This window comes from Zhengella mangrovi (genome assembly GCF_002727065.1).
Taxonomy (GTDB): Bacteria; Pseudomonadota; Alphaproteobacteria; order Rhizobiales; family Rhizobiaceae; genus Zhengella; species Zhengella mangrovi.
Genome location: NZ_PDVP01000006.1, coordinates 1 through 56,788 on the forward strand (window position 1 = coordinate 1; position 56,788 = coordinate 56,788).

The 56,788-nt window shown below is 63.0% G+C and carries 53 protein-coding genes, 3 tRNA genes, 1 pseudogene and 1 other annotated feature (1 of these 58 cut by a window edge); of the genes and pseudogenes, 36 read left to right on the top strand and 21 right to left on the bottom strand.

The window, feature by feature from the left end; translation table 11 throughout:
• A partial coding sequence (locus tag CSC94_RS24200) for an HYR domain-containing protein (protein ID WP_133122872.1) occupies positions 1-1,976 on the bottom strand: 1,976 nt, incomplete at its 3' end.
• A 348-nt stretch (positions 1,977-2,324) separates the two neighbouring features.
• Positions 2,325-3,023 (bottom strand): HNH endonuclease, encoded by a 699-nt coding sequence (locus CSC94_RS11520; RefSeq protein WP_099306500.1) that lies wholly within the window; start codon positions 3,021-3,023, stop codon positions 2,325-2,327.
• A gap of 228 nt (positions 3,024-3,251) precedes the next feature.
• Between CSC94_RS11520 and CSC94_RS24205 the strand changes: the two genes are divergently transcribed.
• The 6 genes from CSC94_RS24205 (at position 3,252) to mcrC (ending at position 9,671) form a co-directional block, all read left to right on the top strand.
• Positions 3,252-3,878: a hypothetical protein gene (locus CSC94_RS24205; protein ID WP_133122873.1), complete on the top strand. Its 627-nt coding sequence runs from the start codon at positions 3,252-3,254 to the stop codon at positions 3,876-3,878.
• Positions 3,875-4,828, top strand: a complete 954-nt coding sequence (locus CSC94_RS11530) for a tyrosine-type recombinase/integrase (RefSeq protein ID WP_099306502.1) — start codon at positions 3,875-3,877, stop codon at positions 4,826-4,828. Before CSC94_RS24205 ends, CSC94_RS11530 begins: the two co-directional genes overlap by 4 nt.
• A 23-nt stretch (positions 4,829-4,851) precedes the next feature.
• Positions 4,852-5,802 carry a hypothetical protein gene (locus CSC94_RS11535; protein ID WP_099306503.1) on the top strand — a complete coding sequence of 317 codons (951 nt, stop codon included), beginning with the start codon at positions 4,852-4,854 and terminating at the stop codon, positions 5,800-5,802.
• A gap of 100 nt (positions 5,803-5,902) precedes the next feature.
• Positions 5,903-6,190: a hypothetical protein gene (locus CSC94_RS24210; RefSeq protein WP_133122874.1), complete on the top strand. Its 288-nt coding sequence runs from the start codon at positions 5,903-5,905 to the stop codon at positions 6,188-6,190.
• Positions 6,187-8,622: an MrcB family domain-containing protein gene (locus tag CSC94_RS24875; protein ID WP_205853296.1), complete on the top strand. Its 2,436-nt coding sequence runs from the start codon at positions 6,187-6,189 to the stop codon at positions 8,620-8,622. The genes CSC94_RS24210 and CSC94_RS24875 overlap by 4 nt, the downstream gene beginning before the upstream one ends.
• Before the next feature lie 2 nt (positions 8,623-8,624).
• On the top strand, positions 8,625-9,671 hold the full coding sequence (gene mcrC / locus CSC94_RS11545) for a 5-methylcytosine-specific restriction endonuclease system specificity protein McrC (protein ID WP_099306504.1): 1,047 nt from the start codon (positions 8,625-8,627) through the stop codon (positions 9,669-9,671).
• 92 nt (positions 9,672-9,763) lie between these two features.
• On the opposite strand, the gene CSC94_RS11550 is transcribed toward mcrC, so the two are convergent.
• A protein-coding gene (locus CSC94_RS11550) for an IS3 family transposase (protein ID WP_099306505.1) occupies positions 9,764-10,992 on the bottom strand; the annotation gives its coding sequence in 2 pieces (ribosomal slippage) (positions 9,764-10,704 and positions 10,704-10,992; 1,230 coding nt in all).
• Positions 10,595-10,711 (bottom strand) — a sequence feature (AL1L pseudoknot). (Overlaps the previous gene by 117 nt.)
• Positions 10,993-11,056: 64 nt before the next feature.
• Positions 11,057-11,368: pseudogene (locus CSC94_RS25320) on the bottom strand (YobI family P-loop NTPase); the annotation flags it as partial.
• Between the two features lie 419 nt (positions 11,369-11,787).
• Here CSC94_RS25320 and CSC94_RS11560 point away from each other — a divergent pair.
• The 3 genes from CSC94_RS11560 to CSC94_RS11570 are packed head-to-tail and all read left to right on the top strand — an operon-like array spanning position 11,788 to position 14,284.
• Positions 11,788-12,168 carry a DUF3489 domain-containing protein gene (locus CSC94_RS11560; protein WP_099306506.1) on the top strand — a complete coding sequence of 127 codons (381 nt, stop codon included), beginning with the start codon at positions 11,788-11,790 and terminating at the stop codon, positions 12,166-12,168.
• Positions 12,165-12,620, top strand: coding sequence for a DUF2924 domain-containing protein (locus CSC94_RS11565; RefSeq protein WP_099306507.1), 456 nt, complete (start codon positions 12,165-12,167; stop codon positions 12,618-12,620). The genes CSC94_RS11560 and CSC94_RS11565 overlap by 4 nt, the downstream gene beginning before the upstream one ends.
• Complete coding sequence (locus CSC94_RS11570; protein WP_099306508.1) at positions 12,617-14,284, top strand: recombinase family protein; 1,668 nt, start codon at positions 12,617-12,619, stop codon at positions 14,282-14,284. The genes CSC94_RS11565 and CSC94_RS11570 overlap by 4 nt, the downstream gene beginning before the upstream one ends.
• Before the next feature lie 223 nt (positions 14,285-14,507).
• Here CSC94_RS11570 and CSC94_RS11575 read toward each other — a convergent pair.
• Positions 14,508-14,581 (bottom strand) — tRNA-Gln (locus CSC94_RS11575).
• A 253-nt stretch (positions 14,582-14,834) separates the two neighbouring features.
• Between CSC94_RS11575 and CSC94_RS11580 the strand changes: the two genes are divergently transcribed.
• Both CSC94_RS11580 and CSC94_RS11585 read left to right on the top strand, forming a co-directional pair.
• Positions 14,835-16,295, top strand: a complete 1,461-nt coding sequence (locus tag CSC94_RS11580) for a Ppx/GppA phosphatase family protein (RefSeq protein WP_099306509.1) — start codon at positions 14,835-14,837, stop codon at positions 16,293-16,295.
• A gap of 5 nt (positions 16,296-16,300) precedes the next feature.
• Positions 16,301-17,029 (top strand): RlmE family RNA methyltransferase, encoded by a 729-nt coding sequence (locus CSC94_RS11585; protein ID WP_099306510.1) that lies wholly within the window; start codon positions 16,301-16,303, stop codon positions 17,027-17,029.
• Here the strand turns inward: CSC94_RS11585 and CSC94_RS11590 are convergent.
• The 4 genes from CSC94_RS11590 to CSC94_RS11605 form a co-directional block, all read right to left on the bottom strand.
• On the bottom strand, positions 16,963-18,417 hold the full coding sequence (locus CSC94_RS11590; protein WP_099306511.1) for an MFS transporter: 1,455 nt from the start codon (positions 18,415-18,417) through the stop codon (positions 16,963-16,965). The two genes, CSC94_RS11585 and CSC94_RS11590, sit on opposite strands and share 67 nt — an antisense overlap.
• A 44-nt stretch (positions 18,418-18,461) precedes the next feature.
• Positions 18,462-19,001, bottom strand: coding sequence for a DUF2478 domain-containing protein (locus tag CSC94_RS11595; protein ID WP_099306512.1), 540 nt, complete (start codon positions 18,999-19,001; stop codon positions 18,462-18,464).
• A gap of 8 nt (positions 19,002-19,009) precedes the next feature.
• Positions 19,010-20,212 (bottom strand): acyl-CoA dehydrogenase, encoded by a 1,203-nt coding sequence (locus CSC94_RS11600; protein ID WP_205853301.1) that lies wholly within the window; start codon positions 20,210-20,212, stop codon positions 19,010-19,012.
• Positions 20,213-20,346: 134 nt separating this feature from the next.
• The gene (locus CSC94_RS11605; RefSeq protein ID WP_165784407.1) at positions 20,347-21,642 is read right to left on the bottom strand and encodes an AAA family ATPase; all 1,296 of its coding nucleotides are present in this window, start codon (positions 21,640-21,642) and stop codon (positions 20,347-20,349) included.
• A 332-nt stretch (positions 21,643-21,974) separates the two neighbouring features.
• Between CSC94_RS11605 and CSC94_RS11610 the strand changes: the two genes are divergently transcribed.
• On the top strand, positions 21,975-22,799 hold the full coding sequence (locus CSC94_RS11610; protein WP_099306514.1) for an alpha/beta fold hydrolase: 825 nt from the start codon (positions 21,975-21,977) through the stop codon (positions 22,797-22,799).
• Positions 22,800-22,979: 180 nt separating this feature from the next.
• On the opposite strand, the gene CSC94_RS11615 is transcribed toward CSC94_RS11610, so the two are convergent.
• The 5 genes from CSC94_RS11615 to pedF all read right to left on the bottom strand — a co-directional run bounded on the left by CSC94_RS11615 (position 22,980) and on the right by pedF (position 28,202).
• Positions 22,980-24,761: a PQQ-dependent methanol/ethanol family dehydrogenase gene (locus CSC94_RS11615; protein ID WP_099306515.1), complete on the bottom strand. Its 1,782-nt coding sequence runs from the start codon at positions 24,759-24,761 to the stop codon at positions 22,980-22,982.
• Positions 24,762-24,981: 220 nt separating this feature from the next.
• Positions 24,982-25,974, bottom strand: coding sequence for a quinoprotein relay system zinc metallohydrolase 1 (locus tag CSC94_RS11620; RefSeq protein WP_099306516.1), 993 nt, complete (start codon positions 25,972-25,974; stop codon positions 24,982-24,984).
• Positions 25,971-26,780: a quinoprotein dehydrogenase-associated SoxYZ-like carrier gene (locus CSC94_RS11625; protein WP_099306517.1), complete on the bottom strand. Its 810-nt coding sequence runs from the start codon at positions 26,778-26,780 to the stop codon at positions 25,971-25,973. Before CSC94_RS11625 ends, CSC94_RS11620 begins: the two co-directional genes overlap by 4 nt.
• Before the next feature lie 65 nt (positions 26,781-26,845).
• On the bottom strand, positions 26,846-27,715 hold the full coding sequence (locus CSC94_RS11630) for a substrate-binding periplasmic protein (RefSeq protein WP_099306518.1): 870 nt from the start codon (positions 27,713-27,715) through the stop codon (positions 26,846-26,848).
• A gap of 43 nt (positions 27,716-27,758) precedes the next feature.
• A complete protein-coding gene (gene pedF, locus CSC94_RS11635) occupies positions 27,759-28,202 on the bottom strand; it encodes a cytochrome c-550 PedF (protein WP_099306519.1) in 444 nt (147 codons plus the stop codon).
• A gap of 219 nt (positions 28,203-28,421) precedes the next feature.
• Here pedF and CSC94_RS11640 point away from each other — a divergent pair, with 219 nt between their 5' ends.
• Genes CSC94_RS11640 through CSC94_RS11660 form a run of 5 tightly spaced genes read left to right on the top strand, consistent with a single transcriptional unit; the run spans position 28,422 to position 32,630 of the window.
• Positions 28,422-29,609 carry an ABC transporter substrate-binding protein gene (locus CSC94_RS11640; protein WP_099306520.1) on the top strand — a complete coding sequence of 396 codons (1,188 nt, stop codon included), beginning with the start codon at positions 28,422-28,424 and terminating at the stop codon, positions 29,607-29,609.
• Positions 29,606-30,601, top strand: coding sequence for a YVTN family beta-propeller repeat protein (locus CSC94_RS11645; RefSeq protein ID WP_205853297.1), 996 nt, complete (start codon positions 29,606-29,608; stop codon positions 30,599-30,601). Before CSC94_RS11640 ends, CSC94_RS11645 begins: the two co-directional genes overlap by 4 nt.
• A gap of 28 nt (positions 30,602-30,629) precedes the next feature.
• Positions 30,630-31,034 carry a hypothetical protein gene (locus CSC94_RS11650; protein WP_099306522.1) on the top strand — a complete coding sequence of 135 codons (405 nt, stop codon included), beginning with the start codon at positions 30,630-30,632 and terminating at the stop codon, positions 31,032-31,034.
• 40 nt (positions 31,035-31,074) lie between these two features.
• Positions 31,075-31,833 (top strand): ABC transporter ATP-binding protein, encoded by a 759-nt coding sequence (locus tag CSC94_RS11655; RefSeq protein ID WP_099306523.1) that lies wholly within the window; start codon positions 31,075-31,077, stop codon positions 31,831-31,833.
• Entirely contained in the window at positions 31,830-32,630 is an 801-nt protein-coding gene (locus CSC94_RS11660; protein ID WP_099306524.1) for an ABC transporter permease, read from the top strand. The genes CSC94_RS11655 and CSC94_RS11660 overlap by 4 nt, the downstream gene beginning before the upstream one ends.
• 4 nt (positions 32,631-32,634) lie before the next feature.
• On the opposite strand, the gene CSC94_RS11665 is transcribed toward CSC94_RS11660, so the two are convergent.
• The 3 genes from CSC94_RS11665 to CSC94_RS11675 are packed head-to-tail and all read right to left on the bottom strand — an operon-like array spanning position 32,635 to position 35,115.
• A complete protein-coding gene (locus CSC94_RS11665) occupies positions 32,635-33,357 on the bottom strand; it encodes an ABC transporter ATP-binding protein (protein WP_245408330.1) in 723 nt (240 codons plus the stop codon).
• Positions 33,347-34,114: an ABC transporter permease gene (locus CSC94_RS11670; protein WP_245408331.1), complete on the bottom strand. Its 768-nt coding sequence runs from the start codon at positions 34,112-34,114 to the stop codon at positions 33,347-33,349. Before CSC94_RS11670 ends, CSC94_RS11665 begins: the two co-directional genes overlap by 11 nt.
• A gap of 14 nt (positions 34,115-34,128) precedes the next feature.
• A complete protein-coding gene (locus CSC94_RS11675) occupies positions 34,129-35,115 on the bottom strand; it encodes an ABC transporter substrate-binding protein (RefSeq protein WP_099306526.1) in 987 nt (328 codons plus the stop codon).
• 150 nt (positions 35,116-35,265) lie between these two features.
• Here CSC94_RS11675 and CSC94_RS11680 point away from each other — a divergent pair, with 150 nt between their 5' ends.
• Genes CSC94_RS11680 through CSC94_RS11710 form a run of 8 tightly spaced genes read left to right on the top strand, consistent with a single transcriptional unit; the run spans position 35,266 to position 42,650 of the window.
• Positions 35,266-35,853, top strand: coding sequence for a rhodanese-like domain-containing protein (locus CSC94_RS11680; protein ID WP_165784408.1), 588 nt, complete (start codon positions 35,266-35,268; stop codon positions 35,851-35,853).
• Positions 35,854-35,910: 57 nt separating this feature from the next.
• Positions 35,911-36,885, top strand: a complete 975-nt coding sequence (locus CSC94_RS11685) for an AAA family ATPase (protein ID WP_245408332.1) — start codon at positions 35,911-35,913, stop codon at positions 36,883-36,885.
• A gap of 1 nt (position 36,886) precedes the next feature.
• A complete protein-coding gene (locus tag CSC94_RS11690; protein ID WP_099306529.1) occupies positions 36,887-37,807 on the top strand; it encodes a DUF58 domain-containing protein in 921 nt (306 codons plus the stop codon).
• Between the two features lie 20 nt (positions 37,808-37,827).
• Positions 37,828-38,298: a DUF4381 domain-containing protein gene (locus tag CSC94_RS11695; RefSeq protein ID WP_099306530.1), complete on the top strand. Its 471-nt coding sequence runs from the start codon at positions 37,828-37,830 to the stop codon at positions 38,296-38,298.
• Entirely contained in the window at positions 38,292-39,266 is a 975-nt protein-coding gene (locus CSC94_RS11700) for a VWA domain-containing protein (RefSeq protein WP_099306531.1), read from the top strand. The genes CSC94_RS11695 and CSC94_RS11700 overlap by 7 nt, the downstream gene beginning before the upstream one ends.
• A complete protein-coding gene (locus tag CSC94_RS11705; protein ID WP_099306532.1) occupies positions 39,263-40,180 on the top strand; it encodes a VWA domain-containing protein in 918 nt (305 codons plus the stop codon). The genes CSC94_RS11700 and CSC94_RS11705 overlap by 4 nt, the downstream gene beginning before the upstream one ends.
• A complete protein-coding gene (locus CSC94_RS24215) occupies positions 40,177-41,049 on the top strand; it encodes a tetratricopeptide repeat protein (RefSeq protein ID WP_133122875.1) in 873 nt (290 codons plus the stop codon). The genes CSC94_RS11705 and CSC94_RS24215 overlap by 4 nt, the downstream gene beginning before the upstream one ends.
• Complete coding sequence (locus CSC94_RS11710; RefSeq protein ID WP_165784409.1) at positions 41,046-42,650, top strand: BatD family protein; 1,605 nt, start codon at positions 41,046-41,048, stop codon at positions 42,648-42,650. Before CSC94_RS24215 ends, CSC94_RS11710 begins: the two co-directional genes overlap by 4 nt.
• Before the next feature lie 139 nt (positions 42,651-42,789).
• Here the strand turns inward: CSC94_RS11710 and CSC94_RS11715 are convergent.
• A tRNA-Asp gene (locus CSC94_RS11715) sits at positions 42,790-42,866 on the bottom strand.
• Positions 42,867-43,085: 219 nt separating this feature from the next.
• Here CSC94_RS11715 and CSC94_RS11720 point away from each other — a divergent pair.
• The 4 genes from CSC94_RS11720 (at position 43,086) to CSC94_RS11735 (ending at position 47,080) form a co-directional block, all read left to right on the top strand.
• Positions 43,086-43,161: transfer RNA gene (locus CSC94_RS11720), tRNA-Val, on the top strand.
• Positions 43,162-44,014: 853 nt separating this feature from the next.
• Positions 44,015-44,812, top strand: a complete 798-nt coding sequence (locus CSC94_RS11725) for a hypothetical protein (protein ID WP_099306534.1) — start codon at positions 44,015-44,017, stop codon at positions 44,810-44,812.
• A gap of 129 nt (positions 44,813-44,941) precedes the next feature.
• Positions 44,942-45,478: a phage tail protein gene (locus CSC94_RS11730; RefSeq protein WP_133122876.1), complete on the top strand. Its 537-nt coding sequence runs from the start codon at positions 44,942-44,944 to the stop codon at positions 45,476-45,478.
• 549 nt (positions 45,479-46,027) lie between these two features.
• Positions 46,028-47,080, top strand: a complete 1,053-nt coding sequence (locus CSC94_RS11735; RefSeq protein WP_099306536.1) for a tyrosine-type recombinase/integrase — start codon at positions 46,028-46,030, stop codon at positions 47,078-47,080.
• Between the two features lie 73 nt (positions 47,081-47,153).
• On the opposite strand, the gene CSC94_RS11740 is transcribed toward CSC94_RS11735, so the two are convergent.
• Entirely contained in the window at positions 47,154-47,906 is a 753-nt protein-coding gene (locus CSC94_RS11740; protein ID WP_099306537.1) for an SDR family NAD(P)-dependent oxidoreductase, read from the bottom strand.
• Between the two features lie 268 nt (positions 47,907-48,174).
• Between CSC94_RS11740 and CSC94_RS11745 the strand changes: the two genes are divergently transcribed.
• The 3 genes from CSC94_RS11745 (at position 48,175) to CSC94_RS11755 (ending at position 50,202) form a co-directional block, all read left to right on the top strand.
• Complete coding sequence (locus CSC94_RS11745) at positions 48,175-48,807, top strand: flavin reductase family protein (protein WP_099306538.1); 633 nt, start codon at positions 48,175-48,177, stop codon at positions 48,805-48,807.
• Positions 48,808-48,910: 103 nt separating this feature from the next.
• Entirely contained in the window at positions 48,911-49,471 is a 561-nt protein-coding gene (locus tag CSC94_RS11750; RefSeq protein WP_099306539.1) for a VOC family protein, read from the top strand.
• A gap of 119 nt (positions 49,472-49,590) precedes the next feature.
• A complete protein-coding gene (locus CSC94_RS11755) occupies positions 49,591-50,202 on the top strand; it encodes an NAD(P)-dependent oxidoreductase (RefSeq protein ID WP_099306540.1) in 612 nt (203 codons plus the stop codon).
• A gap of 114 nt (positions 50,203-50,316) precedes the next feature.
• Here the strand turns inward: CSC94_RS11755 and CSC94_RS11760 are convergent, their stop codons facing one another.
• Positions 50,317-51,072 carry an SDR family NAD(P)-dependent oxidoreductase gene (locus CSC94_RS11760; RefSeq protein ID WP_099306541.1) on the bottom strand — a complete coding sequence of 252 codons (756 nt, stop codon included), beginning with the start codon at positions 51,070-51,072 and terminating at the stop codon, positions 50,317-50,319.
• A 213-nt stretch (positions 51,073-51,285) separates the two neighbouring features.
• Here CSC94_RS11760 and CSC94_RS11765 point away from each other — a divergent pair, with 213 nt between their 5' ends.
• Positions 51,286-52,101, top strand: a complete 816-nt coding sequence (locus CSC94_RS11765; RefSeq protein WP_099306542.1) for a helix-turn-helix transcriptional regulator — start codon at positions 51,286-51,288, stop codon at positions 52,099-52,101.
• A gap of 22 nt (positions 52,102-52,123) precedes the next feature.
• Positions 52,124-52,801: an EthD domain-containing protein gene (locus CSC94_RS11770; RefSeq protein ID WP_099306543.1), complete on the top strand. Its 678-nt coding sequence runs from the start codon at positions 52,124-52,126 to the stop codon at positions 52,799-52,801.
• 8 nt (positions 52,802-52,809) lie between these two features.
• Here the strand turns inward: CSC94_RS11770 and CSC94_RS11775 are convergent, their stop codons facing one another.
• Positions 52,810-53,745, bottom strand: coding sequence for a helix-turn-helix domain-containing protein (locus tag CSC94_RS11775; RefSeq protein WP_133122877.1), 936 nt, complete (start codon positions 53,743-53,745; stop codon positions 52,810-52,812).
• A gap of 196 nt (positions 53,746-53,941) precedes the next feature.
• On the opposite strand from CSC94_RS11775, the gene CSC94_RS11780 reads away from it, so the two are divergent.
• Positions 53,942-55,660: an FAD-dependent oxidoreductase gene (locus tag CSC94_RS11780; protein ID WP_099306694.1), complete on the top strand. Its 1,719-nt coding sequence runs from the start codon at positions 53,942-53,944 to the stop codon at positions 55,658-55,660.
• Between the two features lie 13 nt (positions 55,661-55,673).
• Positions 55,674-56,788 carry the 5' portion of an FAD-dependent oxidoreductase gene (locus CSC94_RS11785; protein WP_099306545.1) on the top strand. Its footprint extends 592 nt past the window's final position, so only the first 1,115 of its 1,707 coding nucleotides appear in the window; it begins with the start codon at positions 55,674-55,676; its stop codon lies beyond the right edge, outside the window.

Here is a 56,788-nt window from a genome sequence, read left to right on the forward strand (position 1 = left end):
CAGGTCACGACGGCTGTCGCCAGTCCGGCATCGGTCGGCTGGGTGATGTCGCTCGGCAGTCCGGACAGGACCGGGTTCTCGCCATCGGTGACGGTCACGGTGAAGCTGCCGGTGGCGGTGTTCCCGGCCGCATCGGTGGCGGTATAGGTGACCGTCGTCTCGCCAATCGGGAAGGCATCGCCGGGAGTGTGCGTCGAGGTCAGGGTGACACCGGGGGCATTGTCGCTCGCCGTCGGCTCTGTCCAGGTCACGACGGCGGTTGCCAGTCCTGCGTCGGTCGGCTGGGTGATGTCGGTGGGCAGGCCGGACAGGACCGGGTTCTCGCCATCGGTGACCGTGACCTTGAACGAGCCGGTGGCGGTGTTCCCGGCCGCATCGGTGGCGGTATAGGTGACCGTCGTCTCGCCGAGCGGGAAGGCATCACCGGGATTGTGCGTCGAGGTCAGGGTGACGCCGGGCGCATTGTCGCTCGCCGTCGGCGCCGTCCAGGTGACCACCGCGGTTGCCAGTCCGGCATCGGTCGGCTGGGTGATGTCGCTCGGCAGGCCGGACAGGACCGGGTTCTCGCCATCGGTGACCGTGACCTTGAACGAGCCGGTAGCTGTATTCCCGGCCGCGTCGGTCGCGGTATAGGTGACCGTCGTCTCGCCGAGCGGGAAGGCATCGCCGGGGTTATGCGTCGAGGTGAGCGTGACGCCCGGCGCATTGTCGCTCGCCGTCGGCGCCGTCCAGGTCACCACCGCGGTTGCCAGTCCGGCATCGGTCGGCTGGGTGATGTCGCTCGGCAGTCCGGACAGCACCGGGGGCGTTGCGTCCACAATTGGGTCCTCGGCCTCGACCCGGAGGCTAGCGACACCGTACTCATAGGCGCTGTTGAGCGCTTTGTCGTATAGCCCTACGTCAACGCTATACTCCCCGGTTTCGGAATATTGCGGGATAGTCAGCACACCTTTCCAAGTGCCGTTGTTGACCGTGCCGGATACCACCGTCCAAATGTTGGCGCCGGCCGCGTTGTTCCCGCTCGGGTTCTTAAGCCAGACCGCAATGGACGAAATCCCGCTGATGTCGTCGGTGAAGCTCACCGCAACCTCGACCTGCGCAGGCCCCGAGCTAATATTGGCAACGGTGGGTGTTACCCTGACCGCAGTCAGAACAGGGGGCGTTGTGTCCACAACTGGGTTGTCGACCTCGACCCGGAGGCTAGCGACACCGTACTCATAGGCGCTGTTGAGCGCTTTGTCGTATAGCCCTACGTCAACGCTATACTCCCCGGTTTCGGAATATTGCGGGATGGTCAGCACACCTTTCCAAGTGCCGTTGTTGACCGTGCCAGAAACCACCGTCCAGATGTTGGCGCCGGCCGCGTTGTTCCCGCTCGGGTTCTTAAGCCAGACCGCAATGGACGAAATCCCGCTGATGTCGTCGGTGAAGCTCACCGCAACCTCGACCTGCGCAGGCCCCGAGCTAATATTGGCAACGGTGGGTGTTACCCTGACCGCAGTCAGAACAGGGGGCGTTGTGTCCACAACTGGGTTGTCGGCCTCGACCCGGAGGCTAGCAACACCGTACTCATAGGCGCTGTTGAGCGCTTTGTCGTATAGCCCTACGTCAACGCTATACTCCCCGGTTTCGGAATATTGCGGGATGGTCAGCACACCTTTCCAAGTGCCGTTGTTGACCGTGCCGGATACCACCGTCCAAATGTTGGCGCCGGCCGCGTTGTTCCCGCTCGGGTTCTTAAACCAGACAGCAATGGACGAAATTCCACTGATGTCATCGGTGAAGCTCACCGCGACCTCGACCTGAGCAGGGCCCGAGCTAATATCGGCAACGGTGGGTGTTACCGTGACCCCAGTCAGAACAGGGGGCGTTAGATCGACCTGTGCTTGCGCGGGCAATAGATATGTCACCATCATGGCGCCGATTGCGAGCGCTAAGCTGTAGAGCCGGAAATCACGAAGAATACGAAAACTCACCTACAACACCCACTAGCCTTGTTGGACATCGAACGCACGAGCGATCAGAGTTTTCCGCCTCAGCCACCCGCATGGCACGCATGGATTTCTATTCTTTTGAAAAAGGACGAACCTCTACCAGTCAATTGTAGCTGATGTTAATCTTTCGGTTTGTAGTCAAAATAGCGCGGATGCCAAAAATACTGACGTAAAGCTTCATTGAACCGCTGGGGTGGGTGCCCCCTTCCGCTGACATCATACGATACTGGCGGAAGGGGCATCCACCCCATCCATTCAGGACGCATTCCGAAAGAAGCTAGCGGGATCTCGAAAAGATCCTCCTTCGCGAAAAAGTATTCAAGCACATACCTAGCCTCTGTGGCTGGACATCCGTGTCATTCCAAGGGCAGTACGCAGCTTTTTTAGGCCTACCCGGCCGGGCATCGTATCACTCATCCAAGCATGGGTGAGCCTGTGGCAATTGGCGCAAATACCAATGAGATCGTCTTTCTTTGTGCGCCTCTCGCCTTCGGATACTGGCATAAGATGATGGGCTTCGATGACGCTTTTTCCAAGAGCCCCATAGCGCTCAGAGAAATCGGTATCGCAGATCTGGCAGACCCCATTAGCCTCTTCACGGATTTCCCGTGCAAGACGGGGATCGCGTTCATATTTCTTATGCGTGGCCATAAACGCTGATCCCTCATCAGCTTCAGCAACGTCGCGCTTTATTTTCCCAAGGCTTGGCTGGCCATCGCTGAAGATGAATCGGATTTCATCTCCGACTTCACAATCTTGTAGAGCGTCAACCATATCGGGAAGGCTGTTAAAGGTAAGCTCATTGCCACTGGAAAATCGCCGAATAAAGGGAATAGGCATTTCCCGACTTGGGAACTCTGCATAGCCCTCGACTTCACGTCCATCTTTCGCCCAACCCTCAAAGTCCTCGTGTGAAAAACTAAGCCCGAAGGTCTTGCGATCGGGATTGCGGACCTCGTAGACCACAACTCCATCATCCTCTATCCAAGGCGTTCCAGCCCTTCGCCCGTTGGCATATGTATTTGCCATATTATTCTCCTCCTCGGAAATGGGGCGCCCAGCCCTGATTTACGGAAGTCATTTGGTTGACGTCATGGAGTACTAGCCGTCGCGCCGACAGGTACATCTTTTCAGATTGTACTCAGGATCGCACCATCCCGATTCCTCCCCCGTCTATATGTGATAATGTCCTTTATCGTATGTAGGCGCACTGCATCTGCGGGCGTGCGTGTGTGAATGAATGAGAGAGGGACGAGAATGAACGATAAACAGTCTGATAGCTTCGACTGGATGAAGTTTCTCAAGGCACATCCGCTCGTGGTTGCCGCAACTCTTGTTGCAAGCGGTGCGACCGGCGGCATCTCTGTCTATATAGCCTTCAGTGCCCTAATCGATAACGCAGCCGGTCTCGCCGTGAATGCCCGTATCGAAGAGCTTCGGAAAAGCCTTGGCGCGTTTCCCCCAGATGCAGTTGTAGCCTTTGATCTCAAAGGAGGCTGTCCTACGGGTTGGGATAACGTGACAGATACGGAGGAAGGAAGACAGCGCTTTGCGGGGCGCTTCATCGTTGCCGCGGGCCCAGCTCAGATGCGCTCTGAAGGAGGCTCCACAGAAGAGCGAAAATTCAGGATTGGAGGCGGCGAAGAGCGGGTTACGCTTGAGACAGATCAGATGCCCAATCATAGACACGCCATTTACCCCCATTCAGGCGTGTTAGCCTCAAACGATCCCGCTCAAAGTATACCGCGTGCGCAGGGTGCCGGCGCTACTGGTGAAATCAATCAAGTGAGAAACGGCGTGACGGGCGCTGAAGGTGGCGGACAATCACACAACAATATGCCGCCCTACATCGCCCTCCACTACTGCAAAAAGAATAAAGCGTGACCGCAATCATCCCAGCTAAAGCCTTTGTCCCCTCCCCCGTTGAACAGACGGGGGAACTGGCACAGCGGCGCTTCCTCGAATTCTTCACCGCCAACATCCGCAATGCGCATACCCGCAAGGCCTATGCGCGGGCGGCGATTGATTTCATGGACTGGTGCGCGGAGCACGGCATCACCGCCCTGCCCCAGATCCAGCCCGTGCATGTGGCGGCGTGGATCGAGGAGATTGGCCGCACCCACAGCGCCCCGACCGTCAAGCAGCGCCTTGCCGCCATTCGGCACCTGTTTGACTGGATGGTGACCGGTCAGGCCATGCCGTCCAATCCGGCGCACACGGTGCGCGGCCCGAAACATTTGGTGCGCAAGGGCAAGACGCCTGTGCTGCCCCCGGACGAAGCTCGTCGGCTGCTCGACAGCATTCCGACCGATACCATGGCCGGACTGCGTGACCGCGCCTTGATTGGGCTCATGACTTACAGTTTTGCCCGGATTGGTGCGGCGCTCGCCATGGAGGTTCGCGACGTTTACGTCCAGAGTCGGCGGCTTTGGGTGCGCCTGCATGAGAAAGGCGGCAATGTGCATGAAATGCCCTGCCACCACACGCTGGAGGACTATCTGCAAACCTATATCGACACGGCCGGGCTGAAGGACGACCCGCGCGGGCCACTCTTCCGTACCATCGGCCGGGGGACCGGTCAGCTGACCCGTACCCCCCTGCCCCAATCCAATGCCTATGCGATGATCCGCCGCCGCGCCAAGGCGGCCGGGATCGACACCGAGGTTGGCTGTCACACCTTCCGGGCCACCGGCATTACCGCCTACCTGAAGAATGGCGGAACGCTGGAACGCGCTGCTGCCATGGCCAACCATGCGTCAACGCGAACGACCCAGCTCTATGATCGGCGAAGCGATAAAGTCAGCCTTGATGAGGTCGAACGGATTTTGATCTAGGTAATTTCTAACGAAAGCGTGCGATGAACCCGATCCTGCAAAGATACGATGGTCGCTTGCCCTTTTCCGTAAACGAACGCGATATCGATCTGTTGCTCATCGAACAGCTACACGTCTCAAAGGGCTTTGCAGACCGACTGGTTTCCGTTCTCGGACTGGAAGGGGCGACCATGGAGAAAGTCGAGCATAGTGTCTACCGAGAGCACGGTGAAACAGATGTGCTGCTGACTGTTCGCCACGAAGGTCAGCGCGTTGCCGTGATGATTGAGGATAAGATTGGCGCCGTTATACAGCCGGATCAGTGCAGGCGATATCACGTGCGTGGTCAGGCGCTTTGCGACTCAGGCGATGTCGAACGATATTTTACCGTACTGTGCGCTCCGGCCAGTTACATTTCGGGTGTTCCAGTTTCCGATAAAGATGATTGGCACCGGCGCATTTCCTTTGAGGAAATCGCCCAAATAGTATCCGATGAAGCTTTTCCGGGCTGGGAGTGGCGTCATGCTTTGCTTGATGCAGCCTCATCCCGGCGAAAACGCGCCTACGCTGCGAACAACAAAACAAGCACTCAATATGACCCAATGATCGCCGAACTGAAGGTTGCATACCGGAATTTTGTTCTCGCAAACTACCCGAAGATCAAGGCATCGGAGCAGACCGGGAAGGACCGGGAATACTTTCTCGGAATCGATGGATTGCCGAGCGGAATCCGATTCAAGCATTCCTTTTTCGCAGGTGATGTCAGTCTGATTTTTGAAAAGCGATGGGTAGAAGTGGCGAACAGAATCCTTGCCAAGGAAATCCCTCCGGATGCTTGGCTAGCCCCGCATGGGAGTGAACTTCACGTCCGTATTGCAACGGAGGTAATGGATCCCGATGCCCCCTTTGACGGGCAAGAGGAAATCGTCGCCGCCGCACTGGAAAAGATTCTCCGGATGGAGGGTTTGGCAAAAAGCGTCGCCGAAGCTTCATAATAGGCGGCACGAGTCAGACAACCTGTCAATCCAAGAGGGGCGATTGATAGCTGCCCCTTCCTTTATTTCATTCAGCTGCTCACAAAGCAGCATGATACCGATGCCGATCATGATCAATCCGATGGCCAACGAAGAGGTTTTGATCGGCGCCCGTTCAAGCTCCCAGATGATCGGCGGGAACGGCAGGATCGGGTATACGATAAATACGGCGGTAGTATTTGTTGCTGCGAGCGTGCTGAGTTGCGAAATTGGGACGGTTCTACCCTTTCGGAAGCATTATGAAAGGCATCCAGCTTTTTTCACCTTTCGTTTTGGTTCCAATAAGATGCAAGCTATCCGAAAGCTGAGCAGGTCAACGATTCCAGCCAAAGGGAGGAGTGATCTTTGAGTCGATTTTGTGGAACGTGCGATTCCGAACCCATCCTTGAAGCTTCGGCATTCTGGCGGCAGCAGGCACTTGAGTCGGACGGATCGGTCTTCTCCAACGCCTCTCTTTGGACTCAAGAGAACATCGAGTTGCTGGTCACCCACTTTGTTGAGAACCCTCATGCAGGCGATGGTAGCTTTTCGGAAAAATTAGGGCAGCAGTTGGAGAAAGCTGAGCCTAAGGCTAAGCAATTGGCTGCTGAAATGATGTGGGTAATGTTGCTCTGCCCCAGCAATACTGGCCCTTCAAAAAAGCGGGAACTGGTCGAGGAAATTTGGCATTGGTCCGGCATGCGCTTGTCACCGGACACGAGGTGGCTCTCCGACGCAATTCTCGGAGGTATTGGTAGCGCTGGCACGGCCTACAATACCAACCGTTGGCGTGAGCTTGTGTTCATGATCCGCTTTGGGCGGTCTTGGAAGATACTACCAGCTGATAAACGCCAGCGGCTGCTGAATGACGGTTGGGCATTTGCTGAATGGCTTGCTGAAATTCCTGAAGCCGACGCCCGTCAGCTCCGGCATATGCTTCTATTCCTCCTCTTTCCTGACGACTTCGAGCGGATCTTCGGTGGCACTGACCGTCGGTCCGTCGTCGCAGCATTCACACAGAGGTCGAAATCTGAAGTCAAGCAATTGGATGCGGTTAGAATTGATCGAGAACTGCAGCGCATTCGCCATGAGGCCGAACAGAAACATCCGGACCAACAACTGGATTTCTACATAGAGCCATTGGCGGGGAAGTGGATGGAAGCGGGACCATCCACGATGGATCAAATCACCGAGGTGCATGTCTTAGCTGCGATCGCAGAGATCGATGCCGACGGCATTCCAGCCGGCGCCCAGTCAACCTTTTATGACCTAATTCACGGGGGTCGGCGATATCCACCAAAATATGTTTTATCGCTCGCTGCAAAATACGCTCGCGGCGAGATCTTGGACCGCCAGGATTTCAGTGGTGGAGAAAAATCCAAGGCATTCAAACATCTTAGAAAGATCGGATTCCATATCGAACCAAAAGACATGATAGCCGACACGCTATCACGTTTCGTGGCTCAAGCCGACGAAGGTACAGATCTCCGAACGAGTGATTATCCAAACACCTTCCAAGAGCTGAAGATGAAAGTGAGCTTTGGCCAGGGAAACTATGCCAAAGTCCCTTGGATCGCGATTGTAAGCTATGGGCAAGAAGTCCAGAAGGGCATTTATCCGGTCCTTCTCTACTTCAAATCGTCTGGCATCCTAATCCTCGCATATGGGATCAGCGAGACCAATGTGCCCGAAGTTGATTGGCAAGCCGGGCAATCTGAACCAACTATTGCGCAGTATTTCCGGGACGAATTTCAATCGGTTCCTGAGCGCTATGGCCAGTCGAGGATTCGCAATATTTACCGCGTGGCCGACGGCCTGGATTTCAAGGCTATGGCCAACGACGTCGAGGGTATCGTTGCAGCCTACAGGGACGAGATGAAAGGACGCGCGCAAGGCGAGTTCGAGGAATCCACTGAACTTGAATCTTACACGCCCGAAGACGCCATCGAGGATCTGTTTGTCGATCGTCAGAAGTTCGACCTAATGCTTTACCTCCTTCGCGAGAAGAAGAACATCATCCTGCAAGGTCCGCCCGGGGTCGGCAAAACTTATTTCAGCAAGCAGCTGGCCTATGCGCTCCTCGGACAAAAGGATCCCGATCGGGTCGGCATGGTCCAGTTTCACCAATCATATGCATACGAGGATTTTGTTCAGGGCTACCGCCCCTCGGGCGATGGTTTTCAGCTGCGTGATGGGATCTTTTTTCAATACTGCACCAAAGCCCGGCAAGACTTTTCTCGCGACTACGTCTTCATTATTGATGAGATAAACCGTGGCAATCTGAGTAAGATTTTTGGTGAACTCATGTTGCTCATCGAAGCTGACAAGCGTGGCACCGATTGGGAGATTCCCCTAGCCTATAGCAGCGGACCCGATGAGCGGTTCTCAATCCCGGAGAACCTCTATCTGATCGGGCTCATGAACACAGCAGACCGTTCGTTGGCGATGGTCGATTACGCCCTGCGACGACGGTTTGGATTTGTCGACCTCGAGCCAGGTTTTGAAACCGACCAATTCAAAGAGTTCTTGGTCCGTCGCGGTACTGACGAGCATTTCCTCGACCGAGTCATTAACCGGCTCATGATCGTAAACCAGCGCATAGCGGAGGATCAGGCCAATCTTGGAAAAGGGTACCGCATTGGACACAGCTTCTTCTGCTCTTTGCCAAAGGGTCATTCCCTCGATCTGGCGCACTACCGTCGGATTGTTCAGTGGGAAATCGAACCGCTTTTGCGTGAATATTGGTTTGACAATCCGGACAAAGCCGAGAGTCTAATCAAAGAGCTCATGCTGGTTGATTAGCTATGGGCGGGCCGATACCGATCCGAAACATCTACTATCTTCTCTGCTACTCCTGGAACCGACTGGAGGAAGGAGAGATTGCCGACGTCTCGGGTGTGGATTCCTCTGAGCTCGCGGATTTGTTCGCGAGCGTGCTGATTTCAGGGGTCCGGCACCTCATGCGTCGGGGATTGGGCCGAGACTACGAGCGTTTCGAAGAAGACCTGGCTTCACTACGCGGTCGGGTCTTGGTGGCTGAATCCAGCCGCCGCATGCTGATGGTCCATGGAAAGGCCCGATGTGAGTACGACGAGCTCACTGCGAATACTATACCAAATCGGGTGATCAAAGCAACATTACGGCATTTGGCGGCAGTCCCTAGTCTCGACAAACACCTGAAGACACAGCTTTTGGGCCTCTGTCGCGATCTAAGAGATGTCGAGCCCATTCCGCTGACTCGCTTAGCCTTCCGTTCAATTCAGTTGCACAGCAATGCGCGCTTCTATCGTTTCTTAATCAATATCTGTGAGCTGGTGGTTTCGTCCTGGCTGGTGGACGAAGCTACGGGCGAATATCGTTTTCGGGACTTCCTCAGAGACGAAAAGCATATGGCGCGGCTTTTCGAGAGCTTCGTACAAAACTTTCTGCGCCATGAGCGACCCGAACTGGACGTACGCAAGGAGAACATTCAGTGGACCCTGGAATGGGCTGCGGACGACAGTTTGGACTACCTCCCTCAGATGGAGACCGACATCTCAGTGCGCAGCACCAATTCGACCCTCGTGATCGATACCAAGTACTACGGCGAAGCGTTCACGACGTTCTTTGGCAAGGAGCGAGTCCGGTCTGGGCACCTGTACCAGGTGTTCACCTACCTAAAGAATCTAGAAGCGCGAGATGGGCCAGATTCTGAGGCTTCTGCTTTGTTGCTCTATCCGGCCACAAGCAATGAACTTCGGCTCGACTACAAACTTGGGGGGCACAGGATCAGCGTATGTACTCTTGATCTTGCCCAAGACTGGAAGACAATTCGAGCCGAATTGCTGAATCTAGTGGATGCTAGGCTTTGACCACGCTTCGGGCTTGTCGGAAAAATTTACTGACCTGATGCTGTGGACGGCCCTGAACCGCCCCGGGATTGCCGGAGGCCATTTGGTTTGAGTTATGCGGCCATGGGGCTTTCGTCCAGCATGGCGTAGTAGCGTAGCTCGGCTTCGGCGGGCGGGATATTGCCGATCGGCTCCAGCAACCGCCTGTTGTTGAACCAGTCCACCCATTCAAGCGTCGCGTATTCGACGGACTCAAACGATCGCCACGGTCCGCGCCGGTGGATCACCTCGGCCTTGTAGAGTCCGTTGATCGTCTCGGCCAGGGCATTGTCATAGCTGTCGCCAACACTGCCAACCGATGGCTCGATGCCGGCCTCGGCTAGTCGCTCAGTATAGCGGATCGAGACGTATTGGCTGCCGCGGTCGCTGTGATGGATGAGACCACCGCGATAGCTGGGCCTGCGTTCGTGGATGGCTTGCTCCAGCGCGTCGAGAACGAAGCTGGCATGGGCAGTCCGGCTCACGCGCCAGCCCACGATGAAACGGGCATAGACATCGATCACGAAGGCCACGTAGACGAACCCCGCCCAGGTCGCCACGTAGGTGAAGTCCGAAACCCACAGCATGTTCGGCGCTGGAGCATGGAACTGGCGGTTGACCTGATCGAGCGGGCAAGGCGCGGCCTTGTCGCTGATCGTGGTCTTAACCGGCTTGCCCCGGATCACGCCCTGCAGGCCAAGATCAGTCATCAGCCGCTCGACCGTGCATCGCGCAATGTTGAAGCCTTCACGCTTCATCTGCCGCCACACCTTCCTCGCGCCGTAGACGGCGAAGTTCTCGGAGAACACGCGTAAGACCTCGGGCTTCAATGCCTGATCACGTTGTGCGCGAGCCGACATCCGCGAAGGATCGCGCCGTTTGGCAACATGCTCGTGATAGGTGGATGGGGCGATCGGCAGAACCCGGCAGATCGGCTCGACCCCATACGCCTCGCGATGTTCATCAATGAAGGCGGTCATCGCTTCAGTGGGCGGTCGAGCTCCGCCTGGGCAAAATACGCTGAAGCCTTGCGCAGGATCTCGTTTGCCTGCCGCAGTTCACGGTTCTCGCGCTCCAGAGCCTTCAACCTGTCAGCCATCTCGGTCGACACGCCGGCACGCATGCCGTTCTCAACTTCTGCCTTCTTGACCCACTCATGCAGCGTGCAGGCCGAACAGCCGACCTTGCCGGCGATGGAAGTGACTGCCGCCCAGCGCGATGGATGATCTTTCTCGTTGTCGAGAACCATCCGAACCGCCCGTTCGCGAACCTCGGGGGAAAACTTGTTCGTTGTCTTGCTCATAGACCCTTCCTCTCAGGAGTTGGGGCCTCCGGCAATCCCGGGGCGGTTCACCATTAACTGGGGCCGCTTCGTGTGCGAACGCCGCGAGTGATATGTGAAGCTTCGACCTAGGATGTTTTTTAAGGAAGGATTGGATAATGCTGCTTTTTCCCGACCCATAGGGCCCTGTTAGCGCAATATTGTATACCTTCGGGTCGGCCGTGGCGAAGTCTAGAGCTTCGGAATATACACCATCTTTGTCGGCTTGATCGGTTGGCGCGAGATTTACGAACTTGGACGGCGTGGCCGCCGAGCTACCCATACTTTCCAAAAAGTCCGCCAAACCAATGAGCCGTGCTGCCAACCAGTTTGTTAGTGCTGCAATGCGTTCGCTCATAAGTACCTAACAATCAAAGTTCCAAGCGTTAAAATTTTTAAGGCTTGGAAATCGCCTAATTTTAGCCGTCAAGAGCTCCACATTCGGGAATCAATTATAAGAACTCCAGTGCTCGCAATCATAACGCGAAGTGGCCAACGGCAATAGTTTTGATGAACGGCAGCTATCGAGCGATTACGATATCAGCCGGAACGACGGGAATGGCGGCGCAATACTGCCGTTGACTGCCGGTTCAAATCCGGTTGCCGTTTGCCTGTTTTCATCAACTGATTGTCGATTCTTCGACTGGACTTCTCGTGCAAAGGAAGCGGTAGTGCTGGCACGTTAAGTCACACATGGCGGCTGACCATGCCCGCACTGCGGGCTTCGCTCAGTGCAACGCCGGATATTCCGGCTTCTTAAACTGAGTGGAGAACAGAATGAACACCCATATCACAGAGAGTAATACCGAGGGCGGCGCATCTGCCGCAGTTCCTTCTCATGCGGCCGGGAATGGCGGGGAACGAAAGTCACATAGAGCAACCGAGTCGACCTCAATTGTTCCCCGCAAGCGGGCTGCGAAGAGCAAGAGGGACCAACTCGTCGCTCTGCTGTCGAAACCGAACGGCGCGCGCATCTCGGTGATTGTGGAGCGCCTGGGCTGGCAGGCGCATACGGTACGGGCCGCACTGTCGGGCCTGCGCAAGCAGGGCATTGAAGTGGCGGCATCAAAGTCGCCGAAGACCGGCGAAACTGTCTACGCGATCGTTGCATCTCCGAAGGTAGATGATGCAGACGGCGGCGACAGGGCCGCGTCATGAGGACAGTCCTGTCATCCGGGGTCGAAGGCGACTTTGCCGCCTTCGATACCATGGATCGCGACGAATGCATCGAACGCTGGCGAAAGCAGTTCGGCCGGGAACCTCCAAAATATGTCTCGGTACAGTTCATGCGCCGGGCACTGGTCTATGAGGCTCAGGTGAAGGCCGAGGGCGGGCTTTCGCCCGCGGTTCGAACAGCGCTCGAGCGGTCCTTGAACGATGTTCGAAAATCGAATGGAAAAGCGGGTTCGGCACTGCCCGTCCCGTCCCAATTGCTGCGACCAGGCACTCATCTCGTCCGCGAATGGAACGGCAGGTCCTATCAGGTGGAAGTGCTTGACGATGGCTTCCGGATGGACGGCCGGCAGTACCGATCACTGACAGAGATCGCCCGCAAGATCACCGGCGCCCACTGGTCGGGACCGCGTTTCTTCGGATTGAAAACGTCATGAAGAAGATCCGCTGCGCGATCTACACCCGGAAGTCGTCCGAAGAGGGTCTTGAGCAGGAGTTCAACTCGCTCCATGCCCAGCGCGAAGCCTGTGTGTCCTACATCGCCAGCCAGAAACATGAAGGCTGGGTGCTGCTGCCGGATCACTATGACGATGGCGGCATATCCGGCGGCACACTCGAACGGGCCGGACTGCAGCGACTGTTGTGCGATGTCGATGAAGGACTCGTCGACCAGATCGTCGTCTACAAGATTGACCGGTTGACGCGATCGCTGGCCGACTTCGCCAAGCTGGTCGAGCGGCTGGATGCAGCAGACGCATCCTTCGTCTCGGTGACACAGTCGTTCAACACCGCAACCAGCATGGGCCGGCTGACACTGAATGTCCTTCTGTCCTTCGCCCAGTTCGAGCGTGAGGTCACGGCCGAGCGCATCCGCGACAAGATTGCCGCCTCGAAGAAGAAAGGGCTCTGGATGGGTGGCAATGTTCCGCTTGGCTATGAGCCGGATGGTCGGACGCTGAAGATGGTCGATGAGGAAGCCAGGACGGTTCGAACCCTGTTCGAACTCTATCTCGAAAAGGGTTCGATCAAGGCGGTCAAACAGCAGGCCGACCGAATGGGGCTGCGAACAAAGGCAAGGACCGGAGTTGGATCGGGAGGCCAGGCCGCCGGCGAGGCGCCCTTCGGGCGGGGCCATATCTATTACATCCTGGCCAATCCGATCTATGCCGGACGCATCCGCCATCGCGATCAGGTCCACGATGGCCAGCATCCCGCGATCATCGACCCCGCCGTCTTCGACGATGTGCAGCAGCGCCTGAAGGAAACTGCGGGGCGGGAGAGAGGACGATCAGGATCGGGATCGATACCATCGCCGCTTGCCGGCAAGCTGTTCGATGAGACCGGAGATCGTCTGACACCGACCCACGCCAACAAGAAAGGCAGGCGGTATCGCTACTATGTCTCGAACCGCATGGTTGTCGGCCATGGCAACACCGACAGATCGACAGCGGCAAGCGGATGGCGACTGCCGGCAAAACAGCTGGAAGAGCATCTGGCTTCCACAATCCAGACCCATCTGCGCAATCGCTTGCCGGTCGATCTCCTGAGTGACCCCTCCGCTGATGACATCGGGCGCATCCGCGATCTGCTCGATGATGCCACGCCAGGTAAATCGAGCCGAACCCCGGAAGCTGCCCTGCCCTGCGTCCATCGAGCAACGATCGCTCCGGGAAGCATCGAACTCGTCCTCGACCGCGAAGCTGTCGCAGACTGTCTCACCATCGGACCCGCATCGATCAATTCCAATGCACTGTCCTTGTCGATCCCGTTCCAGTTTCGCAAGCGCGGTGTCGAAACCAAACTGATCATCGGAAGCGGCCAGAATCGAGCCGTCGACAGCACGCTGATCCGCAGCATCGCCAAGGCGCATCAATACTACGATGCCATCAAGCAGGGTCAGTCCTTCGAGGAAATCGCTGCAACGGAGAACCTCTCGAAGCGCCGCATCCTTCAGGTGATCGACCTCGCCTTCCTTGCGCCCGACATCGTCAGGTCAATCATGCATGGTGATCAGCCGATCGGCCTGACCGCCAAGTGGCTCGGCCAGAATCCGCTGCCGTCGGATTGGCAGGCGCAGCGCCGCATCGTCGCCACGCTCTGAATTCTCAGACAATCCTATTTGAAGAACGCATCGGCACTCGATGGTTCGCCGATGCAGGTTTGGCAAACTGTCAGTCCCGAAATCGCCGACAGAGACTTCTGGCGATTCAGCGGCGATTTCCGGATCGAAATGCAGTCTCTGTTTCCAGACGCAAGGACTAACCCGCTGAAACAACGCAGCTATCTTGCATAAAAACCGGAAACGCCATTTTGCAGAGGGTGGTTGGCTGGGGAACCTGGATTCGAACCAGGACTAACGGAGTCAGAGTCCGTGGGTCTACCGTTAACCTATTCCCCAAAGCCGGGCCGGATGTCGCGGTGGCTTGCCAACCGCTCCGGATGGGCGCCGTTTTACCCATGCTTGGAAAATAGTCAACCCTTCGCCGCATTCAAGAGCGGGAAATATCGCCCGTGGCCCGGTTGCCGTTCAAAACGGTTTTTTCTTTGTGAACCGGCGAAGGGCTGATATCCTGCCTGCAACATGAAACCAATGCGCCTGCAGCAGCGCCCTCGAAAGGGAACGATTGCGCGGTGCAACGAGGAACAGACCCGTGAAAGACCCCGAGGACGGCCGCCCCGCGGCCGACAATGGGGCGTCCGGGGACAACGGCGGCACAACAGACCGCCCGCAATCCCCGCGCGACGGCAAGAAGCGCCGCCGCCGGCCGCGAAGGCGGAATGCCGCCGCGCAGCAAACGGACGCCCGGACTCCCGATGCCGCTCCTGACGGCGCGGATTCACCCAAACGCAAGCGCAAGCGGCGGCGTGGCCGGCGCAAGCCCTTCGTCCGCGACGGCGAAGCGCGGGCGCAGGCCGGAGCCCCCGCCGAACCCGCCGACAGCGGCGCCGGGGCCGCCACGGAACAGGACCGCCCGAGGGTCGAGGCCGCACCGCGGCCGCGCGGACCGGCCAGCCACCATCACGCCAACACGGCCGCGCGCTCGGCCAGCGGCCTGCGCCATGCCCATGGCCTGCCGGCGGCGCATCGCGTCAAGCCGGTGGAAGGCCCGGTCTACGCGGCGCTCGATCTCGGCACCAACAATTGCCGCCTGCTGATGGCCACGCCAACGCGGCCGGGGCAATTCCGCGTGGTCGACGCGTTCTCGCGGATCGTGCGTCTCGGCGAAGGGCTGTCGGCTTCCGGGCGCCTGTCGGACGCGGCCATGGACCGCGCCATCGAGGCGCTGCAGGTGTGCGCCGCCAAGCTGAAGGCCCGGCGGGTGCGCCGCGCGCGCCTGATCGCCACCGAGGCCTGCCGCTCGGCCACCAATGGCGCGGCCTTCATCGAGCGGGTCCGCTGCGAGACGGGGCTCAAGCTCGAAGTGGTCAACCGCGAGACGGAAGCCCGCCTGGCGGTGTCCGGCTGCGGCACGCTGGTGGAGCGCGACACGCCCGGCGCCGTGCTGTTCGACATCGGCGGCGGCTCTTCGGAAATCGCGCTGATCGACATTCCAGGCCGGCGCTCGCCGCACCTGGCGCATCACATCGTGTCCTGGACCTCGCTGCCGGTCGGCGTCGTCTCGCTGGCCGAGCGCTTCGGCGGCCGCGAGGTGACGCGCGACATCTTCGAGGCCATGGTCCAGGACGTGTCGGTGATGATCGCCGGTTTCGACGGCCGCGACCGTCTCTCCCACCTCGCCGGCGACACGCGCTTCCACCTGCTCGGCACCTCCGGCACGGTGACGACGCTCGCCGGCATCTTCCTCGAACTGGAACGCTACGACCGGCGCCGCATCGATGGCATCTGGCTCGATTCCGGCGACGTTTCGGCCATGACCGAGCGCCTGCTCGGCTGGGATTTCGCCACGCGCATGGCCAATCCGTGCATCGGCGCCGACCGGGCCGACCTCGTCCTGGCGGGCTGCGCCATCCTGGAGGCCATCCGCCGCGCCTGGCCTTCGGACCGGCTGCGGGTTGCGGACCGGGGCCTGCGCGAAGGCATCCTGACTGAACTGATGGCGCGCGACGGGGTCTGGCGCCGTCGCGGCCGGCCACGCCAGGGAGGCAATTGAACGTCATGGCCAAACCGACCAAGGGCACCGGCGGCCAGCCGCGCATGCTGAAGACGCGGGTGAAGAAAAAGCGCGGGCTGAAGAACTCCTCGCGGCGCTGGATCGAGCGCCAGTTGAACGATCCCTACGTGCATCGCGCCAAGCAGGACGGGTACCGCTCGCGCGCGGCCTACAAGCTGCTGGAGATCGACGAACGCTATCACCTGCTCAAGCCCGGGCAGAAGGTGATCGACCTCGGCGCTGCACCCGGCGGCTGGTGCCAGGTGGCAGGCGCGATCATCGGGTCGGACGAGGCGCAGCCCAGCGTCGTCGGCATCGACTACCTCGAAATGGACCCGGTGCCCGGCGCGACGATCTTGCAGAAGGATTTCCTCGATGACGACGCCCCTGCCCTGCTGATGGAAACGCTGGGCGGCGCGCCGGACCTCGTCATTTCCGACATGGCGGCGCCGACCACCGGCCATCGCAAGACCGATCACATCCGCACGCAGCACCTGTGCGAAGTGGCGGCCGATTTCGCCATCCGCGTGCTCAGGCCCGGCGGGCACTTCCTGGCCAAGACCTTCCAGGGCGGCACCGAGAACGACCTGCTCGACCTGCTGAAAAAGAACTTCCGCTCGGTGCACCACGTCAAGCCGGCCGCAAGCCGCGCGGAAAGCGTGGAACTCTACCTGCTGGCGCGCGACTTCAAGGGCCGGGCCGAGGACGCGGACGGCGACAGCGCCGCGGCCTGAAGCGCCGCCTGCCCTTTCCGGTGACCGCTCATCTCGGCCCCGGCCTCGCCCGGCAGGGCAAGGAAGGGGATGACGGCGCTCGCCGACACCAGGCCCACCAGGACGAAAGCGGTCGAAAAGGCGGTGGCGTCGAAGCCGTTGCCCGTGAACGTTCCCGTCGCTTCCAGGATGAGGCCCGCGAGCGCGACGCCGAGCGCGACGGCAACCTGCTGGTTGACCGAGGAAATGGCCGTGGCCTGGGCGGCCTGTTCCGGCCTGAGGCCGGAGAAGGTCAGTGCCGAGGCGGAGGTGAAGAATAGCGAGCGGGCCAGTCCACCCGACAGCAGCACGCCGACGAGGACCAGCCACGGCGTGGTGCCGGTGAAGAGCGCGCTGGCGGCGATGATCCCGGCAGCCGACAGGATGGCGAGCAGGATGGTGGTGCGGAAGCCGAGCGCGCGCAGGATGGGTGCGGCGACGAACTTCATGACCAGCGCGCCGCCGGCGCCGGCGAAGGTGACCATGCCCGACTGGAAGGCGGACATGCCGAATGAGAGCTGGAACAGCAGCGGCAGCAGGAAGGGCGTGGCGCCGGACCCGATGCGGAACAGGAGCAGGCCGGTGATCGTGGCGCGGAAGGCCGGTTCGCGAAACAGCTTCAGGTCGAGCAAAGGCGCCGTGGCGCGGCGGGCATGGCGGACATAGAGCACGCCGGACACGATGCCGGTGACCAGTGCGGCCACCCCGACCACCGGCGGCAGGGCGGGCAGCGAGATCACGGAAAGACCGAAGACCACGCCCGACGCGGCAAGGCCGGCCAGGATGAAGCCCTTCCAGTCGATCGTGCCGGCGTCCTTCGTTTCCGTGTCCGGCAGGAAGCGCGTGGCGAGCAGGATGCCGGCCAGGCCGATCGGCAGGTTGATGAGAAAGATCCAGTGCCAGGAAAACCAGGTGGTGATGAAGCCGCCCAGCGGCGGGCCGGCGAAGGGACCGAACAGGGCCGGGATGGTCAGCCACGCCATGGCGTTGACGAGATCGTTCTTCGGTGTCGCGCGCACCAGGATCAGGCGCGCCAGCGGCGTCATCATGGCGCCGCCCATGCCCTGCAGGAAGCGCGAGCCGACGAAGGCGCCGAGCGAACCGGCCACGGCACAGGCCAGCGACCCGGCCATGAAGACGGCGATGGCGACGCGAAAGACCCGCTTGGCACCGAACCGGTCGGCCATGAAGGCGCTGACCGGAATGAAGATGGCCAGGGACACCAGGTAGGCCGTCAGCGCCAGTTTCAGCGCGACGGGACTGGTGCCGAGATCGGCGGCGATCACCGGCAGGGCGGTGGCGATCACCGTCGAATCCATGTTCTCCATGAACAGCGCAACCGCCAGGATCATGGGCAGGATCCGGTTCAAGGGTGGCATTCCTTTCCGAAGGGGCCGAGGCGTGGAAGCGAAGGTCAGGCAGCCGACGATGGCACGCGTCCGACGATCCAGTGGTCCAGGCTCGCCGGGTCGGCCGGCAGTTCGTGGGCAGCGGACCCGGTCATGGCCCGCCAATCCTCAAGATAGGCCTCGCGCACCACGGTCAAGACCGGGACGTCGAGTTCGCAGGCTTTTTCGAAGACGGTCCGGAAGCCGCGGCCCTCAGCCTCGTCCTTGCCGAAGCGATTGACGATGACGAGATCGGGCCGCCGTTCGAGCGCCGCGAGCAGCGGGCCGACGACGCCGGCAAGGGCGCCGGAATCGAGCCGGCATCCCTGCGACGCACCGCCAAGGTCCTGCGAAATGCCGGTCGCCGCGCCGGAAGCGACGTTGACCAGGACCATGGCGTCGTTTTCGCCGCTGGCCTGGACATGGCCCACGACCGACAGGCCGCGGGCCGACAGCCGGCCGGCAAGGCCCGTCAGCAGGGCATCGGGATCGACGCCCTTCGGCGCCACAATGGCGGCAACGGGAAAGGCGGTCTCGTCGTCCGTCGCGGCCGGCGCCCGTGTCATGGCCGGCCTCAGAAGAAGGCCTGGATGCCGGTCTGGGCGCGGCCCAGGATCAGCGCGTGGACGTCGTGGGTGCCCTCGTAGGTGTTCACGGTTTCCAGGTTGGCGGCATGGCGCATCACCTTGTAGCCGACCTGGATGCCATTGCCGCCGTGCATGTCGCGGGCCTGGCGGGCGATATCGAGCGCCTTGCCGCAATTGTTCCGCTTGATGATTGAAATCATTTCCGGCGCGGCATTGGCCTCGTCCATGAGGCGCCCGACGCGCAGCGCCGCCTGCAGGCCAAGCGCGATCTCGGTCTGCATGTCGGCGAGCTTCTTCTGGAACAACTGCGTGCCGGCCAGCGGCTTGTTGAACTGCTTGCGGTCGAGGCCATACTGGCGGGCCTGCAGCCAGCAGTCCTCGGCGGCGCCCATCACGCCCCAGGCGATGCCGTAGCGGGCGCGATTGAGGCAGCCGAAGGGACCTTTCAGACCCTCGACGTGCGGCAGGAGCGCATCCTCGCCGACCTCGACGTTGTCGAGCACGATCTCGCCGGTGACCGAGGCGCGCAACGACAGCTTGCCCTCGATCTTGGGCGCGGACAGGCCCTTCATGCCCTTTTCCAGCACGAAGCCGCGGATCTTGTTGCCATGGGCTTCGGACTTGGCCCAGACGACGAAGACGTCGGCGATCGGGCTGTTGGAGATCCACATCTTGGAGCCGTTGAGAACGTAGCCGCCTTCGGTCTTGCGGGCGCGGGTCTTCATGCCGGCGGGATCGGACCCGGCATCCGGCTCGGTGAGGCCGAAACAGCCGACCCATTCGCCGCTGGCGAGTTTCGGCAGGTATTTCTTGCGCTGCTCTTCCGAGCCATAGGCATAGATCGGGTACATGACGAGCGAGGACTGCACGCTCATCATCGAGCGGAAACCGCTGTCGACGCGTTCGACCTCGCGGGCGACGAGGCCATAGGCGACATAGCCGGCACCGAGGCCGCCATAGGCCTCCGGCACGGTGACGCCCAGCAGGCCGGCTGCGCCCATCTCGGCGAAGATGGCCGGATCAGCCTTTTCATGCAGGTAGAAATCCTCGACGCGGCTGGCAAGACGGTCCTGGGCGAAGTCGAAGGCCGACTGACGGATCATCCGCTCGTCCTCTTCCAGCTGGCCATCCAGCAGCAGAGGATCCTCCCAGGAGAAGGCGCCCAGGTCCGGGCGGTCCTTGGGCTTCATCGCAGGGCGGTCGGTGGCGGTCTTCATCACGGCGTCAGTCATGGCGCTTCCACTGTTGTTGCTTTTTTCGAAGGGCAGAAAGGATCATGGCGGGCTTCAAAGCGCAAGTCCCCGGTTCATTCCGGCAGGCGGCATCACCCCTGCAGGCATACCAGCAATGTATCCTTCGTGCGGGTGCAGGCAAGGTGGGCCATCCGGCGCTGCAGCGCAGCGCGGGCGTCGCGCTTCCCGCCCTCGCCCGGCTCCAGCATCCGGCGGGCGAAACCGGTGACCGCGACCGCATCGAATTCCAGGCCCTTGACCTCGTTGGCGTGCATGATCGCGACGCGTCCCTCTTCAGGTTCGCCGAGCGCCTCGATGCCGGCCAGCGTCATGGCTTCGCGGGCGCAGTTGCGTCCCTCGGGCGTGAGCCAGATGATGGCGGCGGTGCGTCCGGCCAGCCCGTCGCGGGCGGCGGCGAAGGAGACCAGGCTGCCGGGGATGGCCTCTCCCGCGGCAAAGGACAGCGGGCCATCGCGGCCCGGAAGGCTGCCGCCATCGCGCCCGACCACGAGGGTATCGCAGAAGGCCTGGATGGTCGCGGGAAGCCTCAACGGGTCCGGCAGCCGCTCCAGCCGGCCGGCCAGGTCGATGCCGGCTTCCTCCGTGGCGATCCATGGGCGCATGGTGCGCATGCTTTCCTCGCCGGCCAGCATGAGGCCGTCGGTGCCGTCCGGGGATATGGCGGCGGCAAACCGGGCCTCGATGAAGGACAGGTCCTGCGATTCGTCGATCAGGACGTGATCGAAGGGCTTGTCGGCCTTGTCGGCGTAGTAGTCGGCCATGCGGGCAAAGAGGTCGCCCGGCGACATCTGCATGCGGCCGTCGAGAACGGAGCGTATGCGCTCGATGAAGGGCCAGAGCGCGGCGCGGTCGGAAATGTCGAGCGGCGCCACGCCATCGGGATGCGGCGCGCAGAGGTAGTCCGCCTCGCCGCGCACGCGCCAGGCCTCGATGACCTGGTCCCACTCGGCCATCATGCGATCGAGATCGAAGACGTGGCCGCCATCGAAGAGGGCCGACGCGGCGGTATCGCGCACAAGATCGGGCGGTGCCATGACCGGCACACGCCCGCCGACATAGCCGTGCAGTTCCTCCGCCAGTTCCTGCCAGGAGCCGATCGTCATGCGCGAGGCGAACCCGGGGCGGCCGCCGGCCAGGGCGGCGAAGGCGGTTTCCAGCCTGCGCGCGTGGACCGCCGACACGGTTGCCAGGGCCACGCGGGCCCGTGGATCGTTTTCCAGGAAATGCAGGGCCCGGTGCAACAGGACAAGGGACTTGCCGGACCCGGCCGGTCCGGTCAGCAGTGCCGCCCCGTCGAAGCGGGCAGCAACCATCGCCGCTTGCGCCGGGTTCAATTCGCCGTGCGCCACCCCGTTGTCCTCGGTCATTGATTTTGCATTCCCTAGCGTCGCCTCTAAATTAGGTCGACATGGGATTCTCGTAAACGCCCCCCATCCAGATTGCAACCGTGAATAGGCATCGGCGGCGCTTTCATCTTCCGGGCCAGGGGTGCCCGTCCGATTGGAACCAGGGCATTGTCCGGGCCTGGCAGGCCAGCGCCGCCTTCCGACTTGCAGAACGCGTTTCATGCATTAAAACACATGAAAGACCAGAACGCTCTCGCCGAGAGTGAGGAAAACCAGAACTGATGCAATGGTGAGGCCTCATCGCTGACACTCAAGTGAAATATCTTGCATCAACGTCAAGGGGAGGATCAAGGATGACGTGGCAGACAGACCACCCGGTGACGCTCGACGTCGCAGGCGCGCGACTGAACGGGCGCTGCTGGGGCCCCTCGCCGGAGGAGGCGCCGACCATCGTCATGCTGCACGAAGGACTGGGCTCGGTCGACCTGTGGCGCGATTTCCCGGAGAAGCTCCAGGCGGCCACCGGCTTCGGCGTGTTCGCCTATGACCGGCGCGGCTATGGCCGGTCCTCGTCCTATCCCGCACCGTGGTCTGTCGACTACATGCGCGACGAGGCCGTGGACGTGCTGCCACACGTGCTCGATGCCATCGGTTTCCGGCGCGGCGTGCTGCTTGGCCATTCCGACGGCGGCTCGATCGCCACGCTCTACCTCGGTAACGTGCAGGACCACCGGGTGCGCGGGCTGGTGCTGATCGCGCCGCATTTCTTCACCGAGGAATTCGGGCTGGCCGCGATCCGGAAGGCGCGCGAGGCCTATGACACCAGCAACCTGCGGGACAAGCTTTCGCGCTACCACGACCATGTCGACGATGCGTTCAACGGCTGGAACCAGGGCTGGCTGACGCCTGACTTCGCCGACTGGAACATCGAGTATGCCATCGACGAGGTGCGCGTGCCGGTGCTCGGCATCCAGGGCCGAGACGACCAGTATGGCACCATGGCCCAGATGGAAGCACTGGAAGAGCGGACCTACAGCCCTTGCGAGATCCTGGCCGTGCCGGGATGCGGGCACGCGCCCCATGCCGAGAAGCCCGAGGTCGTGCTGCCGGCCATCGCGGACTTCCTGACCCGGCTGGAACAGCTGGAGCGGGAACCATCCACGTTCCGGACCCTCTAGAGCATTGCCGCTCGCCGTCCCGTGCCTCGAGACTCGGTCTCGCCGCTTCTGAAGCAATTCACCAGGGCGAACCGGCTTTCTGCCTCGCCGGTCTTGCTCCAGGACCGGCACGGCCCGGAAAAGAGAAACCCGCCGGGAGAGGCCCCCGGCGGGTTCTTTCGTTTCAGCGGTCAGGCCGGATCAGTTGGCGGCCATCTGCTTGGGAAGCTTGAACGCCCAGACGGTGCCGCCCTGGTTGATGTCCTTGACGGCCTTGGCGACTTCGCCACCCCAGAGCGGAACGGCGCCGCCCCAGCCGGCCACGACGGCGACCCACTGCTCGCCATCCTGTTCCCAGGTGACCGGGGACCCGACGATGCCGGTGCCCGTATTGAACTTCCAGAGCACGTCACCCGTCTCGTCGTCGAAGGCCATCAGGTAGCCTTCCGGCGTGCCGGTGAACACGAGGCCGCCGGCCGTGGTCAGAACGCCACCCCAGAGCGGAGCCTTGTTCTTGTATTCCCACTTGATCTCGCCGGTGGCCGGGTCGATCGCCTTGAGCGAGCCGATATGGTCGTCGAAGATCGGCTTGATGGTAAAGCCGGCGCCGAGATAGGCCGCGCCCTTCTTGTAGGTGACCGGCTCGTTCCAGATGTCCATGCCCCACTCGTTGGACGGGACGTAGAACATCGACGTCTTCTGCGAATAGGCGATCGGCATCCAGTTCTTGCCGCCCAGGAAGGACGGAACGGCGAAGATCGACTTGCCCTTCTTGCCATCGGCGGCTTCCGCCGGGTCGCCCGGACGGTTGTCGTCGTTGTAGATCGGGCGGCCGTTCTCGTCGATGCCCTTGGCCCAGGTGATGTTCTTCACAAAGGGCGTGGCGGAGATGAACTTGCCGTTGGTGCGGTCGAGCACGTAGAAGAAGCCGTTGCGGTCAGCGGTGGCGCCGGCCTTCACGGTCTGGCCATCCTTCTGCATGTCGAAGGAGACGAACTCGTTGACGCCGTCGAAGTCCCAGCCGTCATGCGGGGTGGTCTGGAAGCCCCACTTGATCTCGCCGGATTCCGGATCGATGGCGATGCGCGAGGACGTCCACTTGTTGTCGCCCGGGCGCAGGTGCGAGTTCCACGGCGCCGGGTTGCCGGTGCCCATGTAGATCAGCTTGGTGTCCGGATCGTAGGTGCCGCCGAGCCAGGTGGCGCCGCCGCCGTTCTTCCACATGTCGCCCGGCCAGGACTCGTTCTTGGTGCCGGTCATGGTGGATTCCTTGCCGTTCAGCGTGCCCATGTGACCTTCGATCACGGGACGCGTCCAGACCAGTTCACCGGTGTCCGGGTTGCGGGCCTGAACCTCGCCGACGATGCCGAACTCGCCGCCGGAATTGCCGGTGACGATCAGCGGACCGTGGCTTTCGGACGGCACGATCAGCGGCGCGGCCGTGGCCGAGTAGCCGGCCTCGTAGTCGCCGATCTTCTTGCGCCAGATGGTCTTGCCGGTCTTGGCGTCGAGGGCGACGATCTTGGCGTCGAGCGTGACGAAGTAGACCTTGTCGCCGAGGATGGCGGCGCCGCGGTTGATGACGTCGCAGCACGGCAGGATGCCTTCCGGCAGGCGGGCGTCATACTGCCAGATCTCGTCGCCGGTCTTGGCGTCGACCGCCCACATGCGGCTGTAGGACCCGGTGACATACATCACGCCGTCCTTGATCAGCGGCTGGTTTTCCTGGCCGCGCTGCTTCTCGCCGCCGAACGAGAAGGCCCAGGCCGGGGTCAGGTTCTTGACGTTGTTCTTGTTGAGGGTCTCCAGCGGGCTGAAGCGCTGGCCGCGCGGACCGATGCCGTAGGACACGACGTCAGCCGGCGTGCTCTGGTCCTTCACGATATCGTCGATGGTGACGCCTTCCGCACGGACGCCGGAAAGCGCGGTGGCGGAGAGCAAGGCAGCGCCCGCAGTGGCGAGCAGCAAGGATCTGAGTTTCATAGACAACCTCCCGTTTGCCTGGCAGGACCGAGGCAGGAACCAAACGCCCTTCACTCCCTTGAAGAGCTGATGGAAGGGTAGTCGAGGCGGCCGCAAGAGGTTTATTGCCAAATAGTACACACCTGCGACACCGCGCCGCTGACGTCGGGTCAACGCCTCGATAACCACCTGTTTTTCAATGGAATAATTTGGGATACTGGGAAGCGGCGGCGGCCGTCTCCTACTTTCGGTCAACCTCGATTTCCGGCAGCAATTCGTCTTCCAGGCGGGTCCAGAAATGGACGACCGACCGCCTGTATTCGCCGGGCGCGACATTGAGCGCGGCAAAGCGTGCGGGCAAGGGAATCTCCATCGCCTCGTTCTCGGTCAGGCCGCGCGAAACGGCGTCGCGCAGGGTACCGTCCAGCCAGTCGAGCCAGTCCCTCGTCTGGATGAACGACCGGCCCGCGGGATCGGCCGGACCGTGGCCCGGAACCACCGTCGCGATATCGGCCGACTGCAGCGTGTTGATGGCTTCGCGCCAGCGCGCAAGGTCGGCGTGCGGCGTGGTCGGCGCGCGGTCGAGAAAGGCCACGTCGCCGGAAAAGAGCAGCCCGGTCTCGTCGTCGCGGACGGCGAAATCCGCGCTGGTGTGACCCGACAGGCGGAAAAAGGTGAAGTTGCGCCCGCCGACATCCTCGCCGTCGGTATCGATTGCGGTTCCGGGCGAAACCGGCGCGGTGCCGCGCATCCAGTCGCCGACGAGGCGGTACATGTTGTCGGCGAAGGCGTCGCCCTCGGCCTCGATGTTGTCGATGACCTTCTGCGGCGCAGCAATCGCAGCGCGCTCGAAGGCCTGGTTGCCAAGGAAATGATCGGGGTGATGATGGGTGTTGTAGACCCTGAGAATGCGCTTGCCGGGCAGCGTATGATCGATGAGCGCCTTCAACTGCTCGCCGTAGCGCTTCGACGGGCCGGTATCGACGACGACGACGCCGTCGGGCACGGCGATGAAGGCGGTGTTGACGATGTTGCCGCCGTTGGCGAAGGTGAAATACTCCCGCTCACCGAACACGCCGAATGTGCCCGGTGCGATCTCCTCGGCCTTCAGGCCGTAGTCGAGCGTGGCCGCATTGGCGCTGCCGCAGACGACGCAGGCACAGCCGGCCAGACCGATGCCGAGCGCCTGGCGGCGGTTGTAGTTCAGGCGGGGCTTGCCGGGAAACGAACTCAATTGGCCACCTTCGGATCAGGAACCGGCAGGGAATAGGCAAATTCGTTGGCCTCGGTGTCGCGGGCCTCGACATCGAGTTCCGCGGTGTCCGCGCCGATCCGCGGCTTGAGCGTGAAGGTCGGGTTTTCCGAGACCGGTTCGTAGATATCGATGGAGGCGAGCGGCCGGCCGGTGCCGTTGGAAACCTCGAGGTCCGACAGGTAGAAGGCCGGAATGCCGTCGGCGAGGCCGGTGTCCATCGGATGGCGCATGCGCACCGTCATGCGGGCGACGTCGCGGGTTTCGCGCCAGACCCGGGCGCGCGTCTGGCCGAGCGTCGCCATCCAGTTGGCCTGGCCATGCGCCATCGCGGGCGAGGAACATCCGCCGCCGGCCGCATCGACATGCGTCCCGCCGACATGCCAGATGCCATCGGCGGTGCGGGCCGCGGCACGCACGACGGTCGCCTGTTCGACCTTGATCTGGAAGGCGATGAAGGCTTCCGCGTCGACCGGGCGATAGGCGAGCACTTTCGGGATCGGATTGAGATCGGCCAGGACGACGATCTCGGTGACGCCGGGAAGCCGGGTCGCATCGACGGTGACCGGGACGAAGAACTGGTCTTCGGCGGACCGGGGAGCCATGACGCGCACGCGCTGGTCGAAGACGATGTCGCCGCCGGCAAGAAAGCGTTCCGCCATGTCGGCCCACATGACCGATTTCAGCGGATCGGCGGGCACATCGCGTGCAGCGGCAGGCAGGGCGGCGGCCAGGCTCACCACCAGGATGGCCGCGCCGCGGACGATCGTTTTCCAACCCGTGTTCATCGTCGCACCTCCCTTGTCTTGCCTGCGCCCGCGAGACTTCCCCGGTCCCGCGCGCCACCTCGCCCCTATTCCAGGTGCGGCGGATTGAAGGCCACACCGTAGGCTTCGGCAATCTCGTCCAGCCTGCCGGAATTTTTCAATTCCGTCATCACGTCGCCGGCGGCATAGCCAAGATCGCGGCTGTTTTCCTTGACTGCCATGCCGATGGGCCACTGCCGCCGGACAATGCCGGGCATGGGCGGCTGGGCGATCGCGGTCTCGATCCTGCCGCGCGCCAGGAAGGCCAGGTACTGGCACTGGGCCAGCGAGCCCATGTAGGCGGCCTCGTTGCCCGCCAGGAAGCTTTCGAAGGCGGCATCGAGCGTGCGGCCGCGGCGAATGGATTCCTGCAACTGGCCGCGGAAGGCATTGGACAGGAAGAAGTCGGAGGCGGAGTCCAGTTCCACGCCGATCGGGTTGGTGACGAAGCGGCCGAAGGTCGACACTTCCGGGATCCGGGCGGTGTCGAAGAGAACGGCGTGCTCCTCGCCGAAATAGGGATTGAACAGGATGGCCAGCGATTCCGCACGCACTTCCAGCGTGCGGTCATAGGGCACGTGAAGCATGATGTCGGCGGCCTTGCGGGCGACGATGTCGCCCTTCCAGACATTCACCCGCAGGTCGTCATCGACGTTCTCGTCGGCCTGGCGGACCAGGAGTTCCAGTTCGACGCCGAGGCCCCTGGCGATCTCGCGGGCGATATCGACATCGATACCGGTCATCTCGCCGTCCTTCATGAAGGACCAGGGCGGATTGTCGGCGTAGACGAAGATGACGATCCGCCCGGCCTTCACCACGTCATCGAGCGGGCGGGCCAGAACGGACGTCGCCGGCGCCATGGCGAGCATGGCGGCCAGCGGTGCGAACAACAGGCGGCGGCGATCGATCCCGGTCATGCCGCCGCTCCACGATCATGCGGAACGGACTGCATGGCGGACCTCACTCGTCCTGCGGGCGGGTCTCGACGTAGGACCGGATGGCCCACATCGCTTCCTGGCTCAGCACGTTCTCGAACGGCGGCATCTTGTAGGTGCCGTTCTGGCTGTAGCCATGGCGGATGCGCTGGAGAAACCACTCGTCGCCATCGATGCCCTCGTCGAGATAACGCAGGTCCGGGGCGATACCGCCGGAGATCACCTCCAGGCCGTGGCAGCGGGCGCAGTTCTGGTTGTAGCCCGACGAGCCGATCTCGATGGCCAGCTTGTACTGGTCGCCGCCCTTGACGCGATAGGGGTTTTCCTCGGCCCATTCGTCGCCGATCGGATCGAGGCCTGTGGTATCGACGGGCTGCGGCTGCACGTCGCCATGGCCGAAGACCTGGGTCACCGGCACGGCCGCCAGGAATGCGGCAAGGGTGTATCGGATGACGGTTTCGCTTTTCATGTCTTTTCCTCCCGTCCGGTCCTCCTCAAGACCGGCATGACCAAGTCCTGATTTGGTGTATCAACCGCCATCGGGGGGCAACATTGTCCTTTGGTGCAGAGTTGGCGGCGCCGGACCTGTACTTTTTGGCAATTGGCGTCTTGCGGTGCCGCCTTATCGTCACCTAGCCTGCTTCAAAAGACCAAGCGCACCGCGCAAAAACAGGCACGGGAGGAGACCATGGCACGGTTTGGCGCCACGCTTGCGCTCGGCGTATGGGGATGCCTGGCATCGACGGGTGCGGCGTTCTGCCAGCAGGACGTGCTCTCCGTGGAGATCGTCTACATCCAGCAGCAGCCCGACCGGCCGCCGGTGCTTTCCAACCTGGTGCAATGGCCCGGGGACGAGGGCCAGCAGGGCGCCCGGCTCGGCATTGCCGACAACAACACCACCGGCAAGTTCCTGAAACAGGAATACCGGCTTTCGGAGGTCGTCGTGGCGCCGGGCGAGGATGCCGTGGCGGCGGCGCGCAAGGCGCTGGACGGCGGGGCGAAGCTGGCCGTCGTCAACGTGCCCGGAGAGGCCCTGAAGGCGATAGCGGCGCTTCCCGAAGCCGCCGACGACCTGATCTTCAACGCCGGCAGCGCCGATGACGACCTGCGCTCGCAGGCCTGCGCGGGCAACGTTCTGCACACGCTGCCCTCGCGGGCCATGCTGTCCGACGCGCTGATGCAGTTCCTCGCCAAGCGGCAGTGGCGCTCGCTTTTCCTGATCGAGGGCAACCGGCCGGGCGACCACGCCTTCGCCACCGCGATCCGGCGGTCGGCGAAGAAGTTCGGCCTGTCGATCGACCACGAAAAGGAATGGCTGGCCGATGCCGACATGCGGCGCAACGCAGCGCAGGAGGTTCCGGTCTTCACGCAGGCGCGCTCCTACGACGTCGTCGTCGTCACCGACGAGGATCACGATTACGGGCAATACGTGCTCTACAACACCTGGCTGCCGCGGCCGGTGGCGGGTTCGGCCGGCATACGGCCGGCGGCCTGGGACCGGGTGGTCGAGCAATGGGGCGCGGCGCAATTGCAGTCGCGCTTCGAGGCACATGCCGGACGCGGGATGATGGACGTGGACTATGCCGCCTGGGCGGGGGTTCGCTCCATCGGCGAAGCCGTGACGCGGGTCAAGTCGACGGACGTCGCGGCCATTCGCGGCTTCGTCCTGTCCGACCAGTTCTCGCTCGGCGGTTTCAAGGGCGCCAAGATGACCTACCGGACCTGGAACGGCCAGTTGCGCCAGCCCGTGCCCCTGGTCCAGCCGCTGGCGGTCGTCGCGCTGACGCCGCTGGAGGGCTTCCTTCACCAGCGCACCGAACTGGACACGCTCGGCCTCGACCAGCCGGAAAGCCAATGCAACGCCTTCAAGGAATGAGACGCATGTTTCGCACGCTTGCCGCCACCGCAGCCCTCGTCTGCCTGACATCGACCACCGCGCTGGCCCACTGGGTCTATGTCAGCAACGAGAAGGACGACACGGTCTCGGTCATCGACACCGAGACCAACGAGGTGATCAAGACGCTGCAGGTGGGACAGCGGCCGCGCGGCATCACGCTGTCGCACGATTTCACCAGGCTCTACGTGTGCGCCTCGGATTCCGACGCGGTGCAGGTGTGGGACGTTGCCACCGACACGCTCATCCACAACCTGCCGTCAGGCGCGGACCCGGAGCAGTTTGCGCTGCACCCGGACAACAAGCACCTCTACATCGCCAACGAGGACGACGCGATCGCAACCGTCGTGGACGTGGACAGCCGCACCGTGGTCTCGCAGATCGACGTGGGGGTCGAGCCGGAAGGCATGGCGGTCAGCCACGACGGCAAATGGGCGATCGTGACCTCGGAAACCACCAACATGGCGCACTGGATCGACACCGGGACGCAGCAACTGGTCGACAACACGCTGGTGGACCAGCGCCCGCGCGATGCCGAGTTCACCGAGGATGACGGCGAGCTTTGGGTCTCGTCGGAGATCGGCGGCGTGGTCTCGGTCATCGACACGGCCACCAAGCAGGTGACCCACCGCATCGAGTTCGCCATTCCCGGCGTCTCGAAGGACCGTATCCAGCCGGTCGGGATCGAGCTGACCAGCGACGGCAAATACGCCTTCATCGCCCTCGGACCGGCCAATCACATCGCGGTGGTCGACCGGACCGACGACGACAAGGTGATCAAGTACATCCTCGTCGGCCGGCGGGTGTGGCATGCCGCGCTGACGCCGGAAGAGGACAAGCTCTACACGACCAACGGCGTGTCCGGCGACGTCACCGTGATCGACGTCGCCAGCCTGAAGGCGGAAAAGACCATCAAGGTCGGACGCTTTCCCTGGGGCGCGGCGATCCTGCCCAAGGACAAGATCCCGCAGTGACACCAATGTTTTCCAGGGAGGAGACCCGATGAAACGTGCCATCATTCTTGCCTTCGCCACCGCCTTGCTCGGCAGTCCGGCCCTTGCCCAGTCCGGCCTTGTCGGCAGGGCGCAGGACCTGCCCGGCATCACGCTGTCGTCGGGCATGCCGCTGGCCGACAAGCCGCTCGAGCTGGAAGCGGGCGTCTACTACCGGATCGCGATCAAGGCCGACGGCTCGGCCGAGATGGCGCTCAGCGGGCCGGCCTTCTTCCGCAACTGCTGGGTCAACGAGATCGTCATCAGCGATATCGAGGTGCGGCCGATCGGCGTGGATTCCATCGAGTTCGACGACGAGGGCGAAGCGACCATCAGCTTCATCTGCATCAAGCCCGGCCAGTTCGAACTGCGGGCGCCGGGGACGGAACCGCTCGCGGTGACCGTGAAGGAGTGATGGACTTGAACCGCGACCGGTCCCGGCGCAAGGTCGCGCCATGACGCAGACGAGCGATCCCGCGACCATGGCCCTGGCCGTACAGGACCTGACCTTCCACTACGGACGGCGCAAGGCGCTGGACGCGGTGTCCCTCGCCATTCCCGCCGGTCGCACGACGATCCTGCTCGGACCGAACGGGGCCGGCAAGTCGACCCTGTTCTCGCTCATCAGCGGGCTGTTCGCACCGCAGGCCGGCCGCATCGCCATTGCCGGGCGCGATCTCGTTCGCACCGGGGCGGCCGCGCTGGCGCCGCTCGGCATCGTGTTCCAGGCGCAGACGCTGGACCTGGACCTGACCGTGCAGCAGAACCTGCGCTATTTCTGCGCGCTGCGCGGCATGGCGCGCCGCGAGGCCGATGCGCGGATCGCGGAGGAACTCGACCAGTTTTCCATGGGCGACCGGCTGACCGACAAGGTGCGCTCGCTCAACGGCGGCCACCGGCGCCGCGTCGAGATCGCCCGTGCCCTGCTGCACCGGCCGGCGATCCTTCTGCTCGACGAACCGACCGTCGGCCTCGACATCCCGACGCGGCGCGACCTCATCGCGCGGCTGCACGAGCGGGCCCGGACGGACAATGTGGCGCTGCTCTGGGCGACACACCTGATCGACGAGGTGGACGCGGACGACCACGTGATCGTGCTGCACAAGGGGGCGATCGTGGCGGAGGGCCAGCCGGCGGCATTGCTGGACAAGACCGGGGCAGACGACCTGGGCGGCGCCTTTGCCGTGCTGACGCCGGAGGCGCGCGCGGCATGAACGGCCCCTCCCCCCTGCGCGCCTTTGGCGGCATTGCCCGGCGCGAACTGCTGCGCTTCCTGAACCAGCGGGAGCGGTTCTTCGCCGCGCTGGTGCGCCCGCTGGTCTGGCTGATCGTCTTCGCCGCCGGGTTCCGCGCCGCGCTGGGGCTTTCCATCATCCCGCCCTACCAAACCTACATCACCTACGAGGTCTACATCATCCCGGGGCTGCTCGGCATGATCCAGCTTTTCAACGGCATGCAGTCCTCGCTCTCGATGGTCTACGACCAGGAGATGGGTTCCATGCGCGTGCTGCTGACGACGCCGCTGCCGCGCTGGTTCCTGCTGCTGTCCAAGCTGATGGCCGGGGTGACGGTCTCCATCGTCCAGGCCTATGCCTTTCTCGTCATCGCCATCCTGTTCGGGATCGACATCCCGGTTCCGGGCCTGCTGCCGGTGCTTCCCGCGCTGATCCTGGCCGGGCTGATGGTCGGCGCGCTCGGCCTGTTGCTCGCCTCGGTCATCAAGCAGCTGGAAAATTTCGCCGGGGTGATGAACTTCGTCATTTTCCCGATGTTCTTCCTGTCGACGGCGCTCTACCCGGTCTGGAAGATGCAGGAGGCCAGCGCCGTGCTGGCCGCGATCTGCGAATGGAACCCGTTTTCGCAGGGCATCGAACTGATCCGCTTCGCGCTCTATGGCCAGGTCAACTGGCTGGCACTGGCGATGACGGCCGGCAGCGGGCTGGTCTTCTTCCTGGCGGCAAGCTGGGCCTTCGATCCCTCGCGCAGGTTCCGCGCCGGGCGCACGGCGTGAGACTTCAGGTGTCCGTCGCCTCGGGCGGATAAAGCGCCAGGATTTCAGCCAGCATGGCGGCCACGGCCTGCGGCGTGCGCTCCGCCCTCGGCAGATCGACGCGGTAGACGCCACGCACCGTCGCGGGGCGCGCCGAGAGCATGACGATCTCGTCGGCCAGTTCGAGCGCCTCGCGCAGGTTGTGGGTGACCATGAGCGCCGTGGTCGGGCGGGCCGACCAGACCTCCATCAACAGCCTGCGCAGCCGCTCGGCGGTCGGTTCATCCAGCGAGACGAAGGGTTCGTCGAGCAGAAGCAGGGACGGTTCCAGCGCGAAGGCGCGGGCGATGGCCACGCGGCGCGCCAGGCCAAGCGAGAGCTGGCCGGGAAAGAAATTCTCCATGCCGGTGAGGCCGAGCGTGGCATAGAGCGCCGAAAGGTCGGCGCGGGCGCGGTCCTCCGGCAGCGGAAGGCGGATGTTGCGGTCGACCGTGCGCCAGGGCAGAAGACGTGGCTCCTGGAAGACCACGCCGGTCCGTCCCTGTTCCGGCTTGACGATCGTGCCGTCGAACTCGTCCTCCAGGCCGAGGATGAGGCGCAGGGTCGTGGTCTTGCCGCAGCCCGACGGACCGACGAGACAGGCGAAGCGCCCTTCGCCCACCGTGAAGGCCAGGTCGCGGATGGTCGTCAACCGGCCGCCGTCCGTCGTCTCAAAGCTTTTCTCGCGGATGGAGACCTCAAGCGGCACGGGGCCTCCAGCGGCGCGCATGGCGCTCGTAGGGCTGGATGAGCAACAGTTCCACGGCGATCATCACCGCGACGAACGCCAGGGTATAGCCGAGGATGGCCGCGACATCGAAGAACTGGAAATAGAGGTGGATCTGGAAGCCGACACCATTGGACCGGCCGAGCAGTTCCACCACGAGAACGATCTTCCAGATCAGCGCGATGCCGGACCGTGCCGAGGCAGCGAAATAGGGCTGAAGCTGCGGCAGGATCACCTCGCGCAGCGTCGTCAGCCGTGAGAAGCGGAAGACCCGTGCCATCTCCGCGTAATGCGGATCCATGGACCGCGCGCCCTCGCGCATGGTGACGACCACGTTGGGGATCTTGTTGACCGCGACGGCGCCGATGGCGGCGGCCTCGCTGAGGCCGAACCAGATGTAGGCCAGCACGATGGTGACCAGCGCCGGGATGTTGATGAAGAGGATGACCCAGGGATCGAAGAACCGGTCGAGACGGGCAGACTGGCCGAGGACGATGCCGATTGCCGAGCCGATGGCCATGGCGGTGATGAAGGCGCCCGCCACGCGCATCAGCGTCATGGCGAGGTGAAAGGGCAGTTCACCGCTCGCCGTTTCCCGGACCATGAAGGCAAGCACCTGCTCGGGCGGGGGAAACACCCGCGAGCCGATCCCGTGGGCGGCCACGAACCAGACCACAAAGAGGCCGGCGAGTGACGCCAGGAGCGTCACGGCCGGCCGTGAGTTGGGCTTGCCAGCCAAGGGAGGTCACCCGGTCAGAAATTGCTCTTCAGCTCGCTCCAGTAGGTGCCGGGCTGCATCTTCGTCTCGCCGCCCGTCAGCTTGTCGCCGCCGACGTCCGCCAGCACCTCGAACAGCCTGGCGGCATCGGCCTCTTCCTCGGCCGCCGGCCGCGCCGGGATGCCGTCGCGGTAGCGGTCGCGCAGGGTCGTCAGCGCCTTGCCCTCGTCCTTGATGGCGCCGCTGTCATGCAGCCGGTCCCATTCGGCATCGGAGCTCTTCATCAGCGCCTTGGTCTCGCGCGAGGCCTTGACGAAGCCCATGGCGGCCTGGGGATGTTCCTTGGCCCAGCTTTCGTGGAAAATGTAGCCAAGGGCGGACACCGGCCCGGAGGCGCCCAGCGCGTTGGCGGCATCCTCGGCCGAGACCAGCTTGCGGAAGCCTTCGGCCTCCAGCCGCGCGCTCCAGTGCCAGAAGTTCAGCACGGCATCGAGTTCGCCCAACTTGGCCTTTTCGGCCAGCAGCGGCGGCGCGCCGTAGGCGATCTCGTTTTCCTTGGCGAGGTCAAGGCCGTAGTCCTTCTTCGCCATGGCCTGGATGAGCAGCCAGCTCTTGTCGAGCGGGCCGCCGGCCACGCCGAGCGTCTTGCCCTTCAGGTCCGCGACCGACTTCAGCGGCGAACTGCCGGGCACCATGATCATGCCGACCGACGACGAATAGGGCACCATGGTCAGGTCGCCGCCGGAGGCACGGTCCCGCGAGACGTCGAGCCAGTCCGACACGATGACATCCACCTCGCCGGCGCGCAGCGCAACGGCCGTGGCATCCTCGCCGGCAAAGCCGACGATCTCGACATCGACGCCGTTCCTGGTATCGAACCCGTTGGCCTTCATGGCCTTGAGTTCCCAGTTGACGGTGCCGTATTTCAGCACTCCGACCTTGACCGTATCGGCGGCCTGTGCGGGCAGAATTGCCAGGGCGGCGGCAACGGCAATGGCCGCACCAAATGCGCGCTTGAACATGATTTCCTCCTCAGGCGGGCAACGACTGGCGTTGCCGGTTCTCCTCACCCATCATCCTAGGGCGAAGCCGGCAAAGGGCGAATTGCACTATGGTACAGATGCCGGCGGCCACAAGGGCATGCACAATCATGCGCGGGAGGAAAGATGCGCATGCGCAGAGCGGTCACGCTGTTTGCAGTGCTGGCGATTGCCATGACCAGCCATGCCCTGCCGGCCGTGGCCGGCGGCGGCGACAGGCTGCCGGACGGCGTCGACCCGGCCACCGGCTTCCGCATGCAGCGCTACCGCGCGCCGACACCCGACAGCCTGCCCGGCGGCAGCGTGGCCGACACGGCGGCGGTGCGCGCGGCGATGGCTGACGGGCGGACGATCCTGATCGACGTCTATCCGCCCAAGGGCGCCGGACCGGATCCGCTCGACGGCTCGTGGCGCAACGCCGAAACGCGGGACAACATCCCCGGCTCCGCCTGGCTGCCGGAAGTGGGGCGCGGTTACCTGACCGACGACTACGCGACCTATTTCCGGCGCAACCTGGCGGCCCTGACGAAGGGCGACATGGACCGCCCGCTGCTGTTCTATTGCACCGCCGATTGCTGGCAAGGCTGGAACGCTGCACGGCGGGCGATCGTCTGGGGCCACCGCGCAGTCAGCTGGTATCCCGGCGGAACCGACCAGTGGATGCTCGACGGCGGCGAAACCGCGCCGGCGGAAGCGGTCAATTTTCTCGACGAACCGTGACGGAGACCGGCGGGCAGCCGCCGGCCAGGGAGTGCTGACAGGCTCATGGACCAGACAATGCCGAAAACAGACGCCAGCGACGCCGCGACGGCCTTTCGCCAGGCCCGCGACTGGCTTGCCACCCGGCTGATCGGCCGGCAGGCGCTGATCGACCGGCTGATGATCGCGCTACTGACCGGCGGCCACGTGCTGATCGAGGGCGCCCCGGGGCTGGCCAAGACACGCGCCATCCGCCTGTTCGCACAATGCGTTTCGGCGGATTTCGTGCGCATCCAGGCGACACCCGACCTGCTGCCGGCCGACCTGACGGGAACGACGGTGTTCCGGCCCGAAACCGGCGTGTTCGAATTCGTCGAAGGGCCGCTGTTTTCCAACGTCGTGCTGATGGACGAGGTGAACCGCGCGCCGCCCAAGGTGCAGTCGGCCCTGCTGGAAGCCATGGGCGAAGGCCAGATCACGGCCGGCGGCGTGACCCGCAGGCTGGCGCGACCGTTCCTGGTGGCGGCAACGCAGAACCCGATCGAGCACGAGGGCACCTATCCGCTGCCCGAGGCGCAGCTCGACCGCTTCCTGTTCTTCGTCGAGATCCCGATGCCGGCGGCGCAGGAAGAGCGGTCGATCCTCGACCTCGCGCTGGGCGAGGCGGCCGGCGAGGACGGGCCATCGGCACCGGCCATTTCTCCCGGCGACCTGGCGGCGGCGCAGGCGGCCGTCTCGGCCGTTCACGTGGCGCCGGCGGTGCGCGACTACATCGTGCGGCTGGTGGCGGCGACGCGTGGCGAAGGCGCCGGCGGCGCGGCGGCGGGCGACATCGAACACGCGGCCAGCCCGCGCGGCACCATCGGCCTGGCGCAGGCCGCCCAGGCGGCCGCCTGGCTGACGGGGCGGGATCACGTGCTGCCGTCCGACGTGCGCGACCTCGCGGTCGACGTCCTGTCGGGGCGCATCGGGCTGACGTACCGGGCGCGCGCCGAGGGGCAGACCGCGCAGGCGGTGATCGCCGCCATCGCCGAGCGGGTTGCGGTGAGCTGACATGGCCGGCGCGCAGGGCAATGGCCTCGACCTGACGCTGGACCGGCTGATCGCCCTTCGCGGCGAGGCGCTGGCCGACGGCGGGCGGAGCCTGCGGGGGCTGACGCATTTTCCGGGCCTGGTACGCGGGCCGAAACGGGGCCACGGGCTGGATTTCGACGACCTGCGGCTCTACGCGCCGGGCGACGATGTCCGCCACATCGACTGGAACGTCACCGCGCGGACCGGCAAGCCGCACACGCGGCTATACCGCGAGGAGCGCGAACGGGCGATCACCATCGCGGTCGATTTCCGCGCCTCGATGTTTACCGGGTCGGCCATGCTGCGCGCCGTCGCGGCCGGGGAACTGGCCGCGGCCGTGCTCTGGCAGGCAGCGCGCGACGGCGACCGGACCGGGGCCGCCGCCTGGTCCGGCGGGACGGTGACGGCAAACCGGCCGGCCAGCGGCGACAAGGGCGCGCTCTCCTGCGCCGGCATGCTGGCCGACGGTTTTTCACAGGCGCGCGGTGCGGCCGGTCAGGAAACCGGGACGGGGCTGGATCGTTTCCTCGGCTGGATCAACGGGGCTGGCCGGGCCGCGGGCGCCGCCCTGCTGGTGACCGGGCTGGACGACCCCGGCGACGGGTTTGCCGCCGCCATCGGCGAGGCCGGGAAGCGGCGCAAGCTCGCCATCCTGCACATCCTGGACCCGCTGGAAGTGGAGGCGCTGCCACCGGGGCGATACAGCTTCGCCAGCGGCGGGCAAGCACAGCGTGCCACGATGACCAGGTCCGGCGCCGAGGCCGTGCTCAGCGCCATGACGGAGAAACGGGAGCGCCTGTACCGCATGATCGAGGCTGCCGGCGTCCCGGTTTTCACGCATGTCGCGGGCCAGCCCGTCGCCACGGCATTGACGGCGCTTGAAACGCGCGGTTGGCTATAGCCCTGGCCGAGGCGAACGGGATGGCGATGAAGAACCCCCTCGACAACCTGCGCGACATACACATTCCGGACCCGCCGCCGGGGCTGCCGGACTGGGCGCTGCTCGCCATCGGCGCCGGCACGCTCATCGCCGGTTTCGTGCTGCTGGCGACGGTCTCCGGGCGCCGCTCGCCGGCCATCCGCGCCACGCTGGCGCAGTTGGAAAAGATCGACACGCAGGACGACGGGCGGGCCATTGCGCACATGGCGACGCTGCTGCGCCGCTACGCGCTCGCACGCCTGAAAGGCCCGGATGCCAGCGAGGCACTGCGCCTGACCGGGGAGGCCTGGCTGGCACGGCTTGACGGGCTGACCGGCAGCCATTTCTTCACCACCGGCGACGGGCGCATCTTCGGCGAGGCGCTCTACACGGCCGGTCCCCTGCCCGATGCCGAACGGCTGAAGTATTCCCTCATGCGGATCCTGAAACGGCGGGGCATCGGGCCATGGTGAGCTTCGGCCATCCGCTCATCCTGCTGGCGCTGCCGCTGCCGCTCGTGTTCCTCTGGCGCGCCCTGAAGGCAAGGCCGGCGGATGCGCCGCGCCTGCCACCGGCGCTCGCGGCCGCCATGGGTGCGGCGACTGGCGCGACGGCGCGGCGCCCTGCCCTGGTCCACGGACTGCTGGTCCTGGCATGGCTTTTGCTCGTGGCCGGGGCGGCGCAGCCGAAGATCGCCACGGGCCAGGCGGTGACGCCGGCCAGCGGCCGGGCGCTGGAACTGGTGATCGATCTTTCCGGCTCCATGGAGCGGCGCGATTTCGTGCTCGACGGCAAGGCCAGCGACCGGCTGAGCGCCGTCAAGGCCGTGGCAAGCGCCTTCATCGCCGGCCGGCGCGGCGACCGGATCGGCCTGGTGCTGTTCGGCGACGAGGCCTTCTCGGCCAGCCCCGTGAGCTTCGACCGGGCCGCCGTGGTGCACGCGCTGAACGAAAGCGCCATCGGCATGGCCGGGCGGACAACGGCCATCGGCGAGGCGCTGGGCCTCGCCATCGTCAAGCTGCGCGAGGATCCCGCGCCCGAGCGCGCCATCATCCTGCTCTCCGACGGAGCCAACAATTCCGGCTCGGCGGAACCGGAGGACGCCGCGCGGCTGGCCAAGGAGAACGGGATCCGCATCCACACCATCGGGCTCGGCAGCGAAAAGCAGGCCGATGACGGCAGCCCGATCGATCCGTCCGCGGACCTGGACGAGGCGACCCTGAAGGAGGTCTCGCGGGTCTCGGGCGGGCAGTTTTTCCGGGCGCGTACGCTGGACGAGCTTTCCTCCGCCTATGCCGCGATCGACGGCATGGAGGCCGCGGACGCCGCCTCGCCGCCCTTCGTGCCCGAAAGCGACCTCACGCCCCTCGTTGCCGCAGCCTTCCTGTCGGTGATGGCGCTGTGGCTGGTCGCCGGCCGGCTGACAGGAGAAACGGCGTGACGCTGCTTTCGCCCCTCTGGCTGATCCCCGCCGCACTCTGCCTTGCCGCGGCCCTGCTATGGCCCGGGCGCCAGGCCAGCGACGACTGGGACAGGGTCATCGCCCGGCCGCTGCTCGCGCTGCTGCGCCCGGCACGTGGCGGCCGGCGGCTGTTTCACCCGGCGCTGGCGGCGGCAGCGCTGGCCTTCGCGGCGCTGGCGGCCCCTGCCCTGCCCGGCGGCGACGGCCGGGCCTTCCGCCATGCCGAGGCCTGGCTGGTGCTCGCCGACGTTTCCAAGTCGATGACGGTGGACGACATCCGGCCCAACCGGCTCGCCGCGGCGCGCCAGGCCGCGGTGGACCTTGCCGACCTGGCCGGCGCCCGGGCGACGGGGCTGGCCGTCTATGCCGGCGATGCCTTCCTGGCCGAGCCCTTTGCCTTCGACCGCCGGCAGTTCAAGGCCCTGGCCCGCGCGCTGGAACCCGGGATCGTGCCGGTGGAAGGCTCCGACCTGCAGCGGGCCCTGTCGCTGGCCGCCTCCGTGGTCTCGGATTCCGGCGTGGCGCGGGCACACCTGTTCATCCTCACCGACACCGGCGGCATGACCGGCAACGCCATTGCCACGGCGGCGCAGTTCGGCGCCCGCGGCCATCGCATCGACGTCATCGCGCTTGCCGACCCGGCGACCGACCGCCCGGTGAAGACCGATCTCACGGCGGCACAGGCGCTGGCGGAGGCCGGCAAGGGCCGCCTCGTGACAGCCGATGCGCTGGGCCGGATCGACCTCGCGGCGCTGACCGCCGACGGGCCATCGGCGCGAGAGGGCCTCGCACTGGCCGGGCTGGAGCCGGCCGGCAACGCGCTGCTCTCCCACTGGCTGCTGCTTGCCGCCCTGCCGTTCGCGCTGGCGCTCTTCCGGCGGGTGCTGTCATGAAGCTCCTGGCCGCCCTTGCCCTGCTTGCCGCCGGAACCGGACAGGCACTGGCCTCGGACAATTACCTTGCGCACCAGCTCTTCCAGGAAGGCCGCCACGCGGAGGCGGCCGAGATCTTCACCGATCCGGCCTGGAAGGGCGTCGCGCTCTACCGGTCCGACCAGTGGTGGCGGGCGGCGGAAGCCTTCGTGCGCGCCTCGGATCCGGATTCGCTCTACAATCTCGGCAATACCTATGCGCGGCTCTCCTATTTCGCGCTGGCGCTGGAGAGCTACCAGGCGGCCCTTGTCCTCCGGCCCGACTTCCCCGACGCGCGGCACAATGCCGATATCATGCGCGAGATGCTGCGCCGCCAGGACGAGGAGAAAAAGGGACAGGCGGCGATGACGCCGAAGCAGAAGGCGATCGACCGCGTGGAGGACGACCGCAAGGAGGACGGCGGCGCCGACCCGCAGGCCGGCGACGAGAAGGGCAAGGCGGAGAAACGGCAGGACGGGCAGAAACAGGAAGGCGGCAAGGACAGCCGCCAGCCGGCCCCGAAGGCGCAGGCCCAGGGCGACAGCGGCTCGGCCGGTGACGGCAAGGAGCGCCAGGACAAGGAGGGCGATGGCGGCACCTCGCTGACCGGCAAGCGCGGCGACCGCGACCCGGCCAGCAGGCCGTCCGGCGGCAGCCAGAGCGCGGATGCGACCGACCGGAGCGATGCCGCCGGTGCGCGCGCGGCGCTGGAAAGCGGCCAGGCGACGGAACAATGGCTCAATGCCATTCCCGACGATCCGGCACGCTTCCTGAAACGGCGGATCGCGCTGGAACTGAACCGGCGCAAGGCGGCCGGCAACGCGCCGGACGAAGGCCAGTCGCCGTGGTGACGCGGTTGCCTCGCATCCTGTTCGCGGCCCTGCTGGCGCTGCTCGGCCTTTGCGCTGCCGGCCACGCGGACCAGCCCGGTCCGACGATCACGCTGCGACTGGAATCGCCGGAGATCCTGATCGGCGACACGGTGATCCTTGAGATCGAATCGGTCGGCCTGGAGCAGCCGATCGACCTCGACCCGCTGCGCGACATCGCGCAGATCGGCCGCGAGACCTATGGCACGCGCATCGCGGTGATCGGCGGCAAGGTGGTGGAAGTCCGGCTCCGGCGCATCGAGATCGTCCCGCGGGCTTCCGGCGTGGTGATCGTCGGGCCGCTGCAGGCCGGAGACGTGACCTCCAACACGGCCTCTGTCAGCGTGCTGACCGACAGGCCGGCCGACTGGGCGCCCGGGCCGGACGACCTGGCACTGACGATGACCGCATCCAGGGCCGATCCGCACGTGCAGGAAGAGGTGGTGCTCGATATCGTGCTGTCGCACCGCTACCCCATGCTGGCCGAAACGCTGCCGAAACCCGACCTGTCCGGTCTCGACGTCCTGCCTGTGTTCGAGGAGCGGCGGACGCTGGATGAAAAGGCGGGCCTGCGGCGTATCGCCTGGCGCTACCTCGTCTGGCCGAAACGCTCCGGCGCGCTCAGCATACCGGGCGTGACGGCGAGCGGGGACATGCAGCGGTCGCGCCTGGAGCGGGGCAAGTTCTCGGTGACGACGCCGCCGGTCCGCCTTGCGGTCCGTCCCTCCGCCTTCCCTGCCGGCGACTGGTGGCTGCCGGCGCAGTCGCTTTCGCTGACCGAGGAGTGGTCAGGCGGGGTGACGGGCATCAACGCCGGCGACGAACTGGTGCGCACGATCCGCGTAAGCGCGCGCGGGGTGCGGGCGGTCCAGATCCCCGACATCGCCATGCCGGAGGCCCGGGCACTGGCGATCACGCCGCTCGGCGCGCATCGTTCGCAGGCCGTATCGCCGGAGGGCATCACGGCGCAGGCCGAGTTCCGCTTCCGGGTCCGGGCGCTCAGCCCCATTCCGGTCTTTCCGGACACGATCCGCCTGCCGTGGTTCGACACGACGACCGGCGAAGCGCGCGAGGCAATCATCCCGGCGCGGCGGATCAACATCGGCATTCCCGACCGCGAAGCCCTTCTGCAGCAGGCGGCACAGGGGCGCAGCGCGGCCGAGCGGCTGGCGCAATGGCTGCGCCTGACCACCGGGCCCGGGCTTCTGGCTGTCGCGGGCCTCTTGCTGCTGGCGCTGGCGCTCGGTCTTGGTCTCGGACGGACACTCGTTCGGTTGCGCTCGGATTGGCGCCATGCGCGTCAACGGCAGCGCCTGCTCACCGCTGCCCGGGCAACGATCCGGCGCGATTCGCCCGCTGCGGCCACGGCGCGGCTCGACGAACTTGCCCGGCTGCCGGGCGGCGAGATGCTGCAAGGGACGCGCCTGGCCGCCGGCGAGGCCGCCTATGGCCGGAATGCATCGTCCGTCGACTGGCGTGCGCGCGCGGAAGCGGCGCTGGCGGCAGCCGAAACCGATGCGGTCCCGGGGGCCGGTCCGAACCCGCGGCGCGAGGTCTCCGCCAGCGCGCTGCCGCAACTCTGAAGCGCCGGCGCAGGCGGGGCGACGCTGCGGGGCCCGGAGCATTTGCGCGTTTCGTTGAACCGCGCAATGCACGCGGACACGCATTCGCGCGTCTTCGTGCCAACTGCCTGAAAACAGGAACTGTCCGGGAAGAGAAGAATGGCGCGAGTGACGGGGCTCGAACCCGCGACCTCCGGCGTGACAGGCCGGCACTCTAACCGACTGAGCTACACCCGCGCTTTTCGACGTGGTCGCCGTTTCCGGCGGCGTCGTGGCGGTGACTTAAGCGGAACGGAGGAGAGTGTCAAGCGGATGATGACGCGGAAATGACGACTTTTTTCATTCGCCTCCGGAACTCGCCCGGAGAACGGCCTGACGGGTGCCTTTGGGCTTGCCTCCGTGGCGCGAAGGCCTTATCTGTGCCGCCGGTCCGATGCATGCTCAAGGCATGGTCGCGGGCGGTTAGCTCAGCTGGTAGAGCGCCTCGTTTACACCGAGGATGTCGGGAGTTCGAGTCTCTCACCGCCCACCACCCAACTCACTGATATTTATCATTTTAATTGAAACTCTAGCGCAAAGAAGCTCATCTTTCTGCCGGGAAACTGCCGGGAAATCGCGATATCTGGCAAAAGAAAACAATCCATCGGCACTCCCCTCACACAACAATCTTGCCAGTCATTGCGCCGGACGATTCGCGAGAGATTTCGGTAATATTGAAATTGATGTGCTAGCTTGGAGTGTGAAGAAATGATGGCGCACCTGCGATGGAAGTCGCTCGTTCGTCGTAATGTGAATCCATTCGTCTATTGATCTCGATGGAACATGGTCAGCTCCCACTTCTCCACAATACATTTCCGGGTGATGCACTGACTTTTCGAGCGGTTCGACCCCATGGCCTTCTGCCGCTTTTGAAGATCTCCAGTTACAGTTTTCCGCTGAGGCCGACTTTCACAAAGTCCTGGCAATTGCTCTGTTCGCCAACCCTTCAGCGTTCATCACATCCTTATCCCTTGCCATGCTGCGCAGGCGACAAAGGGACGGAAAGGGCCGCATTTTAGGGACGCTGGGGACGCAGCTAGGGACGCAAGGGAAACAGGGGGAGGGGGAAAAAGCGAGCAAAAACAATGGGATTGGACGCTGGGGACGCTGGGGAAGCAAATCCTGACGTTTTATATATGTGTGCTCTATCATCAATGAAAAAAATCGAACCCTTACACATATATAACCCTGGGACTTGCGTCCCCAGCGTCCCCAGCGTCCCTAACTTTGAATGCGGTTTATTTAAAATCAAACACTTACTGTAGGAGAAACTGATGAAAAGTAGGGACGCAAGGACCGAATTTAGGGACGCTGGGGACGCAAGCGCATTTCTGAGGGCAAAAACCGTGACCGATGCCTTGCAATGGGTCTGGGGCGAAGAGCTGCCAAAGGTTGGCGCCGGCGCAGCTGGGGCGGCGGCAATGCCGGGCGCGAAAAGCGCCTGGGCCTCGATCGACCGTTTCGGATCGCTTCATGCGATCATCGATCGGCCGTCCAATGTGTTCGGTTGCGTCCCGTTCGACGAGGCCGAGGCGCCGCATCCTGACGCCATCGCCATTGCCGATGCCGTTTTCGCGCTGGACAGTGGATCGCTCGTGATCCCCGATGGCTGGGACCCGGTGCCAGAGATCGCCGATTGCGATCGTGATCTCAAAGACCTGGCGATCAGGGATGCGCTTGAGCGGGTTTCGAGGCGGCCGTCAACGGTCGTGATCCGCTTCGCTATCCTCGGCCGATCGCCCGACTGGGCGATGGATCGTCAGCCGGTTGCGCTGTTCGAAAAAGGCCCGACAGGCGCCGATCGATGGTTCGTTCGCCGCGAGACGCGAATGGTCGAGGGGCAAAACCCTGACGGCTCAGATCGGATTGTGACCGTCAACGCCGAGGTTGACGGCTGGTCGCAGCGCCTGCGCCGCCCTGTTGCCGGCGCCTATCGAAAGCGCCGCCTCGATCCAGATCCTCGGCCGGCCATCGTTGCGCGGGCGGAATATGAAATCTTTGTCGCATGCCTGGCGATGCTGTTCGATGACCTCAAGGGCGAGCTGGCATCAATCGATCTGAAGTGGTCGCCCTGGCCGCTGCGCCCCTGGGAAGATGGAAGCCGGCCGGCAGGCCCTCGCATCCTGCCGCAAATTATGGCTTGACGGCCGACCGAAATTTGGTGCATCACTTGTCACGGACAAAAGCGACCCGCTCGGTGGAAACACCGGGCGGGTTTTTCTTTGGCGGTTTTCAGGCCAACTGATGCCGCCTCGGGCGAGGGGTCTTGCGCAGTGGCTGAAGGCATACGGATCGACGCGGCCGAGTTTCTTGCCCTGTCCCGAGCGATCAATAAGCTGCCGGGCGAGATCAAGACAAAGGCGATGGCGCGGGCCATGCGCCGCGTCTCGACGATGGCCAGGACGCGATATGTCAGGCGGGCCGCGCCTCGGCTGAAGCTGCCGCAGAAATTGATCCGCGAGGTCACGACGGCCCGCGTCAACGCCGGCGGAAATACCGCTGACGTCGTGATCAAATCTGGATGGATACCGCTCTATAAGCTCGGGGCGATGAGGACATCAAAGGGCGTTCGGGTTCGGACCCGAGGCTCATATCGGCATGCGTTTATCGCGACCATGAGTTCCGGTCATACCGGCGTGATGATGCGGACAGGGCCGTCGAGGTTTCCGATCCGCGAGCTGTTCGGGCCGAACCCGGCCCATGACATCACGAACAATCAGGACGTTTACCACGAGCTACTGGCCGAGGTGTTGTCGGAAGTTCTCGGGCCGCGCGTCCTTCATGAACTTGATCGCATCCTGCCAGGATGACGGGGACAACTCGGGCGGCCGCGGGGCCTTAGCTTTCTGCCTGGCAGTACGGCTCGCGCCTCGCCGGCGACCTCCTTCCGGCTGGCGAGGCGCGGGCCTATCATCGCCGGCCGAATGGCGGGGGACGGGCCTCGGGTCCTTCCATGCCCCGGGTGCCATGCGGGCCGGGGCGACCCCGAAGTATCGCCAGTATTGCTGCAGAAATCTTGGGTTAACACGGTTAACTGGGCGGCCTTCGGTTAACACGCTTCCGATGCGGCCAACCATGAGGAACTGAAACCATGCACTCGAACACGAGCGACGGAGATCGGGCCATCTTCACGGTCATGGGCAAGGTGATGTCATGATCATGCCGCCGGGCATAGATCAAGATACTCCACTCAGGCTCGCGGACGCATGTCGGATAGCATTCCCAGCAGTCGTCGGGAACAGTTCGACCGTGACGCCGGCCTCGCTGCGCCGCGAAGCGCAGAGGGGCAACCTTGTGATCGAACGCATTGCCGGCAAGGATTTCGTGACTTTGAGGGAAATATCCGCTATGCGCGAAGCATGCCGCGTCCGAAAAAGCCGCCACGCCTTGCCTTGCGGAAATACGCTGACGGGACCCGTCGCTGGGAAATCCGAGACGGTGAGCGCTCCATCCGCACAGGATTCCTTGAGGAAAATATTGAAGACGCCGAAGCGAGATTAGCAAATTACATCTCGGAAAAACGAAAGCCGGCCACAAAAGACCGTCATTCAAATGAGCTCCTCGTCGCAGATGTCCTCATCGCCTACCGACAGGCCAAAGCCCATCTGATAGCACGGCCCAAAGAACTTGATTCCCGTCTGGGATTTATCAATGAGTTTTTTGGCGCTATGCCACTATCAGACGTACGTGGAGAGTCTTGCCGCGATTATGCTGCCCATCGGCCGGCCCAGGCGGCTCGACGCGAGCTTGAGGATTTACGCGCAGCGATCAATCATTGGCATCGTGAGTTCGGCCTCGATATTGCCCCCAAAATCACACTGCCAGAAAAAGCCGCACCGCGAACTCGATGGCTAACCAGATCAGAGGCCGCAAGATTATTGCGCGCCGCAAACGCTTTGAAGCGTAGTCGTCCAGCGCAATATTCGCACCTAATAAGGTTTATCCTGATCGGCCTCTACACTGGCACACGGCACGAGGCTATCTGCCGCCTTCAATGGCGCGCAAATACCGGCGGCGGCCACGCCGACCTCGAACGCGGCGTCCTCTATCGTCGAGCTGAAGGACAACGGGAAACAGCGAAGCGGAAGCCTCCGATGCGTCTGCCGCGTAAGCTGATTGGTCATATGCGTCGATGGCATCGTGCAGATGGACCCGTTCCGTTCATTATTCATCGAGGCGGAGAGCCTGTTGGCCGGATAGAGCGATCATTGCGCACTGCCGCTGATCTTGCTGGACTGAGCAATGACGTCACGGCACACACTTTTCGACATACTCGGGCAACTTGGTTAGCTCAGGTCGGGGTACCCGTTTGGGAAGCGGCCGGAAGCCTGGGAATGACGGTCGAGATGTTCGAACGCACATATGGACATCATCACCCTGATTTTCAGCGCGCTGCGGCCGACGCTTATTAGAGGACAGCAAACGATGGCTGTTCCAATGGACATCGCTCGAAACGGAGTGGCGATCTTGCGGGTCTGGTGTACTTCAGATCGCGGTAAAGCCGCCATCGACCGGAAGCGTTACACCGGTCACGAAACTCGACATTTCGCTTGATAGAAAAACAGCGGGGCCGACAAGCTCTTCCGGCCTTCCGACCCTTCCCAAAACGATACCGGCTTCGATCTGGCGGCGGCGCACCTCGTTGTCGAGCGACGGCTGTAACATCGGGGTCGCGATCTGACCCGGCGCAATGGCATTGACGCGAATTCCGTGGGGTGCGAGTTCGACGGCCAGCGCCTGCGTCAATCCCTTCACTCCGGATTTGGAAGCCATGTAGGCAAGCGTCGATGGCACCGAGACGAATGCGGCAATCGAAGCGATATTGACGATTGTGCCGCCCTTCTTCTTCAGATGGGGAAGGAAAGCGCGGCTGACGTTCATCACCCCGTTCAGGTTGATGTTCATCGTCAGTTCCCAGGCGCGTTGAAAGCCCTCGGATTCAAGGGGTTGGCGGGGACAGATGCCGGCATTGTTGACCAGCAAGTCGACGGCCCAGCCGGATGCGTCCAGATCATCGGCAAGCCTAGCTGCTTCCACGTCCGACGTAACGTCGAGCAAAGCGGACTTGGCTTCGCCACCCGATGCAACAATGGCGTCCGCAGTGGCGCGGGCGGCATCGGAATTGATGTCGGTCGCAATCACGCGTGCCCCTTCCGCAGCCAGACCCCTAGCGATCGCAGCTCCGTTTCCCTGACCTGCGCCTGTGACAAGCGCCGTACGATTGCTGAGCGAGGACATGAACACATTGGCCTTCTTATGTCAGACAGTTTTCGATGCCTAGCACCCCAGTCTCCCGGTGTCTGTCCTGCCCTGAAGTGACAGAACCTGATCCAGGCCGGCTCCCTCCTGTTGCCCGATCAATCGCGATCCTGATTCTGCTCTGCGCGGTTCCGGCAGCTCGCCCAAGTCGTTTCAGCAGGGTGTTCTTGTCCTCCGACAGCATGACCGCGAACACGTCAGGCATCGCGTAACATGGCGGCATCAAGACAGATGACAGGACCTGAACATGGAATTCGACAGCTTCTACCCCGAGGCCCTGGATCGCACCATCCAATCCAAGCTGATGAACGGGATCGTCGTTCCCCGGCCGATTGCGTGGGTGTCAACGACCGGATCCGCCGGTTTGAACTTGGCGCCATTCAGCTATTTCAACGTCGTCGCCGTTGAACCACCGGTCGTCATGTTCTCGATCAGCATCCCGGTTGCCGACAGGACCGGGACGGTCAAGGATACCTTGCAGAACCTGCGGGAGGTTCCGGAATTCGTGCTTCATCTCGTCGATCAGGAACTTGCCCTGCAGATGAACGAGACATCGGCCGAACATGGCAGGGGTACGAACGAGTTTGAGGCTGCGGGGCTTACGCCAATCCCGTCCAGCCGGGTCCGCCCACCCCGAATCGGTGAAGCCGGATTGCATCTTGAATGCGCGCTCATGGAGATCCTCGAGATCGGCAAGGTCCCCTATCACATGGTCCTCGGAGAAGTCATCGCTATCCATGCACGAAAGTCCATTGTCGATGAACGATACCGTGTAGACCAAGATCTGCACCGGCCGATCGGCCGCCTGGGTGGCGCCTCGCAATATGCCACCACCAAGGATCGGTTCACGATCATGGGCAGCCATATCAAGACCGGCTGAATCGACAAGCCCGAAGCAGACAGGCGTCCTAAGAAGAGGTGACAGACCTTCCTCTCGTGCATTCCTAGGCTTTCAGGACGATACACAAACCGAGGGACAACCGATGGCACACTCACCTAGGAATGGTGGAGAGCAGAAAGTTCCTGGATTGCGCGGTGTCGAGCACATCGGGATCACGGTTCCAGATATCGACGAAGCCACGCGCTTTTTCGTCAATGTCCTCGGCTGTACTCCCTACCTCGATTCCGGTCCGCTCGGCAGCGACGACGATGACAGGATGACCCGATTGCTGAACGTTCATCCACGTGCGGTCGCCCGCAAGATGCGCCACCTTCGCTGCGGCCATGGTTCGAATATCGAACTATTCGAATACTCCGCGCCGGACCAGAACACGACATGGCCAAAGAACAGCGATCTCGGTGGCCATCACCTCGCGTTCTACAGCGACGATTTCGATGCAACGCTTGACTGGCTGCGAGCGCACGGCGTTCGGCTGCTGGAGGGGCCGAACTTCGTGACGAAAGGGCAGAATTCGGGTTGCCGGTGGATCTATTTCCTCTCGCCCTGGGGCCTGCAAATGGAACTCGTCAGCTTTCCGGAAGGCCGCGGTTACGAAGCGACGGCGAAGGGACGCCTTTGGAACCCCGTCGCCCCGGAGGCCTGAGGTTCAGTCTCTAATCTGCGAGCCGCGCCTGCGCCGGGGCGCTGTCGTTCTCAGAGAGGACTGACAACCCAGATCACCGGAGCAAAACTTCCTGCACAAGGTCAAATGAGGAAACTGTCATGAAAATTGCAGTCATCGGAGCTGCCGGGAATGCTGGTCAGCGCATCGTATCGGAGGCACTTTCGCGCGGCCACCAGATTACGGCCATCGGGCCGACCGCGTCTAAGCTGGAGGCGCTGGGAGACGTGACCGCCGTCACCGGAGACATCACTGCGCCGGACGACCTTGCGAGCAAACTGGCTGGCCATGACATCGTCGTGAGCGCCGTCCGGTTCGTCCGGTACGAGCCCAAGCAACTTCTTGATGCGGTTCGCAAGTCCGGCGTCTCGCGACTGGCCGTCATCGGTGGCGCAGGCTCGCTCACCTCTCCGGCCGGCGGACTGGTCAAGGATGGACCCAATTTCCCCGCCGTCGCATTGCCCGAAGCCACCGCCGGCGGCAAGGTGCTGGATGCACTGCAGGACGAGAGCGATATCGATTGGACGTTCCTGTCCCCGTCGGCGATCTTTGCCGCAGGCGAACGCACTGGAGATTTCCGGCTGGGCAAGGACGAATTGCTGATTGCGGCAGATGGAAAAAGCCATATCTCTTTCGAGGACTTCGCCGTCGCATTTCTCGACGAGATCGAGATGCCGAAGCATTCCCGCCAGCGTTTCACCGTCGGCTACTGATCCTGGCGTCATCGAGATGCAGCACGAATGCCCCGGCTTTGACGGGGCATTCGTCATTGCATGCCAGGATAGCCTGGGCCGGCGGGTGAAGCGTTGCTCCGCCGGACACGCGGCTCACCGGGCGGTATATCCGCCATCCACGCCCAACACCGTTCCGGTGATGAAACTCGCCTTGTCGCTCAGAAGAAAGATGGCCGACTCTGCGATTTCCGAAGGACGCGCCATACGGTTCAGTGGGTGACGGGAAGCGATCTCAGCCCGCTGTTCGGGATTGCGATCGGCGAGAATCGGCGTGTCCACGTATCCCGGCGCAATGGCATTTACGCGTATGTTCTGTTCCGCATAATCAAGCGCTGCCGTCTTGGTCAGCCCTATGACGCCATGTTTAGCCGCAGCGTAGCCTGCCCGGTGTTCAACGGCGAGGACGCCCAGGATGGAGGATGTATTGACGATACTTCCACCGCCCCTCGCGAGCATGGCCGGGATTTCCGCCTTCATGCAATTGAAGACGCCGGTCAGATTGATGGAAACCTGTCTTTGCCATTCATCGTCCGGAATATCAGCCGTGGCGATACGCGGCGTGGTGACTCCGGCGTTGTTGACTGCGAAATCCAGTCCGCCGAAAGCTTCGATGGTCGCCGCGACCGCTTCGGAGGCGGCGACTGTACTGGTCACGTCCAACGCAAGCGCGATCGCTTTTCCGCCGTCTGCCTGGATCGTCTGCGCAACTGCCCTTGCCGCATCTTCATTGACATCGGTCACGGCAACACTGGCGCCGCGTTGCGCCAGGAGCAACGCGATCCGGGCGCCAATGCCGGATCCCGCACCTGTCAGAAACGCTGCTTTCCCGAAGAATTCCTGCCCGTTCATCGTCCCCTATCCTTCTGCCGGTTGTCTCCGGACCTTACCGGAACTCCCGGAGACGCCATGTCGCAAAAGGTCATGACAGGTGCGGAAATGGCAATTCCGATCAAGGGCCGTGGCAACCGGGGACAAGCACCGCGTTGAAGGAGAACATATGGTCGCACCATCTGCCCTGCCCTCGTAACAACGGCGGCGGGAGTGGGAGGGAGGCCCAAACAGATGATCTACTCCAGGATTGAAGACTGTCACGGATCCTTCACTGTCGTTAAGGGATTCAGCGAAGCCATCGCGGCTGTTGGAACCGACCGGTTCACCGGCTGTTTCAAAGCTCTCGTGCAGGAGACCTTCCAGGTCGCCGAGTTCCTCGTGTTTCACCGGCTGGGAGACAAAAGTCCGCCGATGGTTCTTCTCGGCGAAAGCCGCGACGGTAAGTCAGCGGAACGGGTCAAATCCTATTGCAGCAATTTCTATCGCCTTGATCCGATCTTCAACGTGCTGAACGACAGCAATCCGGACGGGGACTACTCTCTCCACCTGCAGGCCGACGAGATCAACAACAGTGCTTATCGTCTTGCCTTCTACTCTGTCCCCGGTATTCGCGAACAGCTCACCATTGCCAACAAGTCGGACGGCGCCGTCATTGCAATCAGTCTTTTTGCCAGAGAACAGGATGGAGGGTTCAGTGCAGAGCAAATGGCGGAACTGAAGCAGTTCGGTAATCTCCTGCTGCCGATCTTGTCACTGCATTTCCGCCTTATCGGCAACGCCGAGCGCCAGAAGCGGGTCTCTGCGAAGGACATGGAGGAATGCGTCTCCTGGGCGTTTCCGGAACTGACCAAGCGTGAAGTCGCGGTTTGCGCACGGTCCATTCTTGGCGTCACGGCCGAAGGAATCGCGCTTGATCTTGGAATTGCACAAACCAGTGTTCTGACCTACCGGCGCAGGGCCTATGCCCGCCTGAACATCAATTCGATCAACCAGCTCTCGACCATGCTGATACAATCGTCCGCAGCACGGCAGCTGGCCGCAGCCTGATGGCCGAAATCGAGGTCGTGTCATGAAGAACTATCTATTTTTTCTCCGCGCGCTCCCTGGCAAGAGCGATGAATTCACGGATTGGCTGCTCAAGGATCTGGGGCCGCGGATTGCTGCCACTGACGCCTGCGCGAGCCTGCGCGTCAACGTGGCCGTAGATTCACCCAACACCGATCCGCTCTACAGGCAGGAACGTCGCGAAGGCGATGGATTTGATGCCAGCCTTGACCTGGCCTGCCCGGATGAACCGGCGTTCGAGGGGCTTCAACGCGGCCTTTTGGCAGACCTCAACGACAGAACGGAAGCCAACTACGGTTATGACGTCGCCTACCTGTTGGAAAAGGAAGACCCGGACGCACTCAGGGGCAACCCGGCACCTGGTTACAAGATCATGCGCGGGTTCTATTTCTTCGACGATCTTTCACCGGAAGCGGCACGTCGCTGCTGGGATAACCACGTTGCACTTGCCTTGAAGATCCATGGTTTCGACAAGTATGTGCGCTACTGGGTGAATAAGATTGTGACGAAGGACGCTCCCGCGATTGGCGGCGCTACCAATCTCCAGTTCTCTTCAGCGGACAAGTTTCTGAACAACTATTTCACCGTGCCCGATGGCATGGAACAGATCCAGCAGGATATCGGGCATTTCATAGACCGTGGTCTTGCACGCATCTACACGCGTGAGCACATCCTGAAATAGCAGCGTCCTCAGGTTCGTTTCAGAACTGCGCTCGGTGGTAGCCCGAACTTCCTCGAAAAGGCGCGGCTGAAATGCGCTCCGTCCTTGAAGCCGAATGCAAGGGCGGCTTCCGTGACGTTGCGGACCCGGGTCCGGGCCAGCGCATCATAGGCGGCATCGAGACGGCGATCCCAGAGCCAGCGCATGGGCGTTGTTCCGTCGCTGGCAAAGGCCCGGTTGAGCGTACGCGCCGAAACGCCGCCAACATCAACAAGTCGGCCAAGATTCAGTTCGGTATCATCGATGTTGCGGTCAACGTATCGGGAGAGCTTGTCGACAAGCCACCTGTTGCTCGAACCATCCAGCGGCAGCATTTGCGACGAAACGGTCGACAGCACGTCGAGCGTTGCGCCGACAAGGCGCATGGTATCGCTTGTCTCCTTCGAGATCGCGTTGACACAGAGCTCCTTGACCAATGAAAGTGCAAGGGTCCCGTTGGTGGTCTCGGGCTTGACGACCACGGCGCCTTCACGGGCAATCTGTGGGCAATGATGCTGCATGAGATCCGGCGGGACCCAAAGTGCTACCGACCAATACTGGTCGGGAAATTCGAGTTCAAACGGCGCCCCGTGGCGGTAGATGATCCCTTCACCGTGCCGAGCAAGCAATGCCTTGTCGTTCTGGATCAGCCGCAAATCGCCACGCAGCATGAGCGTGAACAGGAACCCGTCGAAACTGTCACGCTTGATTGTCTCGTTATGGCGCTGGAAACGCCCCGCCGACGAACGGATTCGCGACATGCGCGCGCCATCATGAAGGACCTGGGTAAGCTCTCCACTGAATGGCAAATTCGGCAAAGGCATGTACTGCGTCTGCGAGAAAGCTTCGCAGATCGTATGGTGCCAGGCGTCAACATCATTCTGCCTGACATGACGAATATTGGGCCTGGCACTCAGTGGTTCCAAATCTCCCTCGGCGTTCGCGAAAAGTCGTAAGGAGCGAGTATTTTTCCAAGCATTCGGGAAGTCAAGCAACCTGCGTGCGTACCTGCAGGGCTGTCATGACCTCTTGGGACAGACCTGCACCCGGATCAGGGGCATTGTCTTATCAGACTTGGCGGTTCGTTGCGAGCGACAACCGGGGCAGGAGCGAGGAGAGCAGATCGTGCCGGAAACCCACGAGGAATTTGACGTCATCGTTGCCGGTTCAGGCGCAGGCGGACTTTCGACGGCGATTACCGCAGCCTCCGAAGGGCTGACGGTCCTCGTCGTGGAGAAGTCAGACAAATTTGGCGGTACCACCTCACGTTCGGGTGGTTGGATCTGGATACCCAACAACAGCCAGGCCAAACGCGAAGGCATCGACGATTCCGTCGAAAAGGCGCGCGCGTATATCGAGGCCGAAACGGGAAACCACTTCGATGCCGAACGGGTCGATGCCTTTCTTCGCGCGGGCCCGGAGATGGTGGACTGGTTCGAAAGCAATACCGAGATGACATTCACGCTCGGCAGCTACTTTTCGGATTACCATCCTGAACAGCCCGGCGGTCTGACCGGCGGTCGCTCGCTCAACGCAGACCCGGTCAACCGTTCCATCCTAGGTGAGAATGCCCCTCGCCTCGCGCCTCCCCTGCCGGAAGCAACCTTCATGGACATGATGGTTGGCTCCAATCTGGAACTGAAGCATTTTTTCGAGGCTTTCCGGTCGTTCAAGTCGTTCGGCTATGTCGGTTTCCTGCTGGCGCGTTTTGGCTACGAAAAACTCCGCTATGGCCAGGCGATGCGCCTGACCAACGGCACGGCAATGGCTGCGCGGCTAGCCAAATCGGCTTTCGACAAGGGCATCGAAATCCGTACCAGCACGGCACTCAAGGACCTCGTCATCACAGACGGCCGTGTCAGCGGCGTCGTGGTGGAAGGGAAAGCCGGAAAACAGACTTTGAACGCCCGGCGCGGCGTTGTGCTGGCAACAGGCGGTTTCCCCTTCGATCTGGAAATGCGGAAGAAGCTGTACCGCCATGCTCCAACGGGCGAAGGCCACTTTTCTCCGGCGAATCCCTACAACACGGGAGATGCCATGCGGATCACTGCTCCACTTGGTGCTGCTGTCGCCGAGGGGTACAAGCAGCCGGCTGCATGGTGCCCGGTTTCGCTGGTCCCGCGCAAGGACGGGACAATCGGCACGTTCCCCCACTTCGTCGACCGTGGCAAACCAGGCGTGATCGCCGTTCTCAAGAACGGGCGGCGCTTCGTCAACGAAGCCAATTCATACCACGACTACGGGCTGGGGCTGATCGCCGCGCATGATGGCGAGGGGACCGCCGAATCCTGGCTGATCATCGACCACCCGACGCTGCGCCACTATGGACTGGGTCATGTGAAGCCCTTTCCGATTCCCCTCGGTCCCGCATTGCGGTCGGGTTACCTCATGCGAGGCAAGACACTGCGCGAACTCGCGAAGGTTGCGGGGATCGACCCGGATGGACTGGAGAAAACGGTCAACAACTTCAACCACCATGCACGCACAACAGGTGAAGATCCGGAGTTCGGGCGGGGAACGACCGGATACAATCGGTACCTGGGCGACCCGGAAAACAAGCCGAACCCGTGCGTCAAACCTATCGAGAATGGCCCCTTCTACGCGATCCGTGTCGTGCTGGGCGATCTCGGCAGTTTTGTCGGTCACAGGACGGATGCCTCCGCAAGGGTTCTGGACACGAATGGCCAGGTCATTCCGGGACTTTTTGCCGTCGGCAACGACGCGGCCAGCATTTTCGGTGGAAACTATTCCGGCGGCGGGATCACTCTAGGGCCTGCAATGACGTTTGGTTACATCGCCGGCAGGGAACTGGCCAGGACCACGCCGGTCGCGGCGAGCTAAACGGAGATTGCCAATGCCGGACAACAAGACCGAGTTCGATGTCATCGTTGCGGGATCCGGTGCTGGTGGGCTTGCCACCGCGATCGTGGCAGCAGCCGAAGGACTGAGCGTCGTCGTCGTCGAGAAATCAGAAAAATTTGGCGGCACGACTGCCCGGTCCGGCGGCTGGATATGGATACCCGGCAACAGCCATGCCCACCGCGAGGGATTCGAGGATTCTGCCGAGAAGGCACGCGGCTACATCGAGGCCGAAGCTGGCAATCACTTCGATGCGGAGCGCGTGGACGCCTTTCTGAAAACTGGCCCGGAGATGCTCGATTGGTTCGAGGCCAACACCGAAGCCCATTTCACGCTCGGGCCACTCGTCTCCGACTACCACGCCGAGCGGCCGGGCGGCATGGCTGGCGGCCGGTCCCTCAACGCCGATCCGATCGATCGAACGGTGCTGGGCGACTATGGCGACCGTGTTGCACCACCCATGCCCGAATTGACATTCCTTGGCATGATGATCGGATCGAATCGTGAGTTGCGCCATTTTTTCGAAGCATTCCGCTCGATCCGATCTTTCGGCTATGTCGGCAATCTGCTTGCCCGGTATGCCTTCGAGCGGCTGCGGCACGGCAAGACCATGCGCCTGACCAATGGAACCGCTCTCGCAGCACGTCTCGGCAAGTCGGCTCTCGACCGGGGCGTCGAAATCCGCACCAGCACGGCCATGAAGGAACTCATTGCCGACGATGGTCGCGTTACCGGCGTCGTGGTGGAGGATGCATCGGGGCGGCATACGCTGACGGCGCGCAAGGGCGTGGTGCTCGCCACCGGCGGGTTTCCCTTCGACATGGACATGCGGAAGAAGCTCTACCGCCACGCACCAACCGGCGAAGGCCACTATTCTCCTGCCAACCCGTACAACACTGGGGATGCCATGCGAGCGTCGCAGCCACTGGGGGCCGCGACGCTCGAGCACTTCCCGCATCCAGCCTCCTGGATTCCCGTTTCGCTGGTTCCGCGCTCCGATGGAACCCATGGCGTCTTTCCGCACTTCGTCGATCGCGGCAAGCCGGGTGTCATTGCTGTTCTGAAGAATGGCCGCCGCTTCGTGGACGAAGCCCACTCATACCACGACTA

What these genes read in the sequence shown, in the direction of transcription:
- CSC94_RS11520 (WP_099306500.1), bottom strand. Translation starts at nt 3,023, where the DNA reads ATGGCAAATACATATGCCAACGGGCGAAGGGCTGGAACGCCTTGGATA.
- CSC94_RS24205 (WP_133122873.1), top strand. Translation starts at nt 3,252, where the DNA reads ATGAACGATAAACAGTCTGATAGCTTCGACTGGATGAAGTTTCTCAAG.
- CSC94_RS11535 (WP_099306503.1), top strand. Translation starts at nt 4,852, where the DNA reads ATGAACCCGATCCTGCAAAGATACGATGGTCGCTTGCCCTTTTCCGTA.
- CSC94_RS24210 (WP_133122874.1), top strand. Translation starts at nt 5,903, where the DNA reads ATGCCGATCATGATCAATCCGATGGCCAACGAAGAGGTTTTGATCGGC.
- mcrC (WP_099306504.1), top strand. Translation starts at nt 8,625, where the DNA reads ATGGGCGGGCCGATACCGATCCGAAACATCTACTATCTTCTCTGCTAC.
- CSC94_RS11560 (WP_099306506.1), top strand. Translation starts at nt 11,788, where the DNA reads ATGAACACCCATATCACAGAGAGTAATACCGAGGGCGGCGCATCTGCC.
- CSC94_RS11565 (WP_099306507.1), top strand. Translation starts at nt 12,165, where the DNA reads ATGAGGACAGTCCTGTCATCCGGGGTCGAAGGCGACTTTGCCGCCTTC.
- CSC94_RS11570 (WP_099306508.1), top strand. Translation starts at nt 12,617, where the DNA reads ATGAAGAAGATCCGCTGCGCGATCTACACCCGGAAGTCGTCCGAAGAG.
- CSC94_RS11585 (WP_099306510.1), top strand. Translation starts at nt 16,301, where the DNA reads ATGGCCAAACCGACCAAGGGCACCGGCGGCCAGCCGCGCATGCTGAAG.
- CSC94_RS11595 (WP_099306512.1), bottom strand. Translation starts at nt 19,001, where the DNA reads ATGACACGGGCGCCGGCCGCGACGGACGACGAGACCGCCTTTCCCGTT.
- CSC94_RS11600 (WP_205853301.1), bottom strand. Translation starts at nt 20,212, where the DNA reads ATGAAGCCCAAGGACCGCCCGGACCTGGGCGCCTTCTCCTGGGAGGAT.
- CSC94_RS11605 (WP_165784407.1), bottom strand. Translation starts at nt 21,642, where the DNA reads ATGACCGAGGACAACGGGGTGGCGCACGGCGAATTGAACCCGGCGCAA.
- CSC94_RS11610 (WP_099306514.1), top strand. Translation starts at nt 21,975, where the DNA reads ATGACGTGGCAGACAGACCACCCGGTGACGCTCGACGTCGCAGGCGCG.
- CSC94_RS11615 (WP_099306515.1), bottom strand. Translation starts at nt 24,761, where the DNA reads ATGAAACTCAGATCCTTGCTGCTCGCCACTGCGGGCGCTGCCTTGCTC.
- CSC94_RS11625 (WP_099306517.1), bottom strand. Translation starts at nt 26,780, where the DNA reads ATGAACACGGGTTGGAAAACGATCGTCCGCGGCGCGGCCATCCTGGTG.
- CSC94_RS11630 (WP_099306518.1), bottom strand. Translation starts at nt 27,715, where the DNA reads ATGACCGGGATCGATCGCCGCCGCCTGTTGTTCGCACCGCTGGCCGCC.
- pedF (WP_099306519.1), bottom strand. Translation starts at nt 28,202, where the DNA reads ATGAAAAGCGAAACCGTCATCCGATACACCCTTGCCGCATTCCTGGCG.
- CSC94_RS11640 (WP_099306520.1), top strand. Translation starts at nt 28,422, where the DNA reads ATGGCACGGTTTGGCGCCACGCTTGCGCTCGGCGTATGGGGATGCCTG.
- CSC94_RS11645 (WP_205853297.1), top strand. Translation starts at nt 29,606, where the DNA reads ATGAGACGCATGTTTCGCACGCTTGCCGCCACCGCAGCCCTCGTCTGC.
- CSC94_RS11650 (WP_099306522.1), top strand. Translation starts at nt 30,630, where the DNA reads ATGAAACGTGCCATCATTCTTGCCTTCGCCACCGCCTTGCTCGGCAGT.
- CSC94_RS11655 (WP_099306523.1), top strand. Translation starts at nt 31,075, where the DNA reads ATGACGCAGACGAGCGATCCCGCGACCATGGCCCTGGCCGTACAGGAC.
- CSC94_RS11660 (WP_099306524.1), top strand. Translation starts at nt 31,830, where the DNA reads ATGAACGGCCCCTCCCCCCTGCGCGCCTTTGGCGGCATTGCCCGGCGC.
- CSC94_RS11675 (WP_099306526.1), bottom strand. Translation starts at nt 35,115, where the DNA reads ATGTTCAAGCGCGCATTTGGTGCGGCCATTGCCGTTGCCGCCGCCCTG.
- CSC94_RS11680 (WP_165784408.1), top strand. Translation starts at nt 35,266, where the DNA reads ATGCGCAGAGCGGTCACGCTGTTTGCAGTGCTGGCGATTGCCATGACC.
- CSC94_RS11685 (WP_245408332.1), top strand. Translation starts at nt 35,911, where the DNA reads ATGCCGAAAACAGACGCCAGCGACGCCGCGACGGCCTTTCGCCAGGCC.
- CSC94_RS11690 (WP_099306529.1), top strand. Translation starts at nt 36,887, where the DNA reads ATGGCCGGCGCGCAGGGCAATGGCCTCGACCTGACGCTGGACCGGCTG.
- CSC94_RS11695 (WP_099306530.1), top strand. Translation starts at nt 37,828, where the DNA reads ATGGCGATGAAGAACCCCCTCGACAACCTGCGCGACATACACATTCCG.
- CSC94_RS11700 (WP_099306531.1), top strand. Translation starts at nt 38,292, where the DNA reads ATGGTGAGCTTCGGCCATCCGCTCATCCTGCTGGCGCTGCCGCTGCCG.
- CSC94_RS24215 (WP_133122875.1), top strand. Translation starts at nt 40,177, where the DNA reads ATGAAGCTCCTGGCCGCCCTTGCCCTGCTTGCCGCCGGAACCGGACAG.
- CSC94_RS11735 (WP_099306536.1), top strand. Translation starts at nt 46,028, where the DNA reads ATGCCGCGTCCGAAAAAGCCGCCACGCCTTGCCTTGCGGAAATACGCT.
- CSC94_RS11740 (WP_099306537.1), bottom strand. Translation starts at nt 47,906, where the DNA reads ATGTCCTCGCTCAGCAATCGTACGGCGCTTGTCACAGGCGCAGGTCAG.
- CSC94_RS11745 (WP_099306538.1), top strand. Translation starts at nt 48,175, where the DNA reads ATGGAATTCGACAGCTTCTACCCCGAGGCCCTGGATCGCACCATCCAA.
- CSC94_RS11750 (WP_099306539.1), top strand. Translation starts at nt 48,911, where the DNA reads ATGGCACACTCACCTAGGAATGGTGGAGAGCAGAAAGTTCCTGGATTG.
- CSC94_RS11755 (WP_099306540.1), top strand. Translation starts at nt 49,591, where the DNA reads ATGAAAATTGCAGTCATCGGAGCTGCCGGGAATGCTGGTCAGCGCATC.
- CSC94_RS11760 (WP_099306541.1), bottom strand. Translation starts at nt 51,072, where the DNA reads ATGAACGGGCAGGAATTCTTCGGGAAAGCAGCGTTTCTGACAGGTGCG.
- CSC94_RS11765 (WP_099306542.1), top strand. Translation starts at nt 51,286, where the DNA reads ATGATCTACTCCAGGATTGAAGACTGTCACGGATCCTTCACTGTCGTT.
- CSC94_RS11770 (WP_099306543.1), top strand. Translation starts at nt 52,124, where the DNA reads ATGAAGAACTATCTATTTTTTCTCCGCGCGCTCCCTGGCAAGAGCGAT.